The sequence below is a fragment of the Mesorhizobium sp. M0563 genome (assembly GCF_040321065.1).
Lineage (GTDB): Bacteria > Pseudomonadota > Alphaproteobacteria > Rhizobiales > Rhizobiaceae > Mesorhizobium.
The window spans coordinates 170,693-224,358 of record NZ_JAMYQV010000007.1; the positions used below are offsets into that span (position 1 = coordinate 170,693).

Below are 53,666 nucleotides of genomic sequence, written 5' to 3' on the forward strand. Positions count from 1 at the left end.
GGCATGAAAGAGATAGCCGGCCTGAAACGTGTTGCCGCCCACTCCGATGAAGGTGAAGCCGGCCTGCTGGACCTTTTTCATGTCGGCGAACATATCGTCGAGCGAGGCCCATTTGGTCGGGTCGACGCCGGCCTCGGCGGCGACCTTCTTGTTGTAGTAGATCATCCCGTCGATATGGACGCCGGTCGGGATTTTGCGGATCTCGCCGTCGACCTTGATTGACTTCAAAACCGTTTCGGGAAAATTCGGCGTCGCCTGCGGATTCGTGCGTTGCCTTCCTGATAGCAGACAAGGCCTGCCGCAGGTTCGTGCGGGCCTGGGCCTCACTGTTGCCACCCCACAAAAGGGAAGCGAGCTTTTCGCGCGACTGCGATTGTCCGGACTGCAGGGCGAGGTAAGCCATCATGGCACGCGCCTTGCGGCTGAGTAGCGGAACCGTGGCTGTGTCACCGGCAAAATCGAAACCACCGAGCAGACAGAGATGAGGGTGCGCCATCGAATCCGCCACAACCATAGCCTTACCGGCAATCATTTCCCCCAGCTGCCCCTATTTCAACCGCGATTTTGCCGGCGTGACGCTTTTCACGAATACCTCACGCTGGTTCCAACGCTTTTCTCACGGGCGTGGAGGAGATTATCCGGACGAGGCAGCAGCACTTGTCTCAGGAGGATGCGATGCAACAACGCCCGAACGAGTGGCCTATCTGGCACGATGATCCCAGGGAAGATCCGCGGCTGCGCTACGCGCTGGCGCCGCTGCGCCACGATGTTGCGCTCGCCCGTTATCTTGAGAAGCAGCGGGCCGATCGAGACTCAATGGTGCGCTCGTTCGATCTCCGGACCACGATTGTGCTGATCGCAGATGCCTGGAGGCATTTCCTCAGACGCGTGGTCGCTCGCTGGTGCGCCAACTGCTTTAGTGAGTTCGAGCCTCCCATCAGCCATCTGTAAGCCGGGATCTGGGAAACCTTGGCCCGTCGATCACGGCCGATCGCCTGAGGCCTGAAGCCCTTAGACCCGTCGGCTCTTCGGCTGTCGTCCGCGCGCATGACAGGTCAGGGCGCCTGTCCGTGCCAGGATGCCCGAGATGAGAGCGCAAGGACCGGAGGACGTTATGGACATCTACAGTCTCGCCGCCACACACATTCACACCGCCGCCCGACCGGGGCCGATGAGTGCCCGGGCGGAGGACCGCTACTACTCGGACCAAATTGCGTGGCCGCACCTAAACCAGGGACTGCTTGGGTCGATCGCGATGACGGCCGGCGTGATCCTGATCCTTGGCATAACCCTTATCTGAGGCATGTCATGTTACGAGATGTCAGCCATGTTATGCTGCGACCCGACCTCATCGGAAATCATGGGATGGACGAAAGCGAGGCCGACAAGGCCGCGATCCTGGCTGTGATCCGTGGCGAGACCGAGGCTTGGCTGCAGCGGGACTTCGAGGCGTTGGCGAGCCACTGGGTGCAGTCGCCGCAGACCCGGCGCATGGAGGCCTTTGCCTCGCTGGGTATCCGGGTAGACGAAGGCTGGGACGCGATCTCCGCGCGACTTAGGAAGATCGTGGAGCGGTTCCCGGAGAAAAAGGCCTTCGCGGAGCGCGTCCGGTGGGAGAAGGTCAACGTCATCGTCAGCGGGAATATGGCATGGATCACCTACGACCAGGTCGGGACCGATACCGGCGATGATCTGAAGCGCGTGCTCAAAATCATGCATCGGACCGAAGGTGTCTGGAAAATCGGCTGCATGGTGATGATGGAGAGCACCGTTGAACAGGCGACCTGTCCGCTGGTCGAGGTCGACGCCGATGCGCGGATCTTATGGATGAACCGGCTGGCGCGGGAGCGGATGCGTAGCCATCCAGGGCTTATCGTCAGCGCTGGGCGCCTACGCGCCAAACGGCGCGAGCGCGACTTAGCGCTTCGTGACACTGTGAGCCGGGCTTTTGACGAGCTACAGGGCCAGAGACCGCTGAGCGTCGCGCCGAAGCAGGCCTGGGCGGTGGCACTTGGCGAGGACGCGGCGGGGGTGCCGCTCCATTGCTGGGTCTTGCTTGAGGACGGCAAGGCGCTGGTCTCGTTCGACGATGCTGAGACTGTCGCACGCCGGGTCGATGTGGCGCGGGAGATCTTGGGTCTCTCACCCGCGCAGGTCAAACTTGCCCGCCTGATCGTCGATGGTCACGACCTGGAGAGCGCCGCAGATCTCCTTGCAGTCAGCATCAATACTCTGCGCACCCAGCTGCAGCGCATTTTCGACAAAACCGGGGTGCGTAGCCAGGCGGCACTGATGCGTTCGCTGCTCAGCGCCGAGGCGCCGAACAAGTAGCACGGCGGTGGCATCCCGCGGCTGAGCGGCACCACCTCCTAAGGCAATGTGTCGGCCCGCCACAGTTTCAGAACAGTTTCAGCGCACCTTCAGGACATACGGATGGAATGGCGGCAGGCTGCTTGCACCGGCTGGAGCCAGGCCCTGTGTCCGTAGTCGGCCCAGACAGGCTTAACGCAGAGCGAAAAGAGATGTCGAAGCTGCATGCCAATCTTCTGCTTCTGTTCGTCGCGGCCCTGTGGGGCTTCGGCAATATCCAGCAGAATCTCGATCCGCTGAGCGCGGTCGGCATGCGTTGTCTGATTGGCGGACTGCTGGTGCTGCCGCTGATATTTCGGGAAGGGCGGATGATCATGGCCCTTTCGATCGCGCTGCAGCAGATCGGCTATCTCGACACTTCGGTCACCAACGCCAGTTGCGCTTAAACGTATCGGCAATCGCCTGTCGCGCTACTGGAGAGTGCCGGTGTCTTGGGACCGGACGGCCACCGTCACGGGCGAGGTGTTGGGACGCGTGAGACCAGCCGGGAAGCCGCCCCCTGCCGGTCGATGAGCGCATCGACTTTATCGCCAGGGCGGAAGGCCGGCGCCTGATCGAGGGGCTGATGCAGCTTCCTCCACGGGTGCGTGGTCGCGTGGCAACCGTGATCGCCGCATTGGGGGAGGAATTGGGGCTCGAGACGCTTGCGGCTGTCTCCTATCTCCATGCCCGTTGATATGAATTCAAGTCGCAGCCCAGTGCAGGAACTCCTCGAGATCGTATGAACTGCCAGCTTCGTCGGTGAACGGCGGTATCGCCCGGGCAAGCGAAACAGTTTCGCCTTGTCTGGCTTGGCTGAGAAGATTTCTAAGCACCAGGAACGGAAGGCGCCGGAGCGTGACCGCGTTCAGCTTTTCCCGCGCCTCATCGCGTCCCCAGCTTGCGGAGCCCCTGACCCGCGCTTCGGTGCGGAACAGCGCCTGCGCGATATTCGGGACGTGAGCATGAAGCTTGCTCAACTCGTCAAAGACAGCCTTTACCTGCGGATCCTGAAACAGATCGCTCGGATGGGGCAGCTCGTCCTCGTCGAAAGCATGACCCATCATCTTTTCATAGTGCAGCCGAATGTCGGTTCCGAGATACGGCGTCATATGTGAAAAGATATGCTCCCATGGCACATGGTAGTCGAGATTGTTCCTCTCGATCATGTCGACGTTGCGCCTGAGGTCATTCAGATTTGCTTCCGCATCGAACATGATGAAATCAAAAATCAGCTGTATTCCATGACTCTTCAGAAGATGCAGCGCCTCGTCGTTCTGCTCGGGCGTGGTGTCTTTCGCAAACCGCTTCAACGCGTCCCTGCTGCCACTTTCGATACCCAGTTCGACAGCTCTCAATCCAAGCCTCTGCAGCTCGGAAAGCAGGCTCTTGCCCTTGATCAGCTGGTTCACCCTCGTGGAAAAGCTGAAGGTGATGTCCGCTCGATAGCAGTGAAGCGATTCCGCCACTTCCAGCGCCCGCTTGGCGTTTACGAAGAAGTTGGCGTCCAGAAAGTAGATGTGTCCGTATTCGAGCCCATTCCTGGCTTCCAGCTCCTTCAGATCGGACACGACCTTGGCCGCGCTCGCTTTTCGCCATTGCCGGCCGATCAGGATGATCGCGCAGAACGAGCAGCTATATGGGCAACTCCTGCTCGAGACCAGGCCCACCGCACGCTTTCGCGTTCCGCTTACCCTGTCGAAGTAGAACAACGGGTTCTCTTCGGTTTCGGACTGGAAATCGAAGGCAGGGGCCGGCAGGTCATCCAGGTTTTCCAGGCGGCTTCTGTCGGGCGCTATGACGCTGCGGCCACCGCTCATGTAGGAAATGCCGCTGATTCCGCTCAGCGGAAGCTTGCAGCGGAGTGCCTCGATGACTTCCAGAAGGGTCTCCTCGCCTTCGTTTCTCACGACGAGGTCGATTTCTGGATGCCTTTCGAAAAGCGTGGCATGGGCTGCGCTCGCGTGCGGACCGCCGCCCACGACCACGCAGTGCGGGTTTCGAGCCTTAACGGCTTCGGCCAGCCGATAAGCGGCCTTGGCGTTTATGTTGTAGAAAGAGAGACCGACCACGGGATAGTCCGCAAGCCGATACCGCTCGACGATCTCGGTCGGATTCATTGAAGAATCGGAGAAGTCGAAACCTTTGGCGCGTACGCCCCGGTCGGCGAGAAACGCTCCGAGGTAGCTCAACCCGAGTGGCCGCATGCTGCGCTCGCCGTCAGCCGAACCATACGGCACATTCACCAGCGCGATTTCCGTGGCTTTCTCCCGGCGTGCCAACCCGAATTCCTCACATCAATGCCGCGCTACCATCCGGGAGTTATTTGCGCATCGATGCACGTAATTTCCTGCAAGCGCGACGCTTTTCTGTCTTCACCCGGCACGACAATGTTCTCGCTCACCAAAAGCCTCAGCAGCGATTCGACCTCATTCTCTTGGAACGTACCGCTCTTCAAAAGGCGGCCGGCCTTCGGTATGCCGACAAGCGCCTCGAGCATACGGGCGCTCCCCGAATTCAATCTCAATATCGTGCCTTTCGTTGCGATGACGATGTCTTCCTCTTCTCGGCGCCAGTAGGCATCGGAGGCCAGATGCCAACGCAGCGATCTCAGCTCTTTCGCGGAGCGTTTCGGCACGGCCGTTGGCTCATTTCTTCTTGGGAGCCGGCTTAACGTCCGCACGACCGGCAACTATAATAAAATCCTCCCCACCAATTTCTATCTTAGCAACGGAAGGATCATTCTTTTCTTTGTCGGTTGCCTCGTCCTCCGGGATGATCGTCACTTTTACTGATATATTTACCCTGCTGATCCGGCGGCTCTTCTTGATCATCCAATCCTCCTGCAATTAGGGCCAGTATATATCAGAAGAAGCTAATAAACATTGCACGACCCCCGGTGGCTGTCAAGACGACGGCTAAACTGGTGCGACGGATTTGCTTGTTACGAAGTAAGAATACTCAGCGCCCTGCGGTTCTCGGTCCAGTCGGCGCTCAACTGCGCGCGGCCTCGGCGGCCCTCAACCTCTCCTCAGCAGTTGCGATCAGGGACTGATACCGTGGATGACGGTGCAGGGGGTCGAGGTCGTTGTCATTCTTGACCCAATTCACGAATTGGGCGGGTATCCTACCGATGCAGGATTCCAATAGATCGAAAGCCTCGTCCAACTCCCCGACTTGAGCCATGGCGCAGGCTACATTGTACTGTTCCAGCGTGTCGTCGGGATCGACGACGATGAGCGCGCGCGAAATCCATTCCTTGGCACGCTCGACCTCCCCCAGGTAAGCCAATGCGAGAGCGCCGCTCCCCACCGCATGAGCGTTGTCGGGGCGTACCGCGATCTCCATTCCGGCGCGTTCCACCGACTGCCGCGCCGCAGTGAGGCTTTCGTTGTGCCAGCCGAGCGCCCGGCAGCTCTGGGCTACAAAGCCGGGGGAAACATAGTCCGTATCGAGAAGCTCAGCAGCTCGCTCGAAATGCCTAATCGCCGCTTCATGGTCACCGAATCGTATGTGAGTGCGGCCGAAACAGTAGCGGACGTCATAGGAGTCCGGATCGAGCCGCAGCGACTCCTCGTGCTCCGTGATAGCCTCCTCGTAGCGGCCGAGCTCGCCCAGGATCCGCCCCTTGGCGGCGTGGGCCTCTGCTAATGTCGGATCCAGCGAAAGGGCCCTCTCAGCGGCTGACATGCCCGAGTCCTGCGACATTCCAGCGAGATACCGATCCGCTTGGTAAAGCGCGAGCATGGCCCATGCCTGGGCGTAGTTGGGGTCGATTTCCACGGCACGCCGACAGAATCGGAGAGCTATTTCCACCTGCCGCGGCCCATGCTGCAGGTAATGCCGGCCCAGCAGATAGAGCTGGTAGGCGCGGGGATCATTGGTCGCGCGGTGTTCGATCGCCCGCCTCTCGGCCGGCAACAGCTTGACCTTCAATGCGGCAACAATGGCCTGCGCAATCTGATCCTGCAACGCGAAGATGTCGTTCAGATCGCGGTCGTATCGCTCTGCCCAGATATGATCGCCTCTGGCTCCATCAATCAGCTGCGCGGCAATGCGCACCCGCCCACCGGCCTTGCGGACGCTGCCCTCGACAACGTGAGTAACCTCCAACTGCCTGGCAAGTTGCCCCACATCGACGGCTTTGCCCTTGAAAGTGAAAGCGGTATTGCGGGCGGTGACGGAGAGCGTGGAAACCTTGGACAGGTCGATGATGATGTCCTCCGTAATGCCATCGCTGAAATACTCCTGCTCGGCATCGCCGCTCATGTTGATGAAAGGCAGGACGCAAATCGCAGGCCGCACCGGTCTGGCGCTCGAACGCTCCGCTCTGGGATTTTGTGCTCCACTCGCCTCGACAAGGCTTACCCCGAAAACCCGGATGGGGCGTTCGCCGTCCTTGACGACGTGCTCTCCGAAATCGCCGAACGTCACGGCGAGCCTTCCCGCTATGTGGTCGCGAACAGTCTGGGAAACGACAACGCTTCCAGGGCTGGCCAACGTCTGGAGCCGGGCAGCCACGTTGACACCCTCGCCGTAAAGGTCGTCCCCGTCGACGATCAGATCGCCCAGATTGACCCCGATACGGAAGCGTATCCGCTGGGATTCCTCCAGATCGGACTGGCACTCGGCGGTTGCCCGCTGGATACCCAGGGCGCAACTCACAGCCGCAACGACGCTCGCGAACTCTACGAGCAAACCGTCGCCCATGAGCTTGACGACCCGCCCCCCGTGTTTCTGGATCTCGGGCAGGACAAGCGTGCTGCGATTGTTTCGCAAACGCTCAAGGGTTCCTGCTTCATCAAGCTCCATCAGTCGGCTGTAGCCGACCACATCGGCGCTCAGAATCGCTGCAAGCCGGCGTTGGACGCTTTCTCCTACCATGTGATGCCTCTGTTCCTGGAGGCCAGACTGGATTGTATGGACGGTCGGGTCAGGAGTCTATCCGAGCGGAAGGTGTACTGCCTCAAGTTCGTCTGCGGCGAGATCGGCACCGAGTCCCAAAGGCGGACCACACCTGGGAAACAGACGTCGCTTATAGTGCCGAATGGGCCCCCAGACAGTTCTCTCTTTTGTTCGGGCGCACGCTTCGGAAAACTGGTTCAACTCAATAGGTTGGAAATTTGGCGCGCCCGAAGAGATTCGAACTCCTGACCCCCAGATTCGTAGTCTGGTTTGAACTTCGGCTATCGCTGCAATCCGAATATGCAAGCGGCCATCGCGCTAGGCAGCACGGCTCGCCAGCACTGAGTGGAGCGCCTCGGGCTTAAGGTGCGTATACCGCTTCAGCATTTTCCAGTCCTTGTGCCCAGTCACCAGCGCAACCTGTTCAATCGTGAATTCAGCCTCGCGATGCTGCACTTCCCAAGATGCCTCTGCAGCATATCGAGGGCCGCGGCCTTGGAGCGGCGAGGGGACTTGCCTACATCGCACATGTCGTCGATATGAAGGTCGATGAGTTCGCCGAAAGTTTTCAGGCGCGCTATACGGGACTTGGTCGGCGTCTCACTACGATCGACTTGGCGCTCGGTTTCGGTTGCCCAGCGTCGTGCGTCGTCTCGGCGCAGGAAGGTCTCGCTGACGTAGCGACCTTTGCGACGGACTTGGACACGCCAGGAACCGGACGAGAGCTTTGTATAGGTGGCCATTTTTCGTGTGCGCTCCGTGTGCACTGAGAGATCGAAACGTGGCGAAAAGGGTCGTATTCTGGCGTAAATTCGTGTGCGCTCGACAGGGTCTAACGATTTGATGTTAAAAGAAAAAATGCTGAAATATCAAGACCATAGAGTGGCCGTTGCCCCCATGATGGACTGGACGGACCGGCACTGCCGGTTCTTCCATCGCCAATTGACGCGCGAGGCGCTGCTCTACACCGAGATGGTGGTGGCAGATGCGGTCATCCACGGCGCGCGCGAGCGGCTGCTCGGCTTCGACGACAGCGAACATCCGGTGGCGCTGCAGCTCGGCGGCGCCGATCCGGGAAAGCTGGCCGAGGCGGCGCGCATCGGCGAAGCCTTCGGCTATGATGAAATCAACCTCAATGTCGGCTGTCCGTCCGACCGCGTCCAGTCGGGCACGTTCGGCGCCTGCCTGATGAAGACGCCGGTGCTCGTCGCAGATTGCGCCGCTGCGATGAAGGCGGCGGTGAAAATACCGGTTACCGTCAAGTGCCGCATCGGCGTCGATGAGCAGGATCCGGAACCGGCACTCGATGCCTTGGCCGACGGTGTTTTCGCGGCCGGCGCCGACGCGCTGTGGGTGCACGCCCGCAAGGCCTGGCTGGAAGGTCTGAGCCCAAAGGAAAATCGCGACATCCCGCCGCTCGACTATGGCCGCGTCTATCGGCTGAAAGCCAGAAAACAAAACAAATTCATCGGCATCAACGGCGGAATTCAATCTCTCGCAGAGGCGCTGAGGCATCTCGACCATGTCGATGGCGCCATGCTCGGCCGCGCTGCCTATCACACGCCCGGGACACTGACTGGCATCGATGCCGCGTTTTACGGCGGCACAGCTGAGCCGTTCGATTTTGCCGCGCTGATCGATGCGATGGCAGACTACGCGGCACGCCATATCGAGCAGGGCGGCCGGCTGGGGCATGTCACCCGGCACATGGTCGGGCTGTTTCACGGCCTGCCCGGTGCACGCCACTACCGGCAGATCCTTTCCACCGAGGCGACAAAGCAGGGTGCCGGACCGCAGGTGCTCAAGGCGGCTTTCGCAGAAGTCGATTTCGGCAGGACGGCAGAGGCGGCCTGAGGAAAGAAGTTAATCCCGCAAAATCATGCGATCGCCACGGACGTCGAAGCCCGATAGCGAGCCGATGAAATTCATGCCGAGCAGGCTCTGGCCGAGCGTGCCGGGTGCGGCGATCATGATGGGCATGTCCTTGCGCACGATGCCGCCGATCGACAGCTCATCGGTTTTTACGGCGGCGGCGCGTGTCATGCCGTTGGCGGTAGAGATCGGAATGGTGAAGCGGAGAGCCGCCGAATTGAACCCGACCGCCAGTGCGTCCTCGGCGGTCAGCACGGTGCTGGTCGCGCCGGTATCGACAACCGTCAGGATCGGCGTGCCGTTGATCGTGACACGCGCTTCGAAATGGCCGTTGCCGGCCTTGTCCAGGGTGACGGTGGCATGGCCTTCGTCCACGCCCAGCGCCAGCGGACTGCCGGGAACGAGGCCGGCGGTGACGCGGCTGGCGAAATCCTGCAACTCATAGCGGTACTGATAGCCGGCGATCAGCGCCAGCACGATGGCACCCCAGGCGCCGAGGCTGCGGGCCATAGTGCCCAACGGCCTGCCCGATCTGAGCAGGCCGGCGCCGACGAGCGCCGCTAAAGCGCCAAGCCAGATCAGCTGGCTGAAATCGTAATTCTCAATGCCGAATGTGCTGCCGGCGGAATCGTTGAGCATGAGCAGGAGCACACCCGCCCCGATCGCGACGATCAGAATCCACAACAGTCGGTTCATCTCTGTGGCCGCTTCACGAGAGGGCGTCGCGTTCGCGTGCCATGCGGCTGCGACGGGTTTCCCGGCGGGGGCGTCGCTCGACCGTTTCCAGCCTTGCCGGCAGCTCGGCCATGACGCCGCGGCGGGTTTGTGGGGTCATGTCGATCCAGGCGGCGATTTCCTCGCGCGTGCGCCCGCAACCGAAACAGAAACCGGTTTTCATGTCGATCGAGCAGACCAGGATGCACGGTGATTCAATGGCCGTCATGAGGATTTCCTTGGCTAGCCTCCACATGGTGCAACGACAAAGTCAATGCAAGCCCTCCGGCGTGCGCCGCCAACAAGTGCTTTCGCGTCAATACCTCGAAGTTGTGCCGAGGTTGTGCCGGCTGGCCAAGGCGGCTATGCCGCTCACCAATTCACAGGGACGATCGCCATCGACATGACCAGCGCGCTGCCTTTCGACGATTTTCGCGAACTCCTGATGAGCCTGCCACCGGCAGATATGGCGGCCGGAGCCCGCGTGCGCCAGCTGTTTGCCAAGGCAGACAAGCCCAAAGGCTCGCTCGGCCGCATCGAGGACGTCGCCGCCTGGCTCGCCGGCTGGAGCGGCCGCGCGCCACCGGCGGTGACGCGGCCATTGGTGGCGATCTTTGCCGGCAATCATGGCGTCACCCGCCACGGCATTTCGCCGCGCCCCGCCGCCGCCACGGCAAATGCGGTCGAGCTTTGCGCCGCCGGCGGTGCAGCGATCAACCAGATCTGCATCGCCAACGATCTCGGCTTGAAGGTGTTCGATCTGGCTCTGCACATTCCAACAGCCGACATCACCGAGGACGCGGCACTGGACGAGCGCGGTTGCGCCGCCACCATGGCCTTCGGCATGGAAGCGATTGCCGGCGGCACCGACCTGCTTTGCCTTGGCGACCTCGGCGTCGGCAATTCGACTGTCGCCGCGGCTCTTTGCGCGGCGCTGTTCGGCGGCACCGGCGCCGACTGGGTCGGCCCTGGATCAGGGGCCAACGCAGCGATGCAGAGGCGCAAGGCGGAGGTGGTCGATGCCGCGATGGCGTTTCACGGCGCGAGCCTCAAGGATCCGCTGGAAGCGCTTCGCCGGGTCGGTGGACGGGAATTCGCGGCGATCTGCGGCGCCATTCTGGCGGCGCGGATGCAGAAGATCCCGGTGCTGCTCGATGGGTTTGCGGTGACCGCGGCCGCTGCCGCCCTATATGCCGCCAACCCCGCCGCGCTCGATCATTGTCTCCTCGCAAGCCTGTCGCCGGAGCCGGGCCATGCCAAGGCCGCCGAGCGCCTCGGCCTTCGCCCGCTGCTCGATCTGGGCGTCAGTCAAGGCGAGGGGGTAGGGGCGGCTCTTGCCGCTGGGCTGGTCAAGGCGGCCGCTCTGACCAGCTCCGGCATGGCAGCCGCGGTCCGCGGTTAAGCATTCAGCGCCGGCGCGAAGCAACCGCCTTGGTCGGCAGCGCCGGCAGTTCCTCCATCACCCGGCTCAGCGGGAAGATGGCGATCGCCTCTGTGCCTTCGCGTAGCCTGGAATGGAGCTGGAATTCGCCGCCATGCATGGCCAGCAGGCCCTGCACGATCGGCAGGCCAAGCCCGGTGCCCTGTTCGGCGCTCTTGATGGCGATCGAGCCCTGGCCGAAGGCCGAGAGTACGATCGGGATCTCGTCTTCCGGTATGCCCGGCCCATTGTCCTTGACGGAGAGATATTGCCCGCCGCCCGCCGTCCAACCGACGCGCACGCGGATTTCGCCGCCGGTGGCGGTGAACTTGATGGCATTGGACAAAAGGTTGAGCGCAATCTGCCGCACCGCGCGTTCGTCGGCGAACAGGCGCGGCAAGGCGTTTTCGAAATCCTGGACGATACGGATGTCCTTGTTGCGCGCCTTCAGCTCCATCATGTGGCAGCAATCCTCGACGACGGAGAGCAGCATCATCGGCTCCTCGTTGAGCTGGTAGCGGCCCGCTTCGATGCGCGACAAATCGAGAATTTCGTTGATCAGGTCGAGCAGATGCTGTCCGGAGTCATGCACGTCACGGGCATAGTCGCGATAGGTCGGGTTGCTCATCGGGCCGAGCACCTCGTTGGCCATCACTTCGGAAAAGCCGAGAATGGCGTTGAGCGGCGTGCGCAGTTCGTGGCTCATCGAGGCCAGGAAACGTGATTTCGCCAGATTTGCGTCTTCCGCCCGCCGCCGTGCCTCGTCCGACATCGATTTCGCCGTCTCCAGTTCGGCGATCAGCGCATCCTTTTCGGAGCGGAACGACAGCAGCATCAGCGAGGAACGGTTGAGCTGGCGCGCCACATAGGCGAAGAAAGGTAGCGAGGCGATCAGCAAACCTGCCATGATCACCTCGACGGGCATCCATAATTTTGCACTGGCATAGGCATAGATGGCGACCGGGAGAGCGAAGGTCGCCAACAGCGCACCGCGCAGGGACGATGCCAGGATCGCGGTTGCCGACATGGCGAGCAGCAGCACCACCGCCTTGGCGACCTGGAACTGATCGATTTGGCAAGTTTCGCAGCCGAGCCATGCGAACCAGGCCCAGCCAAGCCCGCAGAGAAAATGGCCGATCAGGAAATCCCTATGCGTTTCCAGCGGGTTGAGCTCGGACGCTTGCGTGACGCGTCTCGCCATGAACGCCACGATGGTGTAGCAGATGAATGTGAACAGCGCCCAGACGCCGATCTCCTTGCCGATGCCCGCGAACAAGCCTGCGGCGGCCGTTGCCAGAACGAGCAGCGGGACGACGATCACGCCGCCGGTCATCGACAGCGCGTGGAGCTTCAACAGCTCGCGGTCGAAGTCGGGATTTCCGGCTTGCTGCGAAAGACGGTCGCGCGTCTTGCGCACCGCGCGCGCGACATCGCTGTTGCGATGGCGTTTCCTGCGGTCCACAATAAACTTGTCCGCCGTGGTCGAGCGTTGCAGGGGCATGAAGTCTTCAATTTACGCGGGCAGCAATTTCAAATCGTTAAGCTACGTTCGAATGATTAACCAACGGTTTGCCATATGAGCCGTTCGTGGTCGCGATGGCCGCGCCAGCGATACTATGCGCCGCGTTCGCGAAGCCTGTGGCGCAGGTTGATGGACTATGGGCTGACGCTCATCGTGCTTGGCCTGCTGATCCTCCTGGCGGCGCGCCTCGACCGGGTGGAGACGCGCAAGACGGAGGGCGCGGCGATTGTCAATGACGGCGATAGCATCACCCTCGGCAGCGAGCGTGTCCGCATGCGTGGCATCGATGCGCCGGAATATTCGCAGATCTGCCGCAAGGACGGTGCCGACTATCCCTGCGGCAAGCTCGCGCGGCAGTCCCTGGTGCGGTTGATTGCCGGCAAAGCCGTTTCCTGCAGTGGCTGGCAGCGCGACCGCTACGGCAGGCTGCTCGGCGATTGCAAGGCTGGCGGCAAGGATCTCAACCGCGCTCAGGTCGAGGCCGGCTGGGCGGTCGCCTTTGGCGACTTCGAGACCGAGGAAGCCGCTGCGCGCGCAGGCAAGGCCGGCATCTGGGCCGGAACTTTCGACGAGCCGAAGAACTGGCGCGAGAGCCACGGGCACGAGCTGGTCGAAAGAAAACACGGGACCTTGGCGTCGATCGGCGACGCCCTGCGGGAGATTTTTCGCTTCTGGTGAGCTGCGCCTATAATTCGTCGTACGGACGAGGAGGATAGAGATGAAGCTGTTCGACGGCGGGCGCGCGCCCAATCCACGTCGGGTTCGGATTTTCCTGGCTGAAAAGGGAGTTGAAGTTCCGCTGGTGCCGGTCGACATGGGTGCGCTGGAGCACAAAGAGCAGCCGGTCAGCTCGCGCAATCCGCTGAAGCGTCTGCCGGTGCTCGAACTCGACGATGGCACCATCATCACCGAGTCCGTCGCAATCTGCCGTTACTTCGAGGAACTGCACCCCGAGCCGGCTTTGTTCGGGCGTGGTGCGCTGGGCAAGGCAATCGTCGAGATGTGGCAAAGGCGCGTGGAGTTCAATCTGTTCGGCTGCGTCTCCGCGGCGTTCCGGCATATCCATCCCGCAATGAGGGAATGGGAGATCCCGCAAATCCCCGAATGGGGCGAGGCCAACAAGCCGAAGGCGATCGAATTCCTGAGATTTCTGGACACTGAGCTCGCCGGCAGGGAATTCGTCGCCGGCGATACCTATTCGATCGCCGACATCACCGGGCTGGTCGCCATCGACTTCATGAAGCCGGCTCGCATCAAGGTACCCGAAGAGTGCACCAACGTGCTGCGCTGGTATCGGGCAATCTCAAGCCGGCCGAGTGCCGCCGCCTGACAATGAGTTCCGAATGAGCGAAGAGTTGGAAGCCTTGGCAGCGAGGGTACGCGCCTGCCGCATCTGCGTCGATAAGCCGGCCGGCAGGCCATTGCCGCACCAGCCGCGTCCGGTGCTCAGGCCATCTTCGAGCGCCCGCATCCTGATCGCCAGCCAGGCGCCGGGTACCAAGGTCCACGTGTCAGGCATGCCGTTCACCGACGCCTCCGGCGACCGGCTGCGAAGCTGGCTCGGCGTCGGCAGCGAGGAATTCTATGACACGGACAAGTTTGCCATTGTGCCGATGGGCTTTTGCTTTCCGGGTCAGGACGCCAAGGGCGCCGACCTGCCGCCGCGCCGCGAATGTGCGCCGGCCTGGCGCGTATCGCTGATGGCGCTGATGCCGCAAGTCGATCTGGTGCTGACGATCGGCATCTACGCGCAAAGCTGGCATATGGGCGCGGCGCGCCGTCCCTCGCTGACAGAAACAGTCTTGGACTGGCGCGCCATCTGGGCGGCACCGACTGACCCGAAAGTCCTGCCGCTGCCGCACCCGTCCTGGCGCAACACCGGCTGGCTGAAGCGCAATCCATGGTTTGAAATGGATTTGCTGCCATTTCTAAGATCGGAAATCCGCTATCGCATCGGCTAGGCATTCAGCAAGAAATCACTCGCTTTCGCGCTATCCGACAGAATTTCTTTCTTGTAAAAGGCCATGACAAGAGGGAATATGGTAATCCATTCCTCGAAGCGCGCAGCGCATGAGGGGACGCGCTTTAAATTCTTGTTTTTATGCATATCGTTGTGCCAAAGCCGCTGCGCACTTTGGACGACTTGCATCAGGGGGAGCACCCAATGGACCGCCTCGATAGAAAAATCCTCCGCCTCCTGCAGGAGGATGCGACGCTTGCGGTCGCCGACGTCGCCAAGAAAGTCGGCCTGTCGACGACGCCGTGCTGGCGGCGCATCCAGAAGCTCGAGGAAGAGGGCGTCATCAAGCGGCGCGTCGCCATCCTCGACCATGAAAAGGTCAATGTGCGGGTCACGGTGTTTGTGTCGATCCGCACCAATTCGCACAGCCATGAATGGCTGCGGCGCTTTTCGGAGGTCATCCAGGAATTTCCCGAAGTGGTCGAATTCTACCGCATGAGCGGCGATGTCGACTATCTCTTGCGCGTCGTGGTGCCCGACATCGCCGCCTACGACGCCTTCTACAAGCGGCTGATCGCCAAGATCGAGATCCGCGACGTGTCGTCTTCCTTCGCCATGGAGCAGATCAAATACACCACCGAGATGCCGCTGGATTACATGGTGCTCGACAAGGAGTCCGGCGCCAACGCCGCTTGAGATTCTTCTGCTTAGTTCTTCTTTTTGTTGAGGAAAGTCCAGGGCGAGTTGACCGGCAGCGTGATCGTGTCCGGCACGGTGTCGACGTTGACCACCTCGGCCTTGCGCACAGTGTAGCCCGACTGGATGACACTGACGCCGTCAAGGATGAAAAGCTGGCTCTTCTCCATGCCTGGCTCTAGTGCGCCAGTTATCGAAACCGGCTGGTAGGCCTCGGACATCCGGTAGGGTTGCGCAGGCGTAACGAGGACGATCTGGTTGGGCGGCGGCGTCGGCATATGGCTGCAGGCCCCTGTCCAGGGCACCAGCAGGAATTGATAGACGAGATCACCGTCGCGATCGACCGGCAGTGCGTAGCCCGCGAGCTGCACGGTCTGGTCCTGCAAATCGTGAGAGAGCGTTTCGCCATGATCCGGCATTTTGGCCGCGATCATTGGCAGTCCGACGCTTTCGGCGGCTGCCTGGGTCGCTGGGCGCAGATCCTTCCAGAAAATGTGCGTGGTCCCAGCGGAAGCGCTTGCCGCGATGGCGGACGCCAACAAGGCAGTCGCCAAGACCGCGCCTGATTTAAAACGGTTGCTCATCGCTGCTCCGCTGTTGAGCCTTGATCTGCGGACATCAAGTAAAGCTGCCGCTGTCCACTGGTCAACGCTCAAGCCGCATCACATGCCGGCGCGAGCCGGCTATGCCAATCTCGCGAAAGCCACGGGCGACGAACATGCCGCGAAACCCCATGAAGCTGTAGCTCGGCGAAGCATCGTCGACCGGATAGGCTTCGATCATCCTGGCGCCTTTGGCAAAGGCGTGATCGATGGCCGCGTCGAGCAATGCGCTTGCCAGCCCGCCACCGCGCAGCGCTCTCGGTACATAGAAGCAGACGATCGACCAGATGCCCATCTCGCTATCGTCCTGCTGCCGCGACAGCCTGCGGTAGGTCTCGCGCGGCGCGACCGAGCACCAGCCGACGGTCCGGCCATTGATCTGGGCGACAATGCCGACCGGCGTGCCAGCGTCGATCAGCGCCATCATCGCGCGTTTCTTCTCGTCGTTCTCGACATGCTCGCGGCGGTCGAGGTTGCGCCAGGCCATGCACCAGCAATATTTCGGCCCGCCGGGTTGCTCGAACAGGTTTTCGAAATCAGCGCGCGTCGATTGCATCACCTCCGTGAAGCGCACTTTGCTCAGGTCAAGCTTTTCTGGCGGCGAGCCGTTCGAGCGTCTTGGCATCGGAAAGTTCCTTCACGGCGTCCTTGCCGATCCAGCGCGCAGTCCTGTCTGTCGAGGCCGCTAGTTTTTGCGCCAGGGCAAGGGCAGGGCCGTGCAAATTCATCGATCGTTTGCCGATCGAACGAAGCGCCCAGTTCACCGCCTTCTTGACAAAATTGCGGCCGTCGGTCGCATGCGCTTCGATGATCGACAGGAATTCGAGGAAGGTCGCCTCGGGTTCCTTCTTCCGGTGGACCACCGACCAAGCCATCATCGCAAACGCCGTGCGCCGAACGAATTCCCGTTCGTCGACCGCGAATTCGGCGATCAATTCCCTCCAGCAATCCGTATCGACAAAGAGATCGGAGACCCCGTCGACGATATCCCACGAGTCGAAAGTCGCCGCCCATCGTCTTGCATCCGCGGCGGAGAACCGCTCCGGATCGGCTGTCACGGAAGCGATCAACTGCGCCTCCATGATGCCTGTCTGCCAAAGCTCGAAGGCACGCTCATGGTTGCGCTTGATCTTCTTGGCAATCTGCCGCTGCACGCCATGCGAGATACCGAGCGCACGTTCGATCTTGATGCCGTAGCGCAGCATGCCAAGGCGATTTTCCTCCGAGGCGATCGAGCGCAGATGAGCGACGATTTCGTCGGCGCTGGATTGAGGCGAAAGCTCGGCCACGGTGAAATCCTATTTCTCCAGCCGCGCCAGCAGCGAGGACGTGTCCCAGCGCTTGCCGCCCATCGCCTGCACGTCCTTGTAAAACTGGTCGACAAGTGCCGTCACCGGCAGTTTGGCGCCGTTGCGGTCGGCCTCGGCGAGGCAGATGCCAAGATCCTTGCGCATCCAGTCGACGGCGAAGCCGAAATCATATTTGCCGGCATTCATCGTCTTGTGGCGGTTCTCCATCTGCCAGGAACCGGCCGCGCCCTTGGAAATCACCTCGATCACCTTTTCGATGTCGAGCCCGGCCTGCTTGCCGAAATGGATACCTTCGGCCAGTCCCTGAACGAGGCCGGCGATGCAGATCTGGTTGATCATCTTGGTGAGCTGGCCAGCCCCTGCCGGTCCCATCAACCCGACCATGCGGGCATAAGCATCTATGACCGGCTTGGCCCTGTCGAAGGCGTCTGGCTCGCCGCCGACCATCACGGTCAGCACGCCGTTCTCAGCGCCTGCCTGACCGCCGGAGACCGGAGCGTCGAGGGACGAAAACCCGAGCGCTTGCGCCTGCTGCGCCAGTTCGCGCGCGACCTCGGCCGATGCCGTGGTGTTGTCGACGAAGATGGCGCCCTTCTTCACTGAATTGAAGGCGCCTCCGGCGCCGGTCGTCACCGAGCGCAGATCGTCGTCATTGCCGACGCAGGAAAAAACGAAGTCCTTGCCCTCGGCCGCCTCTGCCGGCGTCACGGCGAAGCTGCCGCCATGCTGGGCAACCCACTGCTCGGCCTTGGCCCTGGTGCGGTTGTAGACAGTGACGTCGTGACCGCCCTTGTTCTTGAGATGCCCGGCCATCGGATAACCCATGACGCCAAGACCGAGAAATGCCACCGAAGCCATGTTTTCGAATCCCTTAGAAACCTGCTTTGCGGCCTTCTTATCGGATCAGGCAAGGGGATGGGAGTCAGCGGTGCAGATGGATGGTGATACGCCGTTCGATCCACTCGACGCCGTGGCGCAATGTTTCGACGATGACCAGATAGATGATCGCCGCCCAGATATACGACTGAAAGTCGAAGGTGCGCGCATAAGTGAGCCGGGTGATGCCCATCAAATCGTAGACCGTGATGATGGCGACGATTGCCGAGCCCTTGATCATCAGGATGATCTCGTTGCCATAAGGGCGCAGCGCCACAATCAGCGCCTGCGGCAGGATGATTTTCCACATCGTCTGCAGTTTGTGCAGGCCGAGCGAGGCGGCACCTTCCCATTGGCCCCTTGGCACGCTCTCGATCGCGCCACGCAAAATCTCGGCCTGGTAGGCGGCCGTATTCAGCGAAAAGGCGAAGATCGCGCAGTTGAACGCTTCGCGGAAGAAGCCCCACAGGCCGACCATCTCGAGCTCCGGTCGGAAGGAGCCGACCCCGTAGTAGACCAGGAAGGTCTGCGCCAACAGCGGCGTGCCGCGAAAGAAATAGACATAGGCATAGGCGAACCCCGAAAGGATCGGATTGTTCGACATACGTGCATAGGCGATCGGCACCGACAGGATCGCACCAAGCACAATTGAGATGGCAACCAGCAGCAGGGTGATGCCAAGGCCGGATATGTAGCCGGGTGCATATTTCTGGAAGAACTCCGGGTTCCACGCAGTGACCAGGTAGACGACCACGCCAATGCCGAGAGCGATCCACAGGCCGACCAGGACATGGCCGAGGATGCGTTGGCGCGACCAGCCGCGTGCGGGCGGCGGCGGCCGGTCAACCTTCAGCGTGTCGGTGGCCAGGCTCATCTCTTGACCTCGCTGCCGCCAACCGCTCGTTCGATCGCATTGATGCCGAAGGAGGAGACGATCGCTAGCAGGAGATAGATCAGGCCGGCAAAACCGTAAAACAGGAAGGCGTGCTTGGTGACGCGAGCGGCAACCCCGCTCTGCCGGAGGATCTCGTTGAGGCCGACGGCCGAGACGAGCGCGGTGTCCTTGAGCAGGATCAGCCAAAGATTGGCAAGTCCGGGCAACGCGATGCGGATTAACTGCGGCAGTACGATCAGCCGCATCGTCTGGCCGCTGGACAGGCCAACCGAATAGCCTCCCTCATATTGCCCTTTTGGAATCGCGCGGAAGGCGGATAAAAACACCTCGCTGGAATAAGAGGAGAAGATGAAGCACAGCGCGATCATCCCGGCGACGAAGCTGTTGACGTCGGCCGATGTCCCGGGGCTCACCAGCCGGACAATGTATTGCAGGATTAATGGGATGCCGAAGAAGATCAGAAACAGCGTGAGCAGCTCGGGTATTCCGCGAAAGATCGTGGTGTAGATGTTCCCGGCCAGTCTCAGCGACGGCTCTTCCGACTGTTTGGCCAGCGCCACGAAAAAGCCGAGCGTCAGCCCGAAGGGCAGCGTGGCCAGCGCAAGACATACTGTGACAAACACACCCGCGGCGATGTCGTCGAGCCAGCCTTCGGGTCCCCAACTGAGAAGCGTCAGTGCGCTCTGCATCCGCCTGCCTGTTCTCCTTAAGGCTCGTTGAGACCCGTACCGCATCACCCCTCGTGCGCGGCATCCTTATAAGAACGGCGGGAATCTCCCGCCGTTCACGTTGTCCTATGTCGGTCGATCAGGACTCGCCGCCGTAAACGTCATATTTGAAGTATTTGTCGTTGATTTCCTTGTACTTTCCGTTTGCGCGGATCGCGTCGATCGCCGCATTGAACTGGTTGACCAGGTCGGTCTCGCCTTTGCGCACGGCAATGCCGGCGCCCGGACCGTGGATTTCGATGACGGGCTTGATTGTGCCGACCAGCTTGCAGCAGGCGCCGTCCGGCGAATCCAGCCATTGCTGCAGCACGACGATGTCGTCATTGGCGGCATCGAGCCGGCCATTGGCCAGATCGAGCTGGTATTCCTGCGCGGTCGGATACGGCTTGACGGTGCTGTCGGTGTAAGTCTTGGTCGAATAGTTGAAATGGGTGGTGGATGCCTGCACGCCGATCGTCTTGCCGGCCAAATCTTCCTTGGTGACACCCTTGATATCAGTGTCCTTAGGCGCGGCGATTGCCGGCGGCGTATTGTAATATTTGTGGGTGAAGTCGACCTTCTCGGCGCGTTCCGGGGTGATCGACATAGACGCGACAATGGCGTCGAACTTGCCTGCCTGAAGGGCTGGAATGATGCCGTCCCAGTCCTGCGCGACAAAAGTGCACTTCACCTTCATCTCGTCGCACAGTGCCTTGGCGATATCGATATCGAAGCCCACGAGCTGGCCGTCGGCGGTGAGGTTGTTGAATGGCGGATACGCTCCTTCGGTGCCGATCCTCAAGGTTTTTTCCTGGGCCTGGGCAACGCCAAGCGTCAGCAGCGCAGCCGATGCGGCGAGCGCGATACGCAGTGCAATACGCATAATGGTCCTCTCTGTTGGTCCCGGCCGTCGTTCCCCGAACGGCTCTGTGGGCGGTGCTTTTGACCGCCCGCTGGCGCGATACTCCCATTCTTTCCCAAGAAAAAGCAACTGCAAAACCGCCGCTTGAGGGAAGGTCATGTTCAGAAAACGGTGACGCTGGGTCAAACGCCTAAATGGAGAGAAAGTGGCGGGAAGCTCCCCGCGGCCGCAATCTCAGCGCGTCAGGCCGGTGGCGCGTTCGATGAAGTCGGCTATCGAATTCGTGTCGTCGAGATCGAAGACCGGCAAGTCTTCGCCGACAATGGGAAAGTCGGAGGCGACGGCGATAATGTGTGGATCGCCTGCCGAGAGCGGTGTCCGGTCCTTGGCCTCGAGCCGTCGCGTCTCGATTTTCTTGTGCGCCTCGCGCTTGTAGCCCTCGACCAGCACGATGTCGGAGGGTGCCAGCCGTGACAGGATCGCCTCCAGCGTCGGCTCGTCCTCGCCACGCAATTCGTGCATCAGCGCCCAGCGCCTGCCCGACACGATCGCCACCTCCATCGCTCCCGCCTGGCGGTGGCGAAAGCTATCCGCTCCAGGTTTGTCGATGTCGAAATCATGATGGGCGTGTTTTACAGTCGACACTTTCCAGCTGCGCCGGACGAGTTCGGCTACCAGCTTTTCGGTCAATGTCGTCTTGCCGGAGTTCTTCCAGCCAGTGATGCCGAAGATACGTCTGTTCATGGCTCGATGCTCTGCAACAGATGCGCGGCCCGGGCAAGGTCGTCGGGAGTGTTGATGTTGAAGAAGGGATCGATCTCGGCGCCTCTGGATTTCAGGATGGGAAAATCCACCTCGACAAAACCGTGCCGGTCGATGAACGCCGAAACGCGCCGGTTGTCTTCCTCGACGAGAAATTGGCGCAAGGCCTGGTCGAGCCCCAGCGGCCAGAGCGCAAACGTCGGATGCCGTTTGCCGCCGGAACAGGCAACGGCGATCGAGCCCGGGCGTGCATAGGCTGCCGCGAGCAGCCGCTCGACCATATCCTTGGGCAGGAAAGGCGTATCGCCTGCAGCCGTGACCAGCGCCTGGCAAGTGGTGTCGGAAGCCCATTCGAGGCCGGTCAGGATCCCGGCAAGCGGCCCGGCATAACCCTTGACGGTGTCGGCAAGCACGGGAAGCCCCGTCGCGGCAAACCGTGCCGGATCGCCATTGGCGTTGAGCGCCAGCGGGCCGACCTGCGGGCCAAGGCGCGAAACGACACGGTCGAGCAGGGTCCCATCGCCAAGCGCAAGCAGCGTCTTGTCGCCGCCGCCCATCCGACTCGACCGGCCGCCGGCCAGAATGATCCCTGCGATATCTCGGCCCATCGTTTGCTGCTAGACCCTATGACCAAAATCAAGTTTTCAAATCAGACGGTCGTCAACGGTCGCGCCTATATGCCGTCCGGCGCCATGTCCGGTCCAGCGCTTTCGGCAGCTGTCTTTCGCCGGCCGACGATCCGTTCGCGGTAGAGCGCATAGAGGCCTGAGGCGATGATGATCGTGGCACCGACGATCATCGGCAGATCGGGGACATCGCCGAAGATCGTGAAGCCAAGCAGGATCGACCAGAGCAGGGCGGTGTAGCGGAACGGCGCGATGAAGGAGATATCGCCCACCCGCATCGCCATGATGATGAACTGGTAGCCAATGAGCACGAGCACCGCCGCCAGCGCCAGGAATGCCGTGCTTTTTCCCGTCATCGGCGTCCAACCGCCCATCGGCGAAAGCAATGCTGCGCCCAGAACGGTCATGGCAAGAGCGGTGGCGGTCGACACCAGCAATGTCGGAATTGCCTGCGGAATCCGCTTGGTGGCGAGGTCGCGCACCGCGCAGCATGCCACGCTAGCCAGTGCCAGCAGAGAAAACATGCTGAACCCTTCGAAGCCCGGCCGCACAATGATCAGCACGCCGGCAAAACCGACGGCAATGGCCAGCCAGCGCCGCCAGCCGACGCCCTCGTTGAACACAAGCGCGGCGCCCATCGTCACAGCCAGCGGCAGCGCCTGCAGCACGGCGGACACATTGGCGATCGGAAGATGTGCCAGAGCAACCAGGAACGACACCGTGGCGCCGGCCTCGCTGGCGACGCGCAGCGCAACTGTCGGCTGCAGCATCGAGCCAGGCCGGGCAAGCGCGCCGCGTTGCCACGCAAGCAGGGCAACGAAAAGCGAAGCGAAGGCGCCGCGGATCAGCATGACCTGCGCCATGTTCATCGATTCCGACGAGAATTTGGTGATTGCATCGTTGAGGGTGAAACCAATCATGGCCACCATCATGAACAACGCGCCGCGCAGATTTGGCGAAAGAGGCAAGGCGATTACCGGGTGAGTCCTGCAGCAAGCGTCTAGCAGGCACCCGCAAAACAGCAACGTCAAAGGGCTGGGCCACAGCCTTTCTGTGGCCCGTGACATCTACCTCGCAAGAGCGGCAGGCTTATTTGCGCGTCAGCACCTCGGTGCCGTTGCCTTCCTTGCCGGCAATCGTCCACAGGCCATGCAGCGAGCCGTCTTCCTGCACCTTGTAGACGACAAGGCCAACCGCCTTGCCCATGACATAGCCGGCGGAGAAGGCATCGTCGTTGCGCATGCAGATGCCGTCCGAGGACGAGCCGCCTGTCTCCCAATGGATCGTGCAGGTAGTCTCGCTGGTCAGCGTAATCGTCGCGTCGCCACCATAGGACGATCCATCGAAGTTGGTGCCGGCCACGGCATAGGTGCCGCCGATCGACTGGGCCGCCGCGGGCAGGGCCGCGAAGCTGAGCAATGCAACAGAAAGAATGAGTTTGTGCATATCGTATTCCCCCACTGGGCGAAGAACCACTCCAGAGCAGAGGCTAGGCCCGAACGGGCTTGCGGTAAATCCGGTAACCGTTTGCGGACAAGACCTTTTCTGGGTGTGATCCCGAAATGTGCCGTTCCAAAGGATGGGTTCGGAGGGCAAATCGATCACACTGCGGCTCGAGGAAAATTTTTCGACGAGATCAAATTTGCTCGGCAAGATTCACCAAATTGGTCATTGTAGGCTTCTGATCTTGTCTGGGGAGGTGGTCCATGATGAATGCACGAGGCAATGCGGACATGCTTGGCACAGGCAGCAGGCGGCACGTTTCGTCGGCTTCCCGGTTCTCTTCTGCACTGGCGGTTATCCTCATGGCGATGGCGCCTGCCTTCGCCGAGAACGGCGCTTCGGCGTCGGCAGTCGAACGGATGTCCACGCCGGGTCACGAAGCGGATGAACTCGCTCGCCGCGTCGGGAAATGGTCCGTCGTCAACACGATCTGGCCAACGCCCGGCGCCCAGCCGATTGTGATGACCGGGCTGGTGGCCGAGCGTACGATGATCGGCCCCTTCATGCAGGAGGTGATGCGACCGGCGCCCGGGTCGAAAATCCCAGACTTCCAGCGGATAGCCTATTTGAGCTATGACCGGGTGGAGGGCCGCTGGAAGTATGTCTCGATGGATACCCGTTTCCCGGCAGGGATCATGCCCGCCTGGAGTTTTGGTGGCGAGGAGGACGGCAAGATTTCGCTGCTTTTCGAGCCGCTTGGTTTCGTCGGCTTCGGGCCCGAGGTCGAAGGGCGATTCACTGCCTCCGATTTCGTCATTTCCAGGGACGGCGACAATCACGAAGTGGCCGAGCAGCATTTCCTCCAGGCCAATGGCAGCGGCAAGAAATGGCTTGCCGTACGATACGACTACACGCGTCAACCGTGACTCGTTAGCAAAAACAACGGGGTTGCGAATATGTTCCGAGGTCGCCGGATGCTCACGGTCCCCTGAGGCTGCCGGCGATCGCTCCGATAAGCGGGTCGTATTTCGATTTCAAGGCTGGCGGATAGTCGATCCAGACCGTACGGATGACACCGTCTTTTCCGAACAGGCGGCGTTCGTAGAAGATGTTCTCGCCTTTGATGCCCGACAGCACCGCCCAGTCCTTGCCGGTCTTGCTGTAGGTAATCTTGTAGCCAGGTTCCTTGCTGCCCCTCTGGGCGGAGACGAAGGCTGTCGGAGTTTCATCATCGATATTGAGGATGCCTGAACAGATCAGGCTGGCGCCATCAGCGGTGAGCCATTGTTGTCCATCGCCATTGTCCGGCTCAGGCTGGCGAAGAGTGAAGATCTCATCCGGAAAGGTGCAGACGGTACCGAAGCGCTCGTTCGTATAGGTGAGTGGCGCGGCAACTGCCATGGTCCCCGCCATCACTCCGAAAAACGTCGGGATTGCAAAAAGCCGCTGCATGAGCCTTGCCTCGAAGCCGATGCCAAGGCGATTATTCTTGCACGAAATCGGTGAAAAATCAGCCGCCGGTGACGCTCATATGCCGCGACACCGATGGGCGGTTGGTGCGGCGATCAATGATGAAGTCGTGGCCTTTCGGCTTGCGGCCGATTGCTTCGTCGATGGCGTCGGCGACCAGCTCGTTGCCTTCGGACGCACGCAGTGGTGCGCGCAGGTCGGCTGCATCTTCCTGGCCGAGGCACATGTAAAGCGTGCCGGTGCAGGTCAGCCGGACCCGGTTGCAGCTTTCGCAGAAATTATGCGTCATCGGCGTGATGAAGCCGAGCCGCCCGCCGGTCTCGGCGACGTGGACATAGCGGGCCGGGCCACCGGTCTTATAGGGAATATCGCTCAGCGTGAACTGGCGCTCGAGTGCTGCGCGCAGCAGCGACAGCGGCAAATACTGGTCGGTGCGGTCGGCGTCGATCTCGCCCATCGGCATTGTTTCGATGACCGTCAGATCCATGCCGCGGCCATGCGCCCAGCGCAGCATTTCCGGCAATTCGGCATCATTGAAGTCCTTCAAGGCCACCGCATTGAGTTTTACCTTCAGCCCCGCCGCCTGCGCCGCGTCGATGCCGTCCATGACCTTATCCAGATTGCCCCAGCGGGTGATCTGGCGGAATTTGTCGGCATCGAGGGTGTCGAGCGAGACGTTGATGCGTTTGACGCCGCAGTCGGCGAGCTCGGCGGCAAAGCGTGAAAGCTGCGATCCGTTGGTGGTCAGCGTCAGCTCTTCCAGCGCACCGCTCTCGAGATGCCGCGAAAGCTGGCGCACCAGATGCATGATGTTCTTGCGCACCAGCGGCTCACCGCCGGTGAGGCGGAGCTTGCGCACGCCCTTTTCGATGAAGACCGTGCAAAGCCGGTCGAGCTCTTCCAGCGACAGCAGGTCCTTCTTGGGCAGGAACGTCATGTCCTCGGCCATGCAATAGGTGCAGCGGAAATCGCAGCGGTCGGTGACCGACACGCGCAGGTAGGTGATCGTGCGACCGAAAGGATCGATCATATCCATGCTTATGCGCTTCCCGTGGCCGTGAACGGCTTCGTTATATATGGCTATGTGATGCGAGCCAACTTGCCATTCAAGATAGAAGCTCGCGATCTGCGGTAACATCCCGACGCCGACAGATCATGTCGGAAGTTCTGAAACGGCCTTTTCCCTCAACGCGAAGCGGCGTAGGGAAGGCTGTCTTCCGCAGGATCCACCAGCATGACAGCGCCAAAGGAACTCAGGGTCTCGAAGGACCGCAAGCTGCTTTCCGTCACCTTTCCGGGCCATCAGCCGTTCGAATTGCCAGCCGAGCTGCTGCGTGTTGCCTCGCCGTCGGCCGAGGTGCAGGGCCATTCGCCCGAACAGCGCGTCACCGTTCCCGGCAAGCGCAATGTAGCGATCCTTAAGATCGAGCCGGTCGGCAACTATGCCGTGCGCATCACCTTCGACGATTTCCACGACACCGGCATCTTCACCTGGAATTACCTGCATACGCTGGGTCATGAGAAGGATGCACGCTGGGCCGCCTATCTCGCCGAGCTGGAAGAGAAGGGGCTGAGCCGCGACCGCTGACTGATTTCGCGGGACGCTCCGGTCAACGCAGCATCGCCAGTATCTCGCTGGTGTCGTGATAAAACGGCGTGCCTTCGATCAGCCGGTCATCCTTGAAGCGCAAGACTTCGGCAAACGGCTGCTTGATGGTTGCACCATTGGCCCGCGATGTCAGCGAAAGCGTGCAGCTCATGAACACCATGTCATCGTTTTGGGCGACCTGGAGGTCCTCCACCGCCACGTCGCTCCAGATTTCCCGCATCTTGCGGAAAAGGGCGCCAACGCCGTCGAGGCCGTTCCAGTCACCGGCATAGGGCAGGGAGCGAGGCTCATGCACGACAATCTCGACATGAAATGCGCTGGCAAGCATATCGAGGCTCTCCGAGCCTGATTGCAGGAAACGCATTTCAACATTGAACATGTTTTCAATAAGTTCCATGGCGGTGCGTCGCCGGCCGAGCGGTTTCTCCATTTTTGACCTCCGTTTCTGTCAGCACGAAAGCGGTTTGCGCTTGTTCGCGGTCCCTCGACACCCGTTTCCTGATGACGGACAAACGGGCATCGTGTCGTGAAAATGTCATGCGTCTGGAGTAGCGCCGGCAAAGGTTGGAGACGAAAACATGTCCATGATCACCAGCGTCGAACAGCTCGAAGCGCTCTATGGCCTGCCCGGCGAGGCGTCGGTGGTCAAGGAACTCGACCAGCTGATTCCTGAATACGCTGCTTTCATCGAAGCTTCGCCGTTTGCTGCGCTCGCAACCTGCGGGCCTGAAGGGCTGGACTGCTCGCCGCGCGGCGATCTCGCCGGCTTCGTCCGCATCCACGATCCGAAAACGCTGATGATGCCGGACCGGCGCGGTAACAACCGTGCCGATTCGCTAAGGAACATCCTTCGCGATCCGCGCGTCGCGCTTCTGTTCCTGGTGCCGGGTTCCGGCACGACGCTGCGCGTCAATGGACGCGCCCACATCACCACCGATCCCGCGCTCTGCGCCTCGTTCGCAGTCGAGGGCAAGCCGGCGCGCTCGGTGACGGTCGTCGAGGTCGATGCGGTCTATTTCCAGTGCGCCCGCGCCATCCACCGGTCCGATCTGTGGAATCCGGCAAGGCATGTCGACCCAAGATCGCTGCCGACCCCCGGACAGATCCTGGAGATCACCAGCCGCAAGAACATCGACGGCGAGGTCTACGACAGGGAATGGCCGGAGCGCGCGAAAAAATCCATGTGGTGAAGAAATTTGGTGGTGAGGGAATTTGGTGGTGAGGCACTGGGCCGTCAGGCGGTCTTCAACACCTCGGCAACCTTGCGCATCTGTTCGCCGATCATGTCGCATTGTTCCGGCGTCGACTGGCTCATCGCCTTTTCGATCAGCGTCATGTGGACCTTCAGCGCCTGCATAAGCAGTGCCTCGCCTGCCTCAGTCAACGTCAGCCGCAGCACGCGCTTGTCCTTCTCGTCGCCCTCGCGGCGCAGTAGGCCGCGGGTCTCCAACTGCGGCAAAAGCATGGTGATGTTGGAGCGGCCGACCAGCAGGCGGCGAGCGAGGTCGTGCTGCGACATGCCGGGATGGCGGTAGAGGTTCATCAGCACGTCCAGCTGCGCCGGCTTCAGGTCGAGCGGCGCCAGCTTCACCGCCAAGGTGCGTTCCACCACGTGGCAGGCGCGCGCCACCGCAACCCAGTTGCGAAAACGCGGGTTGTCCCAGGGCAGGTCTTGCTTAATGTTCATGTTTGAACTATTATGTTCATGCTTGAACCAATGGATGGATCGCCACTATGGCATCATTTGGAGTGAAGGTCATCCGCGGCACGTTCGGCGTGGCCGAGCATGTGGCGCCGCGACTCACCGGGCGCGCTGCATTCGAGCTGTTCTGCCGCACGCCGCACGAAAAGAGCTTGAGCCATCGTGAGCGCCGCGCAATCGATCGCGCCGCCGATTTCATGACCGAAGCGCGCCATCACCGGCTAAAGACCAGAACCGGCTGCGTCATGGTGCATGAATTCCGGCCCGAGCCGGGCAGGGCGGCTGCAGGCACCGTGCTCGTCATCCATGGCTGGCGTTCGCGTACCGAATACATGCGCACATTGATCGAAGCCTATCGCGATGCCGGCTACAAGGTGGTCTCGCTCGATTTGCCGGGCCACGGCCAGTCGCAGGGCCGCCGGCTGACCCTTGTCAGTGCGGTCGATGCAGCACGGGTTGCCGGCGAATGGTTCGGCCCATTTGCCGCCATCGCCGGCCATTCCTTTGGTGGTGCCGTCGCCGCCAATGCCGTCGCCGGTTCAATCAGAAATATCCCGCCGTTGACGGCCGGGCGGCTGGTGCTAATCGCTGCGCCGAGCTCGCTTCCTGCGATCTTTGCCGATTTCAGCCGCATGCTGAATGTCGGCTCGCGCTCGCAGGTCGCCATGGCCGACCGGGTCGAGCGCATCGCCGGCCGGCCGCTGCACGAATTCACCGGTGACCGCCAACTGGCAAGCACGCCGCTGCCGACGCTGGTGATCCACGCGCCGGACGACCGCGAAGTGTCCGCCGATCATGCAAGGCTCTACGCGCGTGCCGGCGACCATGTGCGGCTGTACTGGGCCGACGGGCTCGGCCACCGCCGCATTCTCGCGGACAAGGGTGTGGTGGAGCGTGCCGTTGGTTTCGTTGCCGGCAGGCTGGAGCCGTCTCTGCAGTGACCTGAATGTCTGTTCTTGTCTGCCGGGTTCGACCGTCACGCCCCCCCGGTGCTGGCCATCGCTATCCAAGCCGCCATTGCTCCGGCCACCGTCTCCAGAAGAGCCGAGCGCGACGCGCCGTCGCGCGCCTGGATCGACATGCCGTGCTGTACGGTCGCATAGAAGGTCGCGGCCGTACCGCAGTCGAAATCGGCCGGCAACTCCCCCTCGGCCACGCCACGCTCGAGGCGTCTCAGCAAGGCTTCGCGGTTTTCGGCACGGCGACGGCGCAGATCATCGCAGATGGCGCCGCGGCTCGAGTCCTGGTGCAATGCGCCGAGCGCGATAAGGCAGCCTTGCGGACGGCCGGTCTGCGAATAGGCCCTGGCCGTCTGGCGCAGGAACCGCTCGACCGCCTGGCGTGCGGTCGGCGCCTTTTCCAGCGCAGACCAGATCTCGGTGCCTTCCACCTGCGTGTAAAGCTCGGTCGCCTCGAGAAACAGCGCTTCCTTGCTGCCGAAGGCTGCGTAGAGGCTGGGTGAGTTGATGCCCATTGCAGCCGTCAGGTCGCTTATCGACGCGCCCGCATAACCCTTGGCCCAAAACACCTCCATTGCCCGCCGCAAGGCGGCGGTTCGATCGAAGGTGCGGGGGCGGCCTCGTTCCGGCATGGTGCGCTTTCTGTGTTGATCGATACATAATTCAGTTGACGCGGTTCAGCAAGGCTGGCAGATATTTATGTATCAATCACTACAAAATGGAGAAGCAAATGTCATCCAGGAGCTTGCACGGCAAGGCCGCCCTCGTCACCGGCGGCAGCCGCGGCATCGGTGCGGCGATCGCACGAAGGCTCGCGGCCGACGGCGCGGGCGTGGCGATCACCTATGTGAATGGCGAGGAACGGGCGCGTTCGGTGGTCGGGGCAATCGAGGCGGCCGGCGGTCGGGCCTTCGCCATCAAGGCCGACAATCGCGATGCTGCAGCGATCGAGGCGGCAGTCGATGAGGCGGTAAAAGCCTTCGGACGGCTCGACATCCTCGTCAACAGTGCCGGCATCTGGCGCGCTGCGCCGATCCATGCCCTGTCGCTTGCCGACTTCGATGAGACAATGGAGGTCAACCTCAGAGCCCCGTTCGTCGCCGCCAAGGCGGCAGCAGCGCATATGGGCGAGGGTGGCCGGATCATCTCGATCGGCAGCAACCTGGCCGAGCGTGCCACCGATGCCGGCCTGAGCGCCTATTCGGCCAGCAAGGCTGCCTTGGTTGGCCTGACCAAGGCCTTTGCACGCGATCTCGGTCCGCGCGGCATCACCGCCAATGTCGTCCATCCGGGGTCGACGGATACCGACATGAATCCAGCAGGCGGCCCGCACGCCGAGCATCAGCGCCAGAAGATGGCGACGCCTCGCTTCGGCACGGCCGACGAGATCGCCGGCATGGTCGCCTGGCTTGCCGGCCCCGAAGGGCGCTTCGTGACAGGCGCGGCATTGACCATCGACGGCGGCGCCAACGCTTGAGGCTTGGCTCGCGGGCACTACCATTGGTCGGGGGCGAAGGCGGATTGGCTTGACCCGTCACGATGTTGTGAAACCGTTCTGCAACAGACGTTCCGAAATTTATGGAAGCTTAACGAAATCAGTATGAATCAGTATAGTCACGCCTTACATCCGCCATGCGGTGGGCGAGACCGTGAAAGCGGTGCGGAACGGGATCCGGGTTCAACCGGAGCGGGTGATCCATGAAACTCCTTGGAAACAAAGCCACCGTGCTGCCGTTTGCGGTGGCCGTGGCAATGCTGGCCTTCGCGCCGCAGGCTGAAGCACAAGGGTTCTTCGACATGCTTTTCGGCGGCGGCGTCAAACACGCACCGCCGAAAGGTAACTTTCCCCCGCCACCGTCAAAATACAAGCCGAGGCCCAAGGCGCCGGCCGCTTCCGGTGGTGGCGGTGGTGGTGCGCAAATCAGCAGCCCGTCCTATTACACCTACAAGAGCGATCCGCTGGTGCGCGTCGATTTTTCGGCACTGTCGGCAGCGCCTGAACCGGCAACGCCGCAGGATGCTGCGTTCGAGCCGGCGGCCACCGGGGCTGCATTCCGCGAAGCCATTGCCGGGCTCGACGGCTATGACCTCTATGCCGAGAAGGACATCGCCAAGGCGCTGATCGCCTACTACTCAGCCAATCCGGATTTCATCTGGGTGACGGGAACCAGTCCCAGCAGCCGTGCGCAGGATGCGGTGCGGGTGCTGGGCGAAGCCGCGAGCTACGGCCTGACGCCCGCCGACTACACCGTCGAAATTCCGGCAGCAGGCACATCGGCGGGCGACGCCGATGAACGCCTGAAAGAGCTGGTCCGCTTCGAGATGGCGCTGTCGGCACGCGTCCTGCGCTACGCCCGTGACGCACAAAGCGGCCGCGTCGATCCCAACCGCATGACCGGCTACTACGATTTTCCGCCGAAGCCGCTCGACATGGAAGGGGTGCTGAAGACGCTGGCCCATACCCAGCAAGCTCGCACCTACCTCGAATCGCGGCATCCACAGAACGCCGAGTATCAGGCGCTGCGCGTCGAACTGGAAGCGCTCCAGGCCAGCGCCGAAGACGAAATCACCATCGATCCCAATCTGCTGCTGAAGCCGGGGCAGACCAGCCCTGAACTGCCGAAGCTTTTGACAAAGATCGCGCGCAATCTCGATGACGAGATGGGCGGCGCCTATGGCGAGGTCCTGGCGAGGCTCGCCACCAGCGAGGTCTACGATCCGGAGCTGGTGCCGGTGATCAAGGCGGTGCAGAAACGGGCCGGCATGAAAGGCGACGGCGTCATCGGCCCACGTACCGTTGCATCGTTGGCCGGAACGTCCAAGGCCGACAAGGTTCAGAAGGTTCGGGTCGCGCTCGAAGAGTTGCGCTGGCTGCCTTCCGACCTCGGCAGCCCGCGTGTCTTCATCAACCAGCCGGCTTTCACCGCGAGCTATATCGACGATGGCGAGGAGAAGCTGAAGACCCGCGCCGTCGTCGGCAGGCCCACCAACCAGACTGCTTTCTTCTATGACCAGATCGAGCAGGTCGACTTCCACCCCTATTGGGGCGTGCCGCAGTCGATCCTGGTCAATGAGATGCTGCCGCGGCTGCGCCGGGATCCGGGCTATCTCGACCGCGCGGGCTATGAGGTGGTCAATGCGCGCGGTAAGCGCATTCCCTCCTCCTCGGTCAATTGGGGCGCCTATGGCGCGAAGATACCCTACGGCGTGCGCCAGCTGCCGAGCGAGGCAAATGCGCTGGGCGAGTTGAAGATATTGTTCCCCAACAAGCACGCCATCTACATGCATGACACGCCGCAGAAGTCGTTTTTCCAGCGCGACATGCGCGCGCTCAGCCATGGCTGCGTGCGCTTGCAGGATCCGCGCGGCATGGCGGCTGCTGTGCTCGGCACCTCGGTCGACTATATCGAGGACAGACTGAAGCACGGACATTCGACCGAAGACGTGACACGCAAGATCCCGGTCTATGTCGCCTATTTCACCGCATGGCCGGACCTGTCCGGCAAGGTCGAATATTTCAACGACGTCTACGGCCGCGACACAAGGCTGCAGCAAGCGCTCGACAGCACGGAAGCGGTGCGCTCGCCGGCAAGCTGAGAGATACGGCTCTAGCGCTGAAAGAGCGGACGCCGGAAGCCGGCGTCGCGCCCGGCGATCAGCCAATACACCAGGCCGGCGACAACGCCTGCCGCGGCAATGATACCGATATCGGCCCAGCGCTCCGGGTTCGTGTCGTCTGGTACACTGGGCCAGATCAGGGCGAAGCCGCCAACCGCAGCCGCGGCGCCGAAGATCATATGCAGCCAAAAACTACGCAGCGAGAAAAACTCGGCAATCAGTGCGAAGATCAGCGTCTGCAGGGCGGTCAGCACGATCGTCAGGAAATAGATGAACATGCCGAGCGGCGGCAACAGCAGCACCGCAACGGGTGTGACACCCATGACGTCGAAATAATTCGGCGCATTTGGCAGCGAGCTCAGCCCGCCATAGATCGCCGCCACCGCGATCAGCCCAACCAGTACCGCTATGAAATAACCCGCGAGCATCATCAGAAAGCGTTTCAATACGTGCTTTACCGTCGCCATGCCCACCCCCGCGCGCAATGATAGCACCCAGTCAGCCATCAAAGTCATGTCTACGCAAGGGTGTGCCGAAGGCCCGGGACCTTCGAGGCGCGCCATTTTTTAGAATCTGGACCGTTGGCGGACAGCTTCATTTCGGCGCGGCTGTCACCGGATCATAGGTGATTTCGACTTTGGCCTTGTCGTTCGTGTAATAAATGACGGTGTAGGCGCCGCTGTCCCAATCGATTTCCTTGATGTAGCGGAAGTCGTCGCGCTGCTCGACTTTGGCAATGATTTCCGACAGCTTCTTGGCATTCTGCGCCGGCACCGGATTGTCGTCCGCGGCAAAGGCCGATCCGCCGACAAGCAGCACGGCGGCCGCCAAAACAAGTCTGGACATGGCTTTCCCTCACATTTCGATGAACAGAAACTCGTTTCGATGCAGGTTTGTTCCGGGATCGCGGAGCGTTGCGCTACAAGGAGGCACCGTCCGTACCTGATTTATGGCCGCCGAAAAAAGGCGACTGCTTAAAATCATGATGCGTCGCCTCAACATCGCGGCCATAACAGTGCCGACGGCCACTCGGGGGTCTACATGCAAATGCGTCATGCCATCATATTTGTACTTTCCATACTTTCCATACTTTCCATCCCGTCCGTTTCGATGCCTGTGCAGAAAGCCGAGGCGCTGGAACCTGAACGCTATACGGTCTATTGCGCCGACGACCGCATCGAGGTTTCGTTCTGGGATATCGAGCAGATGAAGGTGCGGGCCGGCTCCAACGTTTGCCAGTTCCAAAGCTATACGAGCTACAGCAGCGCCTTGAATTTCGCCCAAAAGAATTTTGGGGGCGAGGGGGCGACCTGCAGCTGCTAGTGGTAAAAATCTGACGCTTGGTGCCCAATGCGGATTATCTGTTCCGACCCTTTCCGGTCGTACAGACGTGGCAATGTTACGGCGTCAGTTGACCCGTTCCGTTCATTGGCCATCTTGCAACCCTTTGAAATCTGGCGCTAGATGGGACATGGGACCATTACTGCGCGAGGTCTCTATGGCAAACACAGAAGAAGGAACGCGCGTAGCAGGAGTTTGGCTTGCGATCGCCTCTATCCTGCTGGCAGGCGCGCTGGTCGGCCATGGGCCGATCGATCCCGATATGGGTCGCCAGATGGGAGTCATCACCGACGACCCTGTCCGATGGGCGATCATCCATTGGGTTTCCGCGGTAGCGCTATCACTGTTCGTCCTGACAGGTCTGATCGTGCTGGCGGCCAGATCGCGCCTCACCGAGGCGTGGTGGACGTTGTCTGCCTGGGGTGTGCTGACTGTCGGCGCCCTCTGGACCATGACGACCGCGGTGGCCGAGGCCACCGTGGTCTCCGCCGCTGCTGCCGCCGGGAACACGGCAACTTTCGAGGCCTGGTGGGCATTTTCCGAAGGAAAGGCCAACGGCTTCATGTTTTTGGCGTTGGCCGTTGCCGTGATCGCTGGCAACGAGGCGCAGACCACTCACCGAGCCACGCCGGTCTGGGCATCGTCCATCGCAGTCGTGGCCGGAATTGGAGCCTTCCTCGGTTGGCCCCTGGGCATGTGGCTCGGAGTCACCCTGGGCAGCTTCGTCTGGGTCGTGGCATCACTGGTGATGTCCCTGTGGACACTTTGGTTCGGGTTGGGTTTAGCGCGGACCGTGATCGGGCTGCGGCCTCACAATGGGTGACATCGAGTCCGTAGCGGGAGCGTAGCGAGCGACCCGCTTGATGACCGCGACGGGCGCTCCAGCCGCTCCCAGGCGGCGGGGATTGCTTCGCGCCGCTGAAAAAGGCCTCGACGCGCGAGTTTGCCGAATGGGCGATATGCTTGCAGTGGGCGCGATAAAGCCGCTTCAGCAGCCGGAGCGAAAGGCAGGTTTACCCAGAGCGGGCCTACTGCTTCGGCACCAAGCGTCAGATTTTGACAACTAGCCGCTCTGACTTGGAATTGATTCAGGAAAGCAGATGGTGGGCGATGCAGGGATTGAACCTGCGACCCCACCCGTGTGAAGGGTGTGCTCTCCCGCTGAGCTAATCGCCCGCTCGTTGCCCGAAGGCCAAGCGCGCCGCGATATAAGGGAGGCCGGCCCGCGAAGTCAACCACTTGTCGGTCGGCATCTGGCGGTCCGGACTATGGCCGGCTTCAGCCCTCTGCCGCGGCCATCAGCCCTTGTACCATATCGAGCGTCAGCGAATCGAAATGCGAGATCACCGCCGACGGTTCAAACTCCCGCACATGACGGTCGGTGTAGCCGAAATCGACTGCCACCACCGGAATGCCGGCCGCCTTTGCCGTGTCGATGTCGGTCTGCGAATCACCGACCATCAGTGCACGGTGCGGGTCGCCGCCGGCACGCGCGATGGTCTGCGTGAGATGGCGCGGGTCTGGCTTGCGGAACGGAAAACTGTCCTGGCCGCAGATCGCCGCGAAATGCCTGGTCATGCCGAGCGCCTCGATCAGTGCCACCGAATTGGCCTCGTATTTGTTGGTGCAGATGGCCAGCAGGTACCCGGCCGCCTCGAACCGCGCGATCGCCTCCGGTACGCCCGGGTAGGGGCGCGATTTGCCGGGAATGTTAACGGTGTAGTGGTCCAGAAACAGCTTTAGCAGGCGGTCGTGCTCCTCCACTGCCAGCGACCTGTGCTGCGCTGCATGGGCGCGCTCTATCATCACCCGGCCGCCATGGCCGACGAAGCGCTTGAAGCCGGCTTCGTCGACGGCCGTGAGCTGGCTGGCGGCAAGGCTGTGGTTGAGGCTGTCGAGCAGATCCGGCGCCGTGTCGATCAGCGTCCCGTCGAGGTCGAACACGATGATCGGTCGGGTCATGGCCTGTCCTGTGACGATTTGATTGCCGGCAGGCGATAACCGCTGCGGCCCGTTCAGGCAAGCCGGCTTATGCACCGCGGGCAAGGTCCTTTGACCAGCCCGGCAAAAATGCTACGAGCGCCGAAACGAATCTCGGGACCCGGCATGGATGCGAGGCAATTGAAGGTTGAGGCTGCGCGGGCAGCGCTTGCCCATGTCACGGACGGCATGCGGCTCGGCATCGGCACCGGCACGACAGCGGATGAGTTCGTGCGGCTGCTCGCCGACAAGGTCGCCACCGGCCTGACTGTCATCGGCGTGCCGACCTCGGAGCGCACCGCCGTCCTTTGCACCGAGCTTGGTGTGCCGCTGTCGACCCTCGAGGAAACGCCCGAGCTCGACCTCACCATCGACGGCGCCGACGAGATCGATCCGGCGCTGACACTGGTCAAGGGCGGCGGCGGCGCGCTGCTGCGCGAAAAGATCGTCGCGGCGGCCTCCGCCCGCATGATCGTCATCGCCGACAGCTCCAAGATGGTCGAGATGATCGGCCGTTTTCCGCTGCCCATCGAAGTCAACCGGTTTGGCCTGCGCGCCACCGAAATTGCGGTTGGCGCAGCGGCTGCAAACCTTGGCCTTTCCGGCCCTGTTACACTGAGGATGACGGGGAGCCAGCCATTTGTTACAGACGGCGGCCATTTTATCCTCGATGCATCTTTTGGCCGCATTCCGGATACAAGAGCGCTTTCGAATGCTCTCCACGCCATTCCGGGCGTGGTCGAGCATGGTCTTTTCATCGGGCTGGCATCAACGGCCATCATTGCCGGCGGCGACGGCATTCAAACCGTCCATGCCGCCCGAAAACCAGGGAGTTTTACCGATCATGATGTTGCATAACCGGGTTGGCCGCTTTTTTGCCATTCTGGCGGCCTCGGCCGTTTTCGCGTTTTCGTCGCCGGCGTTTTCGCAGGATGTCACTGATGCGCATTTGAAGGCGGCGCGCGCCGCGGTCGCGGCGATCCATGCGACGGATACGTTCGACAACATCCTGCCGCAAGCTGCCGCGGCGCTCGAGCAGCAGCTGATCCAGAAGAACCCGGACATGCAGGAACTGATCGCCAAGACGATCAACGAGAAGGCGATGGCCCTGGCATCGCGCCGCGCCGACCTGGAAAAGGAAGCAGCGCTTGCCTATGCAAAAGTGTTCTCGGAAAAGGAACTCACTGAAATCGCCGCCTTCTACAACTCCGATACCGGCAAGAAGCTGCTCGACAACGGCTCGATCGTGACGCGCGAGCTGGTGAAGGCTGCCGACATCTGGCAGAACGGCCTGGCTCGCGATCTCGCCCAACAGGTAGGCGAGACCCTGGGTGCAGCGGCGAATGCCAAGGCGCCGGCCGCACCTGCCGACGGTGCCGCCCCGGCCGATGGCGCTGCTCCTGCGGACGCGACACCGAATTGATCGCGAACTTCCGAGCGGCCTGACCGCCACTGGACCAGAAAGCCCGGCAAGTCCGGGCTTTTCTTTTGATGGTCGGCAGCCTACCTGTCTCGGTGTTTGAGGGGCAAGGAGTTCAGCCATGGCCGGTTACGACTACGATCTTTTCGTCATCGGCGGCGGCTCCGGCGGGGTGAGGGCGGCGCGCGTCGCGGCAGCACTCGGCAAGCGCGTCGGCATCGCCGAGGAATACCGCTATGGCGGCACCTGTGTGATCCGCGGCTGTGTGCCGAAAAAGCTCTATGTCTATGCCTCGCAATTCCCCGAGCATTTCGCCGACGCCGCCGGCTATGGCTGGACGGTGCCTGAGGCGCGTTTCGACTGGCAGACGCTGGTCGCCAACAAGGATCGCGAAATCAGCCGGCTGGAGGCCATCTACCAGAACAACGTGCAGGGCGCCGGCGGCGAAGTCTTTCACTCACGCGCCGTGCTGGTCGATCCGCATGTGGTGCATCTTCTCGGTGAGGATCGCACCGTTACCGCCGACCAGATCCTGATCGCAACCGGCGGGCGTCCGGCACCGCACCCGGCATTGCCCGGCCATGAGCACTGCATCTTCTCCAACGAGGCCTTCGACCTCAAGGAGCTGCCGAAGGCAATCATGATCGAGGGCGGCGGCTATATCGCCGTCGAATTCGCCAACATCTTTCACGGGCTTGGCGTCGACACGACGCTTGTCTACCGCGGCCAGGAAATCCTCAGCCGTTTCGACATGGACCTCAGACGCATGCTGCACGAGACGATGGAAAAGAAGGGGATAAGAATCCTCTGCCACGCCGTGTCAGAGTGGGTCAGGAAGCGGCCTGACGGCCGGCTCGACGCGCTTGTCACCGGCGGCACGGTGCTGACGGTCGATCAGGTCATGCTCGCCATCGGCCGCATTCCCAATACCGAGAACATGGGCCTGGAAGGCGTCGGCATCGAGATGACCAAGACCGGGGCAATCCAGGTCGACGGATACTCCCGCACCAATATCGACAACATCTGGGCGATCGGTGACGTCACCCACCGCGTGCAATTGACGCCGGTGGCAATCCACGAGGCGATGTGCTTCGTCGAGACCGCCTTCAAGGACAAGCCGACGGCGCCCGACCACGACACGATCGCGACCGCGGTCTTTTCCCAGCCCGAGATCGGCACGGTCGGCCTGTCGGAGGATGAGGCGGCAAAACGCTTTTCGGATCTCGAAATCTACCGCGCCACCTTCCGGCCAATGCGGCACACGCTTTCCGGCCGCGATGAAAAGATGCTGATGAAGCTGGTCGTCGACGGCGCCTCGAAAAGAGTCCTCGGCGCCCACATCCTCGGGCCGGATGCCGGCGAAATGGCGCAGCTTCTCGGCATACCGCTGAAGGCCGGGCTGACCAAGGATGATTTCGATCGTACCATGGCGGTGCATCCGACCGCGGCGGAAGAACTCGTCACCATGTACAAGCCGACTTACCGGGTGAGAGATGGTGAGCGCGTCTGACGCGACAAGAACCCATCGCGGCAACGGGATTGCCGCGATGGAAGTGCGTGAGTTTTTTTACAGCAGCGTTCCGCGCAGGATCACCAGCGCCACAGAAAAATAAATCACCAACCCGGTGACGTCGACCAGCGTGGCGACGAACGGAGCCGATGCGCTGGCCGGATCGAAGCCGATGCGCTTCAGGGCGAACGGCAGCATCGATCCAGACAGCGAGCCGAAGGTGACGATGCCAACCAGCGTGGCGCCGATCGTCATTGCGATCAGCGGCCAGTGGGGGCCGTAGTCGTAGAAGCCGAGATACTGCCAGAGCGCGATGCGGCAAACGCCGACTACGCCAAGGATCGAGCCAAGCACCAGACCAGTCGGCAGCTCGCGCAGGGCCACCCGCCACCAGTCGCCAAGGCCGATTTCGCGCAGCGCCAGCGCCCGGATGACCAGCGAGGTCGCCTGCGAGCCGGAATTGCCGCCGGAGCTCATGATCAATGGAATGAATAGCGTCAGCACGATCGCCTTTTCCAGCTCGCCCTCGTAGCTCTGCATCGCGTTGGCTGTCAGCATCTCACTGACGAACAGCGCGCATAGCCAACCGGCGCGCTTCTGGATCATCGCCAGAAAGCTCATCTTCATGTAGGGCTCATCCAGAGCTTCCATGCCGCCGAAGCGATGCACGTCCTCGGTCGTTTCCTCGATCATCGTGTCGATGATGTCGTCGATGGTGACAATGCCGAGGAGTTTGCCGTTGTCCACGACCGGGACGGCGAGCAGATCGTATTTCGAGATCAGCTGTGCGACCTTCCCGCTATCGGTCAGCGGCGACACGGTAATAGGCGCGCGATCCGGCGCAACCGCCATGATCAGCTCATCCGGCTCACCGGCAATCAGCCGGCGCAAGCTGGTCGAGCGCAACAGGACATGCGTTTTCGGATCGACGATGTAGATCGCGTAGACGGTTTCGCGTGTCCGCTCCACCTTGCGGATGTAATCCAGCGTGCGGGCCACGCTCCAGTCCGGCGGCACGCTGACATATTCGGTCGTCATGAGCGAGGCGGCGCTGCCCTCGGGGTAGCCTAGAATGGCAAGCAGCGTCGCGCGCAGCGGCGGCGCCAGGCCGCCGAGCAGTTCGGAACGAGCCGGTTCGTTCAGATCGCGCAGTATGTCGGCGGCGCGGTCGACCGACATGGCCGCAAGCAGCCTGCCTGCCCTGCTGCGGGGCAGCGCCTCGACCAGTTCGGACGCGCCGTCGAGTTCAGGCTGGTCGAAGATCTCGACCAGCCGCTCGAACGGCACTTCGCAGAGCAGATCCGATGCTGTCTCGCGGGGCTCCTGATTCAAGGCCTCGACGATGTCGGCGACGTGTTCGTTGGCAAGTACGCGAGCGATGGCGATGGCATCGCCGCCCGCAACGGGGGAAAACTCGTTCATGGCTCACTCCTTGCCGTCCGGCAGGACGTGAGCCGGTCAGGTCACGTCAAGCGGACGGCGGTTGCGTTCGACTGTGACTGTCGCCAGGCATGGCGCGGTGACCTTTCTGCTCGCGGGTTCGGGTTGGGATCTCTGCGAGCCGGCGCAACATAGGAGCGCGCCTTGCCGAGTCAATCACGAGAGCGGGTTAAAACGGCGGCAAACCGACTGGATCGCGAGACTGTGATCGGGCTACGTGGCAGGCTGGCTGGATGCCGGCAGTGTGCCGCGGCTATCTCTGCTTCAGCCGGCGGGGAAAGCGCAGCCATTTGTCCTCGGCCGGCCGCGTCGGCTGCGTGAGGATGGTGGTGAGCTCGACCGGCAAGCTCGGAACCAGCGGCTTCTTGGTGGCGACGCCGTCGGCGATCGCAACCACGCTGTGGTAGAATTCGGTTCCCGCGACCGATCTCGGCGGCGTCGCCTCATGCATGATCGAGATCACGGTTGCGTCGGGGCAATTGTCCTTGATCGCTTGGTGGAAGGCGATCTTTCCATCGGGATCGAGCGCGCCGGTCGCTTCATCGAGGAACAGCAGTCCAGGCTGCTGCAGCACAATGCGGGCGACGACCAGCTTCTGTTTCTGCCCACCCGAAAGAACCTGATCCCAGATCTTTCCTTCACGGCTCTCATCGGCCAGATGCTCGATGAAGTCGCCGAGGCCGGCCTTGTGCAGGGCGGATGCGACCTGCAGGTCGGCGTAATCATGCTCGGAACCGGGCAGGCAGACCAGTTGCTTCAGCGAAACCTGCTGCAGCTTCACCTCCTGAGCGGCGTAGAAACTCCTGACCCCTTCCGGGAAGACGATGGTGCCGCGGCCATAAGGCCACAGCCCGTTGATCGCCTTGATCAGCGAGGTCTTGCCGCAACCGGATTCGCCCTTGAGGAACGTCCACTCGCCACGCCGGAAGCGCAAGTTCGCGGCACTCAGGAACGGCGTTGCGTCCTCACCCTGATGCGCCAGTTCGAGCTTCTGGATGGTCAGGCCGAAGACCGGGTTCTGACGATCGTAGCGGAAGTCGGACCGGCCGGTCAGGCTGTAGAATTCCTGCGGATGCTGGACGTTTTCGATCGCCTGCGCCAATTCGACGACGCGCTGGCTGTTCGCACGCAACGTGGCGAGATCCGGCATCACATGGATGAACCACGAACACTTGCTGATCAGCGAATCGACCTGTCCGGAGGCCGTTAAATAGCCCTTGAGGTCGAGGCCGTTGTGGATGAAGGGCACTAGCCCAGGTCCGAAAGCGACAATTTTGGCGCCGATGAAATTGTAGATCAGCTCGAACGAGGCGTAGCCGGTATTGACGATGTTCAATCTTGCCCAGGTGCGGTCAATGTCGGCATAACGCTGGCTGTGCACAGTCTTCTGCACATTCTCGCCCTGCAGTGCGGCAACGTGAAAACTGCGGCGGAGCAACGTGATCAACTCGCTGCGGTAGTTGCCTTCTGCCTGCTGCATCCTGATATTGAGCCACTCCAGCATTCCGCCGAGTTTGACTGCGATCCAGGTGTTGAACGGCACGTAGATAGCGACCGCCAGGAGCGCGAGAACGGCACTGCCGTAGCTGCCGAGGAACTCCAGTCCTTTTACTTCCACGGAATTTGCCAGCAAAGCGCCACCGACAAAATAGAGCGAGGTGAAGACACCTAGCACACCCGTAGCAAGCCCGATGGCCCCACCGGTCATGCCCTTGATGGATTCCTGCACGCGCTGGTCGATATTGTCAGGAGCTGCGTTCCCGGAAGACCCATGCTGGGCATGGAAGTGGGTATGATTGCTGTCGAGCAGGGCTTCGTTGAAGCGGCTGTCCAGCCAGCCACGCCATTTGCGATGCAGTGTTTTGGAAACAAGGTTGCGAACGCCTGCAATACCCGCGTCCTTGAGCACGACCAGCAGCACGAGCAAACCGGCATTGGTCAGTACTGTCTTGAGTGGCGTGGTATTCGCGGCATCGTGGAAAAAAGCGATCGAAGTCGCCAGCTCTGCCCCAGCCACTGTAAACCAGACCTCAGCCTTGCTGGACAGGGCGATGACCAGCGCAATCACCAGCGTCAAGGTCCAGGCTTCCATCCAGCGGTCCGAGAACCAGTAAGCTCGCATCAGTCCCCAGAAGCTGCGCATCGACGATACGGGCGTCAGGGGCGACTGCCTTGCGGCACCGCGGAGCCATTTTTCCGATATTGAATGTCGCGTTGGTCTATCGACCCGAATCACTATCCCGCCCAAACGGTTTTTCTTTTGTTACGGACAGTAACACCAATTGATCATTTTCCATTAGCTTTTCTCCAGCCGCAGGTGGATTGGGTGGCCGGCCGTTGCAGTGGAGCAACAGAATGAATGATCACGGCGCCAGGCCGTCACGTTTCGAGGGGCGGAATACCAACGCAACTTCAAATAGTTACTTGCCCGCCCCAGAGCAGGTAGACACCTTCCCCGAGGGAAGGTCTTCACACAGCTTTGTGAACATAGAAGCGCCGTCCAGCGGTCGATTTTCACAGGCTGAACCGATCTTCAGCCCGCCTTTACGGTCAGGTCCGACCTCGTCGGTGGCCAGAACGTGACCGTATGATTCGCGGTTGAAGCCTTGTCAGGAGCCCGTAATCAGCCAAGCAATGACTTTGCCGTTACAGTCCAGGATGCGGACCAACATCCATTAGACCGAGCTTTTTTAGAGCACGAACAAAACTGCGTTTGACAATGATGCGCTACGGATCGAACCTGCCGGGACGCATCCACGTTTGAACCGGGGGGAGTTCTTCATGCTTGCACGGACATTTTTTGTGGCGATGCTCGCAACGTCTGCCTGGCTGCCGCAAGCGTATGCCGGCAGCCAGACCGTTCCCGCAAACGCCGAGGGACAGATCGAGTTCAACACTCCGTCCGGCAATATCGGCTGCATCTACACGCCAAAGGGCGGCACCAGCACCTACGAGCCGCAGGATGGCGGACCGGAGCTGAGCTGTTCGCGTGTCGAGCCCAGCTACGTCACCATCATCCTCGGGCCGAAAGGCCCGGCGACGCTGATCAAGAATCCGGGCGAGCAAGGCTGCTGCGGCGACGTCACCAAGCTGGCCTACGGCAATAGCTGGAGCAAGGGGCCGTTTTCCTGCCAGTCGTCCACCAAGGGATTGACCTGTACCGGCAAGCATGGCCATGGCTTTTTCGTCAGCAAGGCCAAGGTGACGGTGAAATAGTCCGGCTCAGTTCGCCGTCTCCAGCTCGCCGCGTGCCTTGGCCGCTGCAACCTGACGGAGCGCATCGGCAAGCGTGTCGGCGTCCTGAGCGCCCATCACGGCATATTTGCCTTCAAACAGAAAGCACGGCACGCCCGATATGCCCATGCGCGAAGCGGTGGCGATTTCGGTGCGCACCGCCTCGACATCCGCGTCGGTCGGCAGCAGTGTTTCGACCACGGAGGCATCCATGCCGGCCTCGCGGGCCGCTTCGATCAGCACGGCATGATCGCCGAGATTGGCGCCTTCCTCGAAATTCAGTTGGAACAGCCGGCGCACCAGCCGGTTCTGAATGGCCTCGCCGGCCGTCCCGGCCCAGCGAATGAGCCGGTGCGCATCCAGCGTATTGGGCGCGACCTTGATGGCGTCGAAGGCGAAGGAAATCCCTTCAGCCTCGCCCAGCGGCTCGATCCGGGCATGGATTTCGCGGATGCGTTGCTCGCTGCCGAATTTCGCCACCATGTAGTCGCGGCGGTTCTTGCCTTCGGGCGGGATCGTCGGGTCGAGCTGGAAGGGCCGCCAGCGTATGTGAACGTCGATATCGACGGCGGCAATCGCCTTGTCGAGCCGCTTCTGGCCGATGAAGCACCAGGGGCACACGACGTCGGAGACCACATCGACGGTAATCGAGCTCTCGTCGTTCATCTTGATCTCCTGTTCTGAAGAGGTCACTTCGGTTTGCGCCACCAGGTCGGCCACTGATAGCCGTATATGGGCGTCTTTTGCGGATGTTCCAGATAGTTCCAATAAGCAAGCCATTGCCGGTTGTTGTGCTGCGTCGGCACCATGTAGTTACCGGAGATCAACAGCCGGTCGAGGACGCGGACGGCGGCGACATGGTCCTCCTTCGAGCGAGCTCTCAACATCGCCTCGATCGCCGCGTCCACCGCCGGATCGGCGACGCCGGCGAGGTTGAACGAGCCTTCGGCCTTGGCGGCAGCGGATCCCCAGCGCCCGGTTTGCTCGATACCGGGCGACAGCGAGTTGTTGAAACCGGTCGAGCCAACCAGCACCTCGAAATCGAAACGCTGCTTGCGCGACTGGATCTGATCACCGTCGAGGCTGCGGATACCGACATCGATGCCGAGCTTCTCAAGCGTGCGCTGATAGATAGCGGCAAGTCGCTCTTCGTCCTGCGAGGCGGTCAGGATCTCGAAACCGAACGGCTTTCCCTCGGGATCGAGCATCGCGCCGTCCTGCACCGCATAGCCTGCGCTCTTCAGCAGCTCGAATGCGGCCTTCAGCACCTTGCGGTCCTGGCCAGAGCCGTCGGTGACAGACGGCCTGTAGGTGCCGTCCATGACATCTGCAGGCACGCGGCCGGGGTAGGGAGCCAGCAGGGCCTTTTCCTTTTCGCTGGCCGGGTGGCCGAGCGCGGAGAGTTCGGAATTCTGCCAAAAGCTCATCGTTCGCGTGTATTTGCCGCCGAATAGATTCTTGTTGGCCCATTCGAAATCGTAGAGCATGCCGAGCGCACGCCGCACGACCGGATTGGAAAATTTCGGCAGCCGCGTGTTGAACAGAAAACCGTTGACCACCGGCGGAATGCCGGTGTCGAAAGTTTCAGCGATGACCTCGCCCCGGTGGAAGGCCGGAAAGTCGAGATCGCGCTCGCGTTTGACCGGGTCGCTGTCGTCGTCGATGGCGCAGATGCCTTTCTTGAACGCTTCCTGCTTGGCGTTGGCGTTGAGGAAATATTCGATGGTGATCTGGGCATAGTTGTCGAAGCCACGCTTGGACGGCACGTCCTTGCCCCAATAGTCCGGATTGCGCTTGAACACGATGCGCTGGCCGGGCACGACTTGCGCCACCGTGTAAGGGCCGCTGCCGACCACCGGCTTCAGCGTGGTCCTGTCGAATGTGTCCTTGTTGAAAGCGTGTTTCGGGATGATCGGCGTCAGCGCAACGATCAGCGGAAATTCGCGGTCGGCCTTGTCGTTGAAGGTGAAGCGCACGCTGCGGTCGCCGGTCTTTTCGAGCTTGGCAATCGCTTTCATCCGCTGGCTGTAAGGTGGCCGGCCCTTCTCGGTGAAGACGTCATAGGTGAACAACACGTCTTCCGGCGTCACCGGCTCGCCGTCCGACCATTTGGCCCTGGGATCGAGATGGAATTCGATGCTCTTGCGCTCGGGATCCATGTCGGCGGTATCGGCGAGCAGGCCGTAGAGACTGAAGGCCTCGTCGTAGTTGCGCTGCATCAACGGCTCGAAGACGAGATTGCCAAAGGCTTGATCCATCATGCCGCGCGCCGTGGTGCGCAGGCTTTTCAGGATGAACGGATTCAGATTGTCGAAGCTGCCGACGCCGCTAGAGGTAATGCTGCCGCCTTTCGGCGCGTCGGGGTTGACGTAGTTGAAATGCTTATAGTCGGACGGAAGCGCCGGCTCGCCCTGCATGGCAAGCGCGTGCTTCGGTTCCGACAGGGTCGGTTGCAGGGAAAGGCCGACAAACAACATTGTGGCGATCAGCCAAATGACAACGCGGCCCATGACCGTCTCCTTCCCGATTCGATGCGCAGCATACATGAGCCGGTCGTGCACCGGCCAACCCCCTGAGCCAATCCTTCGGCCAAGATTCGCGAGGCTCGGGCTGGATTCGGCATCGCTTGCAGTGTAACACGCCGTCCGAAGTCATTCTGTTGCCTCATTTCGGCAACAGGTAGCTGGACCACACGGCGCGAAAAAGCCGGTTCCGGGATCATTTGAGAGGAATGCACGACATGACCAGCCTGAACAGCAACACGTACCGCCTGTCGGTCATGGCCGCTGGCGTGGTCGGCATTCTCGGCGCCGGGATTCCCGCTGCTTCCGCGCAGCAGCAACAGCAGATTCCGCAAGGCTGGTTCAAGGCCTGCACCAAGCAGGAAGACGTCGACATCTGCAATGTCCAGAACATCACCACCGCCGGCAACGGCCAGCTCATCACCGGCGTCAGCCTGATCGAATTGAAGGGCAAGGTGAACCGCAAGGTGTTCCAGGTGACGGTTCCGACCGGCCGGCTGGTTCCTCCCGGCATCGGCCTCCAGATCGACGGCGGCAAGGCGCAGAAGCTCGACTATGTGATCTGCTTCCCGGACCGCTGCGTGGCGGAAGTGCCGCTGACCGATCAGCTCGTCGCATCCTTCAAGAAGGGATCGGCGCTGACACTGACCTCGATCAATTTCCAGAACCAGCCGAATCCGATCAAGATTGCGCTGACCGGCTTCAGCGGCGCCTTCGACGGCCCGCCGCTGCAGCAGTCGGACATCGAGGACCGGCAGAAGAAGCTCCAGGAGTTCGTCGCCAAGAACAACCAGGATTTTGCCAAGAAGCTCAAGGAAGAGCAGGAAAAGGCGAAGGCCGCCAACTGATCGACTGCCGCCAACTGATCGACGGGTTTTCGAACAAACAAAAAGCGGGGTTCATGCCTCGCTTTTTTTGCTGAACCGGCTGATTGTCGGGTCCAGCCATGTCTCAAGCCGGCCAAGTCCTAGCTAAGTCATCAATGTCTCGATTGGTGCTTCGGTTCGTAGCGCCCGTCCGGCCTCTTCTCGAACATCTCACCTATCTGTGGATGCCGGACCGGTTCGCCCGACCGGTCCTCGAGCAAATTCTGCTCGGACACGTAGGCGATGTATTCCGTTTCCGAATTCTCGGCGAGCAGATGATAAAAGGGCTGGTCCTTGCGCGGCCGCACGTCAGCGGGGATCGCCTCGTACCATTCGTCGGTGTTGGCGAATTGCGGGTCGACATCGAAAATGACACCACGGAACGGAAACAGCCGGTGGCGAACCACCTGTCCGATCGAGAATTTGGCTGTCTTCATCGCACTCACCACTTGAACTTCTTGGACGCTACGCATCCTGGAACACGCAAGGAACGCTCCAAGACTTTAGACTCTAACGCATCGGTCCGGCAAAGATTGGTCCAGACCTTGCCGTCGACATGTTCGTTATTTGGCGCAGACTCTGCGTCAATTCAATCCCGAAGCGCGTGACGCCGGGTTGAGTTCGCAAGATGCGGAGCAAGGGCGGTACCCAAGATCGCTAGCGCTCAGCCGGTTTTCGCAATCCACCAAAAAATGCCGCAAAACCGCTGCCGGGTCGCAGACCCTCGCGCATAAAAAACGCCCGCAACGGCGCAAACCCTTCAAGCACGCCAAGACCAGCGCTGCGCGCCAACTGGGCCGGCAGCATGTCGGAAAGCAACGACATGTTGAGCAGGTTGACCGCGCTACTGCGCGCCAGGATGTCCGGCCGCCGCTTGAAATCATAGGTCGCAAGCGCCTTGGCGGCGCCCGGGTCCGAGCGATTTCTGCTTGCGGTACCAATCAGGTCGTCGATGTCCCTGATGCCGAGATTAAGGCCTTGCGCGCCGATTGGGGGAAACACATGGGCGGCTTCGCCGACAAGCGCCACGCGGTGCTGCGCAAACCGCCACGGGCTCACCGCTGAAAGGGGGTAGACCTGTCGGCCGGGCTCAACCGACACGCGGCCCAGCATCGATTGCATCCGCTGTTCGACCCGCGTCGAAAGCTCGGCGTCGTCAAGTGCTGCAAGGTCCCTGGCGGTATCGGGCTCGAGCACCCAGACAAGGCTGGACCGGTTGCCGGGCAGGGGAACCTGTGTGAACGGACCGGTCTCGGTGTGGAATTCGGTCGAAGTAAAGGCATGGTCGCTGCGGTGACCGAAATTGAGCACCAGCGCCGCCTGCGGATAGGATCGGACCGATGTCCGGATGCCGGCTGCCTCGCGGGCCGGCGACTGACGGCCATCGGCGGCAACCGCCAACGACGCCTCAATCTCGCTGCCGTCGGCGAGAACGGCATGGGCATGGTCGGCATCGAGGCGCCATGCCTCCACCATCGACTTTCGCCACTCGATGCCCGCATGCGCGCCGACAGCCTCGGCTAGCGCGCGGTTAAGAACGCTGTTGGGCACGTTCAGTCCGAATTGCTCTTCGTCGATCTCGCTGGCGCGAAAGGTCACTGTCGGGCCGCGGATCAGCCGGCTTGTTGCATCGACGATGCGCATCACCTTGAGCGGCGCTGCGTGCGGCCTGATTCTATCCAGGATCCCGAGCCGTTCTAACATCTTCAGGGCAGGGTTCATCAAGGCTGTCGTCCGGGCATCGGGGCCGGCTGCCTCGGGTCCGACGAGCGTCACCGGAAAGCCGGTCTCGGCAAAGCCAAGCGCCGCGATCAGCCCTGCGGGGCCGCTGCCGGCAACGAGTATCCGTGCTGTTTCCCGATGATCCAAATTCGGCTTTCCGATTGCGAGGTGAGGCCTATCCGACCTGCCGGTCCATATAGGTCAGGTGATGTCGCTTGATCAACGCGGCGATTCGGCCCATTCGGTTGCCATGACCGGCCAACAAGACGATTTCAGCCACCTGGACGGTATCGGCCGTGCGATGGCGAGCGTTGCGCGCAGCCCTCGACTGACGGTGAGCGTTGTTGCTGGCATGGGCATCGCCCTTGCATGGCTCCTTCTCGGCGCAATTGCAGTTCGTGGTGCCGTAAGCCGGCTCCCGGGCACCGATGCACCCGGTGACACTATGCTGAGATATCTGCCGCAACTGCCGCTGCCGGATTTCCTTGCGCGTTTCTTCGCCCTCTGCCTTGCGCCGGAGCCGCTTCACGCAAGCCTAGGCGCGCAAGGCGGGGCACTCACCGCGATGTGGCTGTTGATGGCCATCGCGACCATGCTGCCCTCCGCGGCGCCGATGATCCGGACCTATTGCGAGATCGCAGATACCGCCAGGATCAAGAGGGAGCCGGTCGCCCATCCGTTGGTCCTCGTCGCTGGATATTTAAGCGTCTGGCTTGCCGTCTCGGCAATGTTCGCGGCCCTGACGCTAGCAGTCGATGCATTCGCGTCATCCGGGCAGATGCTCGATCCAGCGGTTGGAATTGCCGGAGCAGCCGCGCTGTCGATCGCTGGTCTCTATCAGTTCAGCTGGCTGAAGGAAGCCTGTCTGGAGAAGTGCAGAAATCCGTTCTCGGTCCTGTTCGCCAACTGGAGCGCCAGGCCCATTCGCATTTTCCGGCTCGGCATGGAGCAGGGCCTGTGGTGCCTTGGATGCTGCTGGGCGCTGATGCTGGTAATGTTTGCCGTCGGCGTGATGAACGTGTTCTGGATGGCGCTCATCGGCCTGTTTAGCCTGGTCGAAAAACAGACGGCAGGCAATCTGCCGACGCGGCTGGCCGGCGCGATACTGCTTGTCTGGGCAGCCACGCTGCTAGTAGTCTCGACATGAGGGGGAGAATTCGATGACAGACCAAAACTGGGCAATGAAGGGAGAGCTCGTCCTTTCCTGCAATTGCACGGTTTTTTGCCCTTGCGTGCTGTCGCTCGGCAATCATCCGCCGACAGAAGGCTATTGCCAGACCTGGGCCGGATTCCGCATCGATGCCGGCCATTTCGGCGAGGTCGACCTGTCTAGTCTCAATCTTGGGCTGGTCATGGAAATCCCCGGCTATATGAGCCGCGGCAATTGGACTGCCGGCCTGTTCATCGACAAGCGCGCCTCGGTCTACGCTGTGAAGGCACTGACGAAGATATTCACCGGCAAGGCCGGCGGAACCACATCGCTGCTCTCGATCCTGGTCGGACAGTTCCTCGGCGCCGAGCAGGTGCCAATCACCTACGAGACGCGTGAGAAAACGCGCATCTTTCAGATACCGAAGATCATCGATGGCGCGGTGACGCCGATCACCGGCAAGGATCGCGACAAGGATACGGTCATCAGCAATTCGGAATACTGGATCGCGCCGGAAATCATCGTCGCCAAATCCGACAGGAGCAAAATGCGGGCCTTTGGCCGCAACTGGAACTTTGCCGGCCGCTCGGCCGAAATCTGCAAGCTGGACTGGCGGGGACCGTGAGCAAGAAGACGACGGCCAGGAAAATCGCCGACCGGATTCCGCGGCCGAAGAAGAAAGTCACATGGCCGCAGGCGCGGGCGTTCTCGGTCCATCTCTTGACCGCGTCGGGCTCATTCCTGGCGTTTCTGTCGCTGGTCGCAGCAAGCGAGCAGCGCTGGACGGCGATGTTCTGGTGGCTAGGGCTGGCGCTGTTCGTCGACGGCATCGACGGGCCGATCGCCAGGAAGCTCGACGTCAAGGAAATCCTACCGACATGGTCGGGCGAACTCCTCGACAACATCATCGACTACGTGACCTACGTGCTGATTCCGGCCTTCGCGCTCTATCAGCGCGGCTTCATGGGCGAGCGCCTGTCGTTCCTGTCGGCGGCGATCATCGTGGTGTCGAGCGCAATCTACTATGCCGATACCGGCATGAAGACGAAGGAGAATTTCTTCAAGGGCTTTCCAGTCGTCTGGAACATGGTGGTGTTCACGCTGTTCGTCATCGAACCCGGACAATGGGTTTCCTTCGCCGTGGTCGTGGTGGCCGGCATTCTCACCTTCGTGCCGATCCATTTCATCCATCCGGTGCGGGTGAAGCGGCTGCGGCCAGTCAATCTCGGCATGACGCTGCTTTGGTGTGCTTTCGGCGCGCTGGCGCTGGCGCAGGCCGCGCTTGCCTCCTTCTATGACAAGATCGGCGTGCTGGGCGAGCAGGTCAGCGATTTCATCAAGATCGGAATTACGGTCACCGGGCTTTACCTAGCTTGCATCGGCGCTATCATGCAGTTCTTTCCAAATCTCGGCGCCAAGCCGGACAAGAAAGCCTGATCCCAAGAGAGCTGGAAAATGTCCAAAGCGATCCGCATCCACGCCAATGGCGGTCCGGAGGTCCTGACCTATGAGGATACCGATCCCGGGCAGCCGGGCTCGGGGCAGATTCTGGTCAGGCACACCGCGATCGGTCTCAATTTCATCGACGTCTATTATCGCTCGGGCCTTTATCCGCCGCAGGGCGGATTTCCGCTGATCCCCGGCGGTGAGGCGGCCGGCGTGGTTTTGGAGGTCGGCACAGATGTCGACTGGCTGATGCCCGGGGATCGCGTCGCCTATGCGGTGACCACCGGCGCCTATGCCGGGCAGCGCGTGATCGCCGCCGACCGCGTGGTGAAGGTGCCCGACGGCATCAGCGACGAACAGGCCGCGGCTATGATGCTGAAGGGTATGACCGCCGAGTACCTGTTGCGCCGTACGTTCAAAGTGAAGGCGGGCGATACGATCCTGTTTCATGCGGCGGCCGGCGGTGTTGGCCTGATCCTCGGCCAATGGGCCAAGCATCTCGGCGCGACGGTGATCGGCACCGCAAGTTCGACCGACAAGATCGAGCTCGCCAAGGCGCACGGCTTCGACCACGTGATCAACTATCGCGAGCAGGATTTCGTCGCCGGTGTTGCCGCCATCGCCGGTGGCAAGAAATGCGACGTGGTCTACGATTCGGTCGGCAACGATACGTTCCCGGCCTCGCTCGATTGCCTGCGGCCGCTCGGCACGTTCGTCAGCTTCGGTCAATCATCTGGGCCGATCCCGCCCTTCAGCATCTCATTGCTGGCGCAGAAGGGCTCGTTGTTCGCAACGCGGCCGACGCTGTTCGTCTATAATGCCAAGCGCGAGGACCTCGAGGCTTCCGCCGCCGCCTTGTTCGATGTCGTGCTCAGCGGTGCCGTCAAGATCAAGATCAATCAGCGTTACGCGCTCAGCGATGCCGGCAAGGCGCATTCCGATCTCGAAGGGCGCAGGACGACCGGGACAACGATACTTATCCCTTGAGCGCCCGCAGTTTCGGCCCGCCGACGCCGCGGTTCTTGCGAACTGCGCTTTACCGCTTGAGTTTCCGCTGAAATTCTTGAAGCTCTTTCAAGTCGTGAGGCGCTTACCGTCGAGAGCAGGGCGCGCATACGATGCTTGCGGGAACACAGAACATATCTGGCAAACCAGATGGAGGCACTGTGAGTGCAGATCAAGACGGCGCAAACCTGCTGGAGGTTCGCGGCCTCACCAAGATATTCGGCACGCTGACGGCGTGCGACCATGTCGATCTCAACATCGCCAAGGGCGAGATCCACGCGTTGCTTGGCGAGAACGGCGCCGGCAAGTCGACGCTGGTGAAAATGCTGTTTGGATCGCTGGAACCGAATTCAGGCGAGATTTTCTGGAATGGCCAGGCAGTCCGGATCACCAGCCCCGGCACCGCAAAAAAGCTCGGCATCGGCATGGTTTTCCAGCATTTTTCGCTGTTCGAGGCGCTGACGGCGGCGGAGAACATCGCGCTGTCGCTGGATGACGGCTCGCCGATCAGCACGATCGCGGCCAAGGCGAGGGCGCTCTCCTACAGTTATGGCCTGCCTCTCGATCCGCTATCGCTGGTCGGTGATCTGTCGGTCGGCGAGCGTCAGCGTATCGAAATCATCCGCTGCCTGTTGCAGACGCCGCAACTCATCATCCTCGACGAGCCGACTTCGGTGCTGACGCCGCAGGAAGCCGATAAGCTGTTCGAGACGCTCGAGCGGTTGCGTTCGGAAGGAAAGTCCATCCTCTACATTTCGCACCGGCTGGAAGAGGTCAAACGCATCTGCGACCGCGCCACCGTGCTGCGTCACGGCAAGGTGGTCGGCCATTGCAATCCGCGCCAGGAAACCGCGTCTTCGTTGGCGCGGATGATGGTGGGCAACGAGGTTCAGGCTGTGGTGCGGGCGCCGGCCGAAGGTATCGAGACCGCGCCGGTGCTGCTTCAAGTCCGCGAACTCACCCGCAAGCCGGCGACTCCGTTCTCCATCCCGCTCAGAAACATCAATCTTGAAGTCCGCGCCGGCGAGGTGATCGGCATTGCCGGTGTCGCCGGCAACGGCCAGGGCGAATTCTTCGAGTCCGTTTCCGGCGAGGTGCTGCAGCAGGATGCCGGCTCGGTCCGCATCCGCGGCAAAGATGCCGGCGGCCTC

Annotated in this window: 61 protein-coding genes, 2 tRNA genes and 1 pseudogene (2 of these 64 running past the window's edge); 28 read left to right on the forward strand and 36 right to left on the reverse strand. The window is 61.5% G+C overall.

All coding sequences use genetic code 11. The annotated features are described in order from the left end of the window. Positions 1-336, reverse strand: the 5' end (the start) of a protein-coding gene (locus NKI50_RS12305) for an ABC transporter substrate-binding protein (RefSeq protein WP_352716637.1). It extends 657 nt beyond the left edge of the window; the window shows 336 of its 993 coding nt (coding positions 1-336); its start codon is at positions 334-336; the stop codon falls past the left edge of the window. A 339-nt stretch (positions 337-675) separates the two neighbouring features. Here NKI50_RS12305 and NKI50_RS12310 point away from each other — a divergent pair, with 339 nt between their 5' ends. The 4 genes from NKI50_RS12310 (at position 676) to NKI50_RS12325 (ending at position 2,756) form a co-directional block, all read left to right on the forward strand. After that, entirely contained in the window at positions 676-951 is a 276-nt protein-coding gene (locus NKI50_RS12310) for a hypothetical protein (protein ID WP_352640878.1), read from the forward strand. Between the two features lie 163 nt (positions 952-1,114). Further along, entirely contained in the window at positions 1,115-1,300 is a 186-nt protein-coding gene (locus tag NKI50_RS12315) for a hypothetical protein (RefSeq protein ID WP_352640876.1), read from the forward strand. Positions 1,301-1,308: 8 nt separating this feature from the next. Beyond that, positions 1,309-2,331, forward strand: coding sequence for a LuxR family transcriptional regulator (locus tag NKI50_RS12320; RefSeq protein ID WP_352716640.1), 1,023 nt, complete (start codon positions 1,309-1,311; stop codon positions 2,329-2,331). A 191-nt stretch (positions 2,332-2,522) separates the two neighbouring features. Further along, positions 2,523-2,756, forward strand: a complete 234-nt coding sequence (locus tag NKI50_RS12325; RefSeq protein ID WP_352640873.1) for a hypothetical protein — start codon at positions 2,523-2,525, stop codon at positions 2,754-2,756. 297 nt (positions 2,757-3,053) lie between these two features. Here the strand turns inward: NKI50_RS12325 and NKI50_RS12330 are convergent, their stop codons facing one another. From NKI50_RS12330 to NKI50_RS12355, 6 genes are all read right to left on the reverse strand, one after another. After that, a complete protein-coding gene (locus NKI50_RS12330) occupies positions 3,054-4,631 on the reverse strand; it encodes a B12-binding domain-containing radical SAM protein (protein ID WP_352640871.1) in 1,578 nt (525 codons plus the stop codon). 26 nt (positions 4,632-4,657) lie between these two features. Next, complete coding sequence (locus NKI50_RS12335; RefSeq protein WP_352640869.1) at positions 4,658-4,849, reverse strand: hypothetical protein; 192 nt, start codon at positions 4,847-4,849, stop codon at positions 4,658-4,660. Between the two features lie 148 nt (positions 4,850-4,997). After that, the gene (locus tag NKI50_RS12340; protein WP_352640867.1) at positions 4,998-5,183 is read right to left on the reverse strand and encodes a hypothetical protein; all 186 of its coding nucleotides are present in this window, start codon (positions 5,181-5,183) and stop codon (positions 4,998-5,000) included. Positions 5,184-5,343: 160 nt separating this feature from the next. Further along, on the reverse strand, positions 5,344-7,233 hold the full coding sequence (locus NKI50_RS12345; RefSeq protein WP_352640865.1) for an adenylate/guanylate cyclase domain-containing protein: 1,890 nt from the start codon (positions 7,231-7,233) through the stop codon (positions 5,344-5,346). Between the two features lie 240 nt (positions 7,234-7,473). After that, positions 7,474-7,542: transfer RNA gene (locus tag NKI50_RS12350), tRNA-Ser, on the reverse strand. A 119-nt stretch (positions 7,543-7,661) separates the two neighbouring features. Continuing rightward, positions 7,662-7,997, reverse strand: coding sequence for a hypothetical protein (locus NKI50_RS12355; protein ID WP_352640863.1), 336 nt, complete (start codon positions 7,995-7,997; stop codon positions 7,662-7,664). Positions 7,998-8,112: 115 nt separating this feature from the next. Here NKI50_RS12355 and dusA point away from each other — a divergent pair, with 115 nt between their 5' ends. Continuing rightward, positions 8,113-9,108 (forward strand): tRNA dihydrouridine(20/20a) synthase DusA, encoded by a 996-nt coding sequence (gene dusA, locus NKI50_RS12360; protein ID WP_352640861.1) that lies wholly within the window; start codon positions 8,113-8,115, stop codon positions 9,106-9,108. A 9-nt stretch (positions 9,109-9,117) separates the two neighbouring features. Here dusA and NKI50_RS12365 read toward each other — a convergent pair whose 3' ends face one another. Together NKI50_RS12365 and NKI50_RS12370 are read right to left on the reverse strand one after the other, a co-directional pair. After that, a complete protein-coding gene (locus NKI50_RS12365) occupies positions 9,118-9,822 on the reverse strand; it encodes a TIGR02281 family clan AA aspartic protease (RefSeq protein WP_352640859.1) in 705 nt (234 codons plus the stop codon). 13 nt (positions 9,823-9,835) lie between these two features. Next, positions 9,836-10,069: a DUF1289 domain-containing protein gene (locus NKI50_RS12370; protein WP_352640857.1), complete on the reverse strand. Its 234-nt coding sequence runs from the start codon at positions 10,067-10,069 to the stop codon at positions 9,836-9,838. A 174-nt stretch (positions 10,070-10,243) separates the two neighbouring features. Here NKI50_RS12370 and NKI50_RS12375 point away from each other — a divergent pair, with 174 nt between their 5' ends. Further along, positions 10,244-11,242 carry a nicotinate-nucleotide--dimethylbenzimidazole phosphoribosyltransferase gene (locus NKI50_RS12375; RefSeq protein WP_352640925.1) on the forward strand — a complete coding sequence of 333 codons (999 nt, stop codon included), beginning with the start codon at positions 10,244-10,246 and terminating at the stop codon, positions 11,240-11,242. 4 nt (positions 11,243-11,246) lie between these two features. Here the strand turns inward: NKI50_RS12375 and NKI50_RS12380 are convergent, their stop codons facing one another. Beyond that, complete coding sequence (locus NKI50_RS12380; protein WP_352640856.1) at positions 11,247-12,761, reverse strand: sensor histidine kinase; 1,515 nt, start codon at positions 12,759-12,761, stop codon at positions 11,247-11,249. Positions 12,762-12,836: 75 nt separating this feature from the next. Between NKI50_RS12380 and NKI50_RS12385 the strand changes: the two genes are divergently transcribed. The 4 genes and pseudogenes from NKI50_RS12385 (at position 12,837) to NKI50_RS12400 (ending at position 15,438) form a co-directional block, all read left to right on the forward strand. Next, positions 12,837-13,460: a thermonuclease family protein gene (locus NKI50_RS12385; RefSeq protein ID WP_352640854.1), complete on the forward strand. Its 624-nt coding sequence runs from the start codon at positions 12,837-12,839 to the stop codon at positions 13,458-13,460. A gap of 40 nt (positions 13,461-13,500) precedes the next feature. Beyond that, entirely contained in the window at positions 13,501-14,112 is a 612-nt protein-coding gene (locus NKI50_RS12390) for a glutathione S-transferase (RefSeq protein ID WP_023717645.1), read from the forward strand. Further along, positions 14,052-14,743, forward strand: a pseudogene (locus NKI50_RS12395) (uracil-DNA glycosylase family protein). Before NKI50_RS12390 ends, NKI50_RS12395 begins: the two are co-directional and overlap by 61 nt. A gap of 203 nt (positions 14,744-14,946) precedes the next feature. Beyond that, positions 14,947-15,438: an Lrp/AsnC family transcriptional regulator gene (locus NKI50_RS12400; protein ID WP_006333679.1), complete on the forward strand. Its 492-nt coding sequence runs from the start codon at positions 14,947-14,949 to the stop codon at positions 15,436-15,438. Positions 15,439-15,449: 11 nt separating this feature from the next. On the opposite strand, the gene NKI50_RS12405 is transcribed toward NKI50_RS12400, so the two are convergent. From NKI50_RS12405 to NKI50_RS12455, 11 genes are all read right to left on the reverse strand, one after another. Beyond that, a complete protein-coding gene (locus tag NKI50_RS12405; RefSeq protein ID WP_352640852.1) occupies positions 15,450-16,022 on the reverse strand; it encodes a DUF3299 domain-containing protein in 573 nt (190 codons plus the stop codon). Between the two features lie 61 nt (positions 16,023-16,083). Beyond that, positions 16,084-16,665, reverse strand: coding sequence for a GNAT family N-acetyltransferase (locus tag NKI50_RS12410; protein ID WP_352640850.1), 582 nt, complete (start codon positions 16,663-16,665; stop codon positions 16,084-16,086). Further along, entirely contained in the window at positions 16,625-17,329 is a 705-nt protein-coding gene (locus tag NKI50_RS12415) for a DNA alkylation repair protein (RefSeq protein ID WP_352640848.1), read from the reverse strand. The genes NKI50_RS12410 and NKI50_RS12415 overlap by 41 nt, the downstream gene beginning before the upstream one ends. Positions 17,330-17,338: 9 nt before the next feature. After that, positions 17,339-18,208 carry an NAD(P)-dependent oxidoreductase gene (locus NKI50_RS12420; protein ID WP_023717640.1) on the reverse strand — a complete coding sequence of 290 codons (870 nt, stop codon included), beginning with the start codon at positions 18,206-18,208 and terminating at the stop codon, positions 17,339-17,341. A gap of 64 nt (positions 18,209-18,272) precedes the next feature. Continuing rightward, a complete protein-coding gene (locus NKI50_RS12425; RefSeq protein WP_023717639.1) occupies positions 18,273-19,100 on the reverse strand; it encodes an ABC transporter permease in 828 nt (275 codons plus the stop codon). Continuing rightward, positions 19,097-19,810: an ABC transporter permease gene (locus tag NKI50_RS12430; RefSeq protein WP_023675013.1), complete on the reverse strand. Its 714-nt coding sequence runs from the start codon at positions 19,808-19,810 to the stop codon at positions 19,097-19,099. The genes NKI50_RS12425 and NKI50_RS12430 overlap by 4 nt, the downstream gene beginning before the upstream one ends. 118 nt (positions 19,811-19,928) lie before the next feature. Next, on the reverse strand, positions 19,929-20,711 hold the full coding sequence (locus tag NKI50_RS12435; RefSeq protein ID WP_023717637.1) for an ABC transporter substrate-binding protein: 783 nt from the start codon (positions 20,709-20,711) through the stop codon (positions 19,929-19,931). Between the two features lie 213 nt (positions 20,712-20,924). Beyond that, positions 20,925-21,434 carry a molybdopterin-guanine dinucleotide biosynthesis protein B gene (gene mobB, locus NKI50_RS12440; RefSeq protein ID WP_023717636.1) on the reverse strand — a complete coding sequence of 170 codons (510 nt, stop codon included), beginning with the start codon at positions 21,432-21,434 and terminating at the stop codon, positions 20,925-20,927. Continuing rightward, a complete protein-coding gene (gene mobA, locus NKI50_RS12445; protein WP_352482600.1) occupies positions 21,431-22,060 on the reverse strand; it encodes a molybdenum cofactor guanylyltransferase MobA in 630 nt (209 codons plus the stop codon). Before mobA ends, mobB begins: the two co-directional genes overlap by 4 nt. Positions 22,061-22,125: 65 nt before the next feature. Then, positions 22,126-23,046: a DMT family transporter gene (locus NKI50_RS12450; protein WP_023717634.1), complete on the reverse strand. Its 921-nt coding sequence runs from the start codon at positions 23,044-23,046 to the stop codon at positions 22,126-22,128. Positions 23,047-23,167: 121 nt separating this feature from the next. After that, the gene (locus tag NKI50_RS12455) at positions 23,168-23,524 is read right to left on the reverse strand and encodes a hypothetical protein (RefSeq protein ID WP_023717633.1); all 357 of its coding nucleotides are present in this window, start codon (positions 23,522-23,524) and stop codon (positions 23,168-23,170) included. A gap of 260 nt (positions 23,525-23,784) precedes the next feature. On the opposite strand from NKI50_RS12455, the gene NKI50_RS12460 reads away from it, so the two are divergent. Beyond that, positions 23,785-24,447, forward strand: coding sequence for a DUF1579 family protein (locus tag NKI50_RS12460; RefSeq protein ID WP_031193573.1), 663 nt, complete (start codon positions 23,785-23,787; stop codon positions 24,445-24,447). 52 nt (positions 24,448-24,499) lie between these two features. Here NKI50_RS12460 and NKI50_RS12465 read toward each other — a convergent pair whose 3' ends face one another. Next, positions 24,500-24,922, reverse strand: coding sequence for a hypothetical protein (locus tag NKI50_RS12465; RefSeq protein ID WP_352547224.1), 423 nt, complete (start codon positions 24,920-24,922; stop codon positions 24,500-24,502). Positions 24,923-25,031: 109 nt separating this feature from the next. After that, positions 25,032-26,027 (reverse strand): GTP 3',8-cyclase MoaA, encoded by a 996-nt coding sequence (moaA, locus tag NKI50_RS12470; RefSeq protein ID WP_352482597.1) that lies wholly within the window; start codon positions 26,025-26,027, stop codon positions 25,032-25,034. A 198-nt stretch (positions 26,028-26,225) separates the two neighbouring features. Here moaA and NKI50_RS12475 point away from each other — a divergent pair, with 198 nt between their 5' ends. Beyond that, entirely contained in the window at positions 26,226-26,579 is a 354-nt protein-coding gene (locus NKI50_RS12475; RefSeq protein ID WP_023717628.1) for a gamma-butyrobetaine hydroxylase family protein, read from the forward strand. Between the two features lie 22 nt (positions 26,580-26,601). Here NKI50_RS12475 and NKI50_RS12480 read toward each other — a convergent pair whose 3' ends face one another. After that, positions 26,602-27,030: a nuclear transport factor 2 family protein gene (locus NKI50_RS12480; RefSeq protein ID WP_352494640.1), complete on the reverse strand. Its 429-nt coding sequence runs from the start codon at positions 27,028-27,030 to the stop codon at positions 26,602-26,604. 148 nt (positions 27,031-27,178) lie between these two features. Here NKI50_RS12480 and NKI50_RS12485 point away from each other — a divergent pair, with 148 nt between their 5' ends. After that, on the forward strand, positions 27,179-27,790 hold the full coding sequence (locus tag NKI50_RS12485; protein ID WP_352640841.1) for a pyridoxamine 5'-phosphate oxidase family protein: 612 nt from the start codon (positions 27,179-27,181) through the stop codon (positions 27,788-27,790). A gap of 44 nt (positions 27,791-27,834) precedes the next feature. Here NKI50_RS12485 and NKI50_RS12490 read toward each other — a convergent pair whose 3' ends face one another. Continuing rightward, positions 27,835-28,287: a MarR family winged helix-turn-helix transcriptional regulator gene (locus tag NKI50_RS12490; RefSeq protein ID WP_352466212.1), complete on the reverse strand. Its 453-nt coding sequence runs from the start codon at positions 28,285-28,287 to the stop codon at positions 27,835-27,837. Between the two features lie 47 nt (positions 28,288-28,334). Here NKI50_RS12490 and NKI50_RS12495 point away from each other — a divergent pair, with 47 nt between their 5' ends. Beyond that, positions 28,335-29,243: an alpha/beta hydrolase gene (locus NKI50_RS12495; RefSeq protein WP_352640839.1), complete on the forward strand. Its 909-nt coding sequence runs from the start codon at positions 28,335-28,337 to the stop codon at positions 29,241-29,243. Between the two features lie 35 nt (positions 29,244-29,278). Here NKI50_RS12495 and NKI50_RS12500 read toward each other — a convergent pair whose 3' ends face one another. Next, complete coding sequence (locus NKI50_RS12500) at positions 29,279-29,893, reverse strand: TetR/AcrR family transcriptional regulator (RefSeq protein WP_352716650.1); 615 nt, start codon at positions 29,891-29,893, stop codon at positions 29,279-29,281. A 98-nt stretch (positions 29,894-29,991) separates the two neighbouring features. On the opposite strand from NKI50_RS12500, the gene NKI50_RS12505 reads away from it, so the two are divergent. Both NKI50_RS12505 and NKI50_RS12510 read left to right on the forward strand, forming a co-directional pair. Next, the gene (locus NKI50_RS12505) at positions 29,992-30,738 is read left to right on the forward strand and encodes a 3-oxoacyl-ACP reductase family protein (protein WP_352640836.1); all 747 of its coding nucleotides are present in this window, start codon (positions 29,992-29,994) and stop codon (positions 30,736-30,738) included. A 221-nt stretch (positions 30,739-30,959) separates the two neighbouring features. After that, a complete protein-coding gene (locus tag NKI50_RS12510; protein WP_352640834.1) occupies positions 30,960-32,858 on the forward strand; it encodes a L,D-transpeptidase family protein in 1,899 nt (632 codons plus the stop codon). A gap of 11 nt (positions 32,859-32,869) precedes the next feature. Here the strand turns inward: NKI50_RS12510 and NKI50_RS12515 are convergent, their stop codons facing one another. Together NKI50_RS12515 and NKI50_RS12520 are read right to left on the reverse strand one after the other, a co-directional pair. Continuing rightward, complete coding sequence (locus NKI50_RS12515; protein ID WP_352482589.1) at positions 32,870-33,346, reverse strand: hypothetical protein; 477 nt, start codon at positions 33,344-33,346, stop codon at positions 32,870-32,872. A gap of 127 nt (positions 33,347-33,473) precedes the next feature. Continuing rightward, positions 33,474-33,725: a PepSY domain-containing protein gene (locus NKI50_RS12520; protein WP_352494647.1), complete on the reverse strand. Its 252-nt coding sequence runs from the start codon at positions 33,723-33,725 to the stop codon at positions 33,474-33,476. A gap of 195 nt (positions 33,726-33,920) precedes the next feature. Between NKI50_RS12520 and NKI50_RS12525 the strand changes: the two genes are divergently transcribed. Further along, the gene (locus NKI50_RS12525; protein ID WP_352494648.1) at positions 33,921-34,202 is read left to right on the forward strand and encodes a hypothetical protein; all 282 of its coding nucleotides are present in this window, start codon (positions 33,921-33,923) and stop codon (positions 34,200-34,202) included. A 175-nt stretch (positions 34,203-34,377) separates the two neighbouring features. Beyond that, on the forward strand, positions 34,378-35,043 hold the full coding sequence (locus tag NKI50_RS12530; RefSeq protein ID WP_352494649.1) for a hypothetical protein: 666 nt from the start codon (positions 34,378-34,380) through the stop codon (positions 35,041-35,043). A 278-nt stretch (positions 35,044-35,321) separates the two neighbouring features. Here the strand turns inward: NKI50_RS12530 and NKI50_RS12535 are convergent. Both NKI50_RS12535 and NKI50_RS12540 read right to left on the reverse strand, forming a co-directional pair. Next, a tRNA-Val gene (locus NKI50_RS12535) sits at positions 35,322-35,396 on the reverse strand. Positions 35,397-35,498: 102 nt separating this feature from the next. After that, entirely contained in the window at positions 35,499-36,182 is a 684-nt protein-coding gene (locus NKI50_RS12540) for a phosphoglycolate phosphatase (protein ID WP_352482587.1), read from the reverse strand. Between the two features lie 144 nt (positions 36,183-36,326). On the opposite strand from NKI50_RS12540, the gene rpiA reads away from it, so the two are divergent. From rpiA to gor, 3 genes are all read left to right on the forward strand, one after another. Next, positions 36,327-37,058, forward strand: a complete 732-nt coding sequence (gene rpiA / locus NKI50_RS12545) for a ribose-5-phosphate isomerase RpiA (protein WP_352640832.1) — start codon at positions 36,327-36,329, stop codon at positions 37,056-37,058. After that, positions 37,045-37,623 carry a DUF2059 domain-containing protein gene (locus tag NKI50_RS12550; RefSeq protein ID WP_352494650.1) on the forward strand — a complete coding sequence of 193 codons (579 nt, stop codon included), beginning with the start codon at positions 37,045-37,047 and terminating at the stop codon, positions 37,621-37,623. Before rpiA ends, NKI50_RS12550 begins: the two co-directional genes overlap by 14 nt. Before the next feature lie 118 nt (positions 37,624-37,741). Further along, the gene (gene gor, locus NKI50_RS12555) at positions 37,742-39,130 is read left to right on the forward strand and encodes a glutathione-disulfide reductase (RefSeq protein WP_352640829.1); all 1,389 of its coding nucleotides are present in this window, start codon (positions 37,742-37,744) and stop codon (positions 39,128-39,130) included. Positions 39,131-39,187: 57 nt separating this feature from the next. Here the strand turns inward: gor and mgtE are convergent, their stop codons facing one another. Then, the gene (gene mgtE / locus NKI50_RS12560; RefSeq protein ID WP_352716654.1) at positions 39,188-40,552 is read right to left on the reverse strand and encodes a magnesium transporter; all 1,365 of its coding nucleotides are present in this window, start codon (positions 40,550-40,552) and stop codon (positions 39,188-39,190) included. 271 nt (positions 40,553-40,823) lie between these two features. Next, a complete protein-coding gene (locus NKI50_RS12565) occupies positions 40,824-42,713 on the reverse strand; it encodes an ABC transporter ATP-binding protein/permease (RefSeq protein ID WP_352716656.1) in 1,890 nt (629 codons plus the stop codon). Between the two features lie 638 nt (positions 42,714-43,351). On the opposite strand from NKI50_RS12565, the gene NKI50_RS12570 reads away from it, so the two are divergent. Continuing rightward, positions 43,352-43,786 carry a hypothetical protein gene (locus NKI50_RS12570; protein ID WP_352716658.1) on the forward strand — a complete coding sequence of 145 codons (435 nt, stop codon included), beginning with the start codon at positions 43,352-43,354 and terminating at the stop codon, positions 43,784-43,786. A gap of 6 nt (positions 43,787-43,792) precedes the next feature. Here NKI50_RS12570 and NKI50_RS12575 read toward each other — a convergent pair whose 3' ends face one another. Both NKI50_RS12575 and NKI50_RS12580 read right to left on the reverse strand, forming a co-directional pair. Further along, the gene (locus NKI50_RS12575) at positions 43,793-44,470 is read right to left on the reverse strand and encodes a DsbA family oxidoreductase (protein WP_352716660.1); all 678 of its coding nucleotides are present in this window, start codon (positions 44,468-44,470) and stop codon (positions 43,793-43,795) included. Positions 44,471-44,493: 23 nt separating this feature from the next. Beyond that, positions 44,494-46,314, reverse strand: coding sequence for an extracellular solute-binding protein (locus NKI50_RS12580; RefSeq protein WP_352716662.1), 1,821 nt, complete (start codon positions 46,312-46,314; stop codon positions 44,494-44,496). A 230-nt stretch (positions 46,315-46,544) separates the two neighbouring features. Here NKI50_RS12580 and NKI50_RS12585 point away from each other — a divergent pair, with 230 nt between their 5' ends. Next, positions 46,545-47,174, forward strand: coding sequence for an invasion associated locus B family protein (locus NKI50_RS12585; protein ID WP_352716665.1), 630 nt, complete (start codon positions 46,545-46,547; stop codon positions 47,172-47,174). A 131-nt stretch (positions 47,175-47,305) separates the two neighbouring features. On the opposite strand, the gene hspQ is transcribed toward NKI50_RS12585, so the two are convergent. Both hspQ and NKI50_RS12595 read right to left on the reverse strand, forming a co-directional pair. Continuing rightward, entirely contained in the window at positions 47,306-47,629 is a 324-nt protein-coding gene (gene hspQ, locus NKI50_RS12590) for a heat shock protein HspQ (RefSeq protein WP_352482577.1), read from the reverse strand. A 220-nt stretch (positions 47,630-47,849) separates the two neighbouring features. Next, positions 47,850-49,061 (reverse strand): UbiH/UbiF family hydroxylase, encoded by a 1,212-nt coding sequence (locus tag NKI50_RS12595; protein WP_352716667.1) that lies wholly within the window; start codon positions 49,059-49,061, stop codon positions 47,850-47,852. Between the two features lie 61 nt (positions 49,062-49,122). Here NKI50_RS12595 and NKI50_RS12600 point away from each other — a divergent pair, with 61 nt between their 5' ends. From NKI50_RS12600 to NKI50_RS12620, 5 genes are all read left to right on the forward strand, one after another. Next, positions 49,123-50,061, forward strand: a complete 939-nt coding sequence (locus NKI50_RS12600; protein ID WP_352716670.1) for a DUF2182 domain-containing protein — start codon at positions 49,123-49,125, stop codon at positions 50,059-50,061. 13 nt (positions 50,062-50,074) lie between these two features. Next, positions 50,075-50,689: a DUF1326 domain-containing protein gene (locus NKI50_RS12605; RefSeq protein ID WP_352716672.1), complete on the forward strand. Its 615-nt coding sequence runs from the start codon at positions 50,075-50,077 to the stop codon at positions 50,687-50,689. Continuing rightward, entirely contained in the window at positions 50,686-51,501 is an 816-nt protein-coding gene (gene pcsA, locus NKI50_RS12610; protein ID WP_352716674.1) for a phosphatidylcholine synthase, read from the forward strand. Before NKI50_RS12605 ends, pcsA begins: the two co-directional genes overlap by 4 nt. An 18-nt stretch (positions 51,502-51,519) precedes the next feature. Further along, entirely contained in the window at positions 51,520-52,497 is a 978-nt protein-coding gene (locus NKI50_RS12615) for a quinone oxidoreductase family protein (RefSeq protein ID WP_352716676.1), read from the forward strand. A gap of 179 nt (positions 52,498-52,676) precedes the next feature. Further along, positions 52,677-53,666 carry the 5' portion of an ABC transporter ATP-binding protein gene (locus tag NKI50_RS12620; protein WP_352494661.1) on the forward strand. It continues 576 nt past the right edge of the window, so only the first 990 of its 1,566 coding nucleotides appear in the window; its start codon is at positions 52,677-52,679; its stop codon lies beyond the right edge, outside the window.

Bases quoted from the DNA above. Each gene is read 5' to 3' on its own strand.
- NKI50_RS12310 (WP_352640878.1), top strand. From the start codon at position 676: ATGCAACAACGCCCGAACGAGTGGCCTATCTGGCACGATGATCCCAGG.
- NKI50_RS12315 (WP_352640876.1), top strand. From the start codon at position 1,115: ATGGACATCTACAGTCTCGCCGCCACACACATTCACACCGCCGCCCGA.
- NKI50_RS12320 (WP_352716640.1), top strand. From the start codon at position 1,309: ATGTTACGAGATGTCAGCCATGTTATGCTGCGACCCGACCTCATCGGA.
- NKI50_RS12325 (WP_352640873.1), top strand. From the start codon at position 2,523: ATGTCGAAGCTGCATGCCAATCTTCTGCTTCTGTTCGTCGCGGCCCTG.
- NKI50_RS12335 (WP_352640869.1), bottom strand. From the start codon at position 4,849: ATGCTCGAGGCGCTTGTCGGCATACCGAAGGCCGGCCGCCTTTTGAAG.
- NKI50_RS12340 (WP_352640867.1), bottom strand. From the start codon at position 5,183: ATGATCAAGAAGAGCCGCCGGATCAGCAGGGTAAATATATCAGTAAAA.
- NKI50_RS12345 (WP_352640865.1), bottom strand. From the start codon at position 7,233: ATGGTAGGAGAAAGCGTCCAACGCCGGCTTGCAGCGATTCTGAGCGCC.
- NKI50_RS12355 (WP_352640863.1), bottom strand. From the start codon at position 7,997: ATGGCCACCTATACAAAGCTCTCGTCCGGTTCCTGGCGTGTCCAAGTC.
- dusA (WP_352640861.1), top strand. From the start codon at position 8,113: ATGCTGAAATATCAAGACCATAGAGTGGCCGTTGCCCCCATGATGGAC.
- NKI50_RS12365 (WP_352640859.1), bottom strand. From the start codon at position 9,822: ATGAACCGACTGTTGTGGATTCTGATCGTCGCGATCGGGGCGGGTGTG.
- NKI50_RS12370 (WP_352640857.1), bottom strand. From the start codon at position 10,069: ATGACGGCCATTGAATCACCGTGCATCCTGGTCTGCTCGATCGACATG.
- NKI50_RS12375 (WP_352640925.1), top strand. From the start codon at position 10,244: ATGACCAGCGCGCTGCCTTTCGACGATTTTCGCGAACTCCTGATGAGC.
- NKI50_RS12380 (WP_352640856.1), bottom strand. From the start codon at position 12,761: ATGCCCCTGCAACGCTCGACCACGGCGGACAAGTTTATTGTGGACCGC.
- NKI50_RS12385 (WP_352640854.1), top strand. From the start codon at position 12,837: ATGAGCCGTTCGTGGTCGCGATGGCCGCGCCAGCGATACTATGCGCCG.
- NKI50_RS12390 (WP_023717645.1), top strand. From the start codon at position 13,501: ATGAAGCTGTTCGACGGCGGGCGCGCGCCCAATCCACGTCGGGTTCGG.
- NKI50_RS12400 (WP_006333679.1), top strand. From the start codon at position 14,947: ATGGACCGCCTCGATAGAAAAATCCTCCGCCTCCTGCAGGAGGATGCG.
- NKI50_RS12405 (WP_352640852.1), bottom strand. From the start codon at position 16,022: ATGAGCAACCGTTTTAAATCAGGCGCGGTCTTGGCGACTGCCTTGTTG.
- NKI50_RS12410 (WP_352640850.1), bottom strand. From the start codon at position 16,665: ATGCCAAGACGCTCGAACGGCTCGCCGCCAGAAAAGCTTGACCTGAGC.
- NKI50_RS12420 (WP_023717640.1), bottom strand. From the start codon at position 18,208: ATGGCTTCGGTGGCATTTCTCGGTCTTGGCGTCATGGGTTATCCGATG.
- NKI50_RS12425 (WP_023717639.1), bottom strand. From the start codon at position 19,100: ATGAGCCTGGCCACCGACACGCTGAAGGTTGACCGGCCGCCGCCGCCC.
- NKI50_RS12430 (WP_023675013.1), bottom strand. From the start codon at position 19,810: ATGCAGAGCGCACTGACGCTTCTCAGTTGGGGACCCGAAGGCTGGCTC.
- NKI50_RS12435 (WP_023717637.1), bottom strand. From the start codon at position 20,711: ATGCGTATTGCACTGCGTATCGCGCTCGCCGCATCGGCTGCGCTGCTG.
- mobB (WP_023717636.1), bottom strand. From the start codon at position 21,434: ATGAACAGACGTATCTTCGGCATCACTGGCTGGAAGAACTCCGGCAAG.
- mobA (WP_352482600.1), bottom strand. From the start codon at position 22,060: ATGGGCCGAGATATCGCAGGGATCATTCTGGCCGGCGGCCGGTCGAGT.
- NKI50_RS12455 (WP_023717633.1), bottom strand. From the start codon at position 23,524: ATGCACAAACTCATTCTTTCTGTTGCATTGCTCAGCTTCGCGGCCCTG.
- NKI50_RS12460 (WP_031193573.1), top strand. From the start codon at position 23,785: ATGATGAATGCACGAGGCAATGCGGACATGCTTGGCACAGGCAGCAGG.
- NKI50_RS12465 (WP_352547224.1), bottom strand. From the start codon at position 24,922: ATGGCAGTTGCCGCGCCACTCACCTATACGAACGAGCGCTTCGGTACC.
- moaA (WP_352482597.1), bottom strand. From the start codon at position 26,027: ATGGATATGATCGATCCTTTCGGTCGCACGATCACCTACCTGCGCGTG.
- NKI50_RS12475 (WP_023717628.1), top strand. From the start codon at position 26,226: ATGACAGCGCCAAAGGAACTCAGGGTCTCGAAGGACCGCAAGCTGCTT.
- NKI50_RS12480 (WP_352494640.1), bottom strand. From the start codon at position 27,030: ATGGAGAAACCGCTCGGCCGGCGACGCACCGCCATGGAACTTATTGAA.
- NKI50_RS12485 (WP_352640841.1), top strand. From the start codon at position 27,179: ATGTCCATGATCACCAGCGTCGAACAGCTCGAAGCGCTCTATGGCCTG.
- NKI50_RS12490 (WP_352466212.1), bottom strand. From the start codon at position 28,287: ATGAACATTAAGCAAGACCTGCCCTGGGACAACCCGCGTTTTCGCAAC.
- NKI50_RS12495 (WP_352640839.1), top strand. From the start codon at position 28,335: ATGGCATCATTTGGAGTGAAGGTCATCCGCGGCACGTTCGGCGTGGCC.
- NKI50_RS12500 (WP_352716650.1), bottom strand. From the start codon at position 29,893: ATGCCGGAACGAGGCCGCCCCCGCACCTTCGATCGAACCGCCGCCTTG.
- NKI50_RS12505 (WP_352640836.1), top strand. From the start codon at position 29,992: ATGTCATCCAGGAGCTTGCACGGCAAGGCCGCCCTCGTCACCGGCGGC.
- NKI50_RS12510 (WP_352640834.1), top strand. From the start codon at position 30,960: ATGAAACTCCTTGGAAACAAAGCCACCGTGCTGCCGTTTGCGGTGGCC.
- NKI50_RS12515 (WP_352482589.1), bottom strand. From the start codon at position 33,346: ATGGCGACGGTAAAGCACGTATTGAAACGCTTTCTGATGATGCTCGCG.
- NKI50_RS12520 (WP_352494647.1), bottom strand. From the start codon at position 33,725: ATGTCCAGACTTGTTTTGGCGGCCGCCGTGCTGCTTGTCGGCGGATCG.
- NKI50_RS12525 (WP_352494648.1), top strand. From the start codon at position 33,921: ATGCAAATGCGTCATGCCATCATATTTGTACTTTCCATACTTTCCATA.
- NKI50_RS12530 (WP_352494649.1), top strand. From the start codon at position 34,378: ATGGCAAACACAGAAGAAGGAACGCGCGTAGCAGGAGTTTGGCTTGCG.
- NKI50_RS12540 (WP_352482587.1), bottom strand. From the start codon at position 36,182: ATGACCCGACCGATCATCGTGTTCGACCTCGACGGGACGCTGATCGAC.
- rpiA (WP_352640832.1), top strand. From the start codon at position 36,327: ATGGATGCGAGGCAATTGAAGGTTGAGGCTGCGCGGGCAGCGCTTGCC.
- NKI50_RS12550 (WP_352494650.1), top strand. From the start codon at position 37,045: ATGATGTTGCATAACCGGGTTGGCCGCTTTTTTGCCATTCTGGCGGCC.
- gor (WP_352640829.1), top strand. From the start codon at position 37,742: ATGGCCGGTTACGACTACGATCTTTTCGTCATCGGCGGCGGCTCCGGC.
- mgtE (WP_352716654.1), bottom strand. From the start codon at position 40,552: ATGAACGAGTTTTCCCCCGTTGCGGGCGGCGATGCCATCGCCATCGCT.
- NKI50_RS12565 (WP_352716656.1), bottom strand. From the start codon at position 42,713: ATGCGCAGCTTCTGGGGACTGATGCGAGCTTACTGGTTCTCGGACCGC.
- NKI50_RS12570 (WP_352716658.1), top strand. From the start codon at position 43,352: ATGCTTGCACGGACATTTTTTGTGGCGATGCTCGCAACGTCTGCCTGG.
- NKI50_RS12575 (WP_352716660.1), bottom strand. From the start codon at position 44,470: ATGAACGACGAGAGCTCGATTACCGTCGATGTGGTCTCCGACGTCGTG.
- NKI50_RS12580 (WP_352716662.1), bottom strand. From the start codon at position 46,314: ATGGGCCGCGTTGTCATTTGGCTGATCGCCACAATGTTGTTTGTCGGC.
- NKI50_RS12585 (WP_352716665.1), top strand. From the start codon at position 46,545: ATGACCAGCCTGAACAGCAACACGTACCGCCTGTCGGTCATGGCCGCT.
- hspQ (WP_352482577.1), bottom strand. From the start codon at position 47,629: ATGAAGACAGCCAAATTCTCGATCGGACAGGTGGTTCGCCACCGGCTG.
- NKI50_RS12600 (WP_352716670.1), top strand. From the start codon at position 49,123: ATGTCGCTTGATCAACGCGGCGATTCGGCCCATTCGGTTGCCATGACC.
- NKI50_RS12605 (WP_352716672.1), top strand. From the start codon at position 50,075: ATGACAGACCAAAACTGGGCAATGAAGGGAGAGCTCGTCCTTTCCTGC.
- NKI50_RS12615 (WP_352716676.1), top strand. From the start codon at position 51,520: ATGTCCAAAGCGATCCGCATCCACGCCAATGGCGGTCCGGAGGTCCTG.